Below are 57,671 nucleotides of genomic sequence, written 5' to 3'. Positions count from 1 at the left end.
GCGCTGCTGTTCGGCGAGGACCAGGCCCGCTACGTCGTCGCCGTCCCGGCGGATCTGTCCAACTTCGTCTGCGCCTCGGCCGAATCGGCCGGCGTGCCGTTCCGCACGCTGGGCACCGTCGGCGGCGAACGTCTGGTGATCGACGATCTCGTCGATGTCGCGGTTGTCGATCTGGTGAACGCCCACGAGAGCTGGTTCCCCAGCTTTATGGCCTGAGACGACCGCCTGCCGCTTTGACAATCCGGCGGTTTTTGGCACTCTGGCCGAAAGCCGCCGACAGTCACGCGGCTGCATTGATGATACGGAAGGAAAACCCCATGCCCATGCACCCCGGTGAAATCGAAGACATGATCAAGGCCGGGATCCCGGATGCCAAAGTCACGATCCGCGATCTCGCCGGCGATGGCGATCACTACGCCGCCGAGGTCGTGGCGGAAGCGTTCCGCGGCAAGAGCCGCGTGCAGCAGCACCAGATGGTCTACGAGGCGCTGAAGGGCAATATGGGTGGCGTGCTGCATGCGCTTGCACTGCAGACCTCGGCGCCGGAATAGCTTCAGGCTCGGCAGGCCGCGCCACGCATGGCGCCTATCAGCGGAATTGATCGCATTCATCACGCGCAACGGCTGGAATTTGACGTCGCGCATGTTATCTAAGGCTCAATAGCGTTCGGACCTTGGACCCGAATAGAGAGGATGCAGCCATGAGCGGAATTCATGATTTGATCGAAGGCGAAGTGAAGGGCAACGATGTCGTGCTCTTCCTCAAGGGCACCCCGCAGTTCCCGCAGTGTGGGTTTTCGGGTCAGGTCGTCCAGATCCTCGATTACCTCGGCGTCGACTACAAGGGCGTCAACGTTCTTGCCGACCAGGAAATCCGCCAGGGCATCAAGGACTACTCCAACTGGCCGACCATTCCGCAGCTCTACGTCAAGGGCGAATTCGTCGGCGGCTGCGATATCGTCCGCGAGATGTTCCAGTCCGGCGAACTCCAGACCCATCTTCAGGAACAGGGTGTCGCCGTCCGCGGCGCTGCCTGATCGGCCCGTCGGCCGGTCCCCCCGGCCATGATCGTTCGGATCGAGGCGCCGCGCTCCCGCGGCGCCTTTGCATTTTTTCCAGGAATCGTGATTGTGACTTCCGCATCCACTACGGCGCCAGCCCGGCTCAAGGGCATGGGCAAGTTCGAATTCATTGCCATGATGGCCATGCTGATGGCGCTCAACGCGCTCGCCATCGACATCATGCTCCCCGCCCTGCAGGACATCGGTGCGGCACTGAACGTCGAGGCCGTCAATGACCGGCAGTTCATCGTCTCCTCCTACCTCTTCGGCTTCGGTTTTGCGCAGCTCGTTTACGGGCCGATCTCGGATCGCTTCGGACGCCGCGCACCGATGATCGTCGGCCTCGTCATCTACATTCTCTGCGCACTGGCGATCGTCGCCGTGCCGAGCTTCGGCGGCCTCCTCGCGCTGCGCTTCCTGCAGGGTGCCGGCGCCGCATCCACCCGCGTCATTACCGTGTCGATCGTCCGCGACGTGTTCGGCGGCCGCGCCATGGCCGAGGTCATGTCACTGATCATGATGGTCTTCATGATCGTGCCGATCATCGCGCCCGGCACCGGGCAGCTGATCATGCTCGGCGGCAACTGGCACATGATCTTCCTGTTCATCGGCGTCATGGCCGGCGCCATCCTCGTCTGGATGACCATGCGCCTGCCGGAAACGCTGGCACCGGAGGATGTCCGGCCGCTCACCGTCAAGTCGGTGATCGCCGGCTTCCGCATCGTCCTCACCAACCGTGTGGCGCTCTGCTACACGCTGGCCGCCACCTTCATCTTCGGCGCGCTGTTCGGCTTCATCAACTCGGCGCAGCAGATCTATGTCGGCGTCTATGGGCTCGGTGCTTGGTTCCCGGTCGCCTTTGCCGCGGTTGCCGCCTTCATGTCGCTGGCCTCGTTCATCAACTCGCGCCTCGTCGGCCGCTTCGGCATGCGCCGCCTGTCGCACGCATCGCTGCTCGGCTTTATCCTCGTCACCGCCGTATGGATGCTGGTTCAGGTGCTCGGCCCGCAGCCGATGCCCTTCCTGCTGTTCCTGTCGTTCTTCGGCCTTGCGATGTTCCAGTTCGGCTGGATCGGCGCCAACTTCAACTCGCTGGCCATGGAGCCGCTCGGCCACGTGGCAGGCACGGCCTCGTCCGTCCTCGGCTTCATGAGCACGGTCGGCGGCGCGGCCATCGGCGCGGTCATCGGCCAGGCTTTCGATGGAACGGCCTTCCCGATGGTGCTCGGCTTCTGTTCCGTCGGCGTCATCGGCCTGGTCTTCGTGCTGATCGCCGAGAAGGGCAAGCTCTTCCAGCCGCACAATCCGCGCGCCTGATCTTCCGCCACATCCCGACAAAAAAAGCCCCGGCGGGTGTTCACCGCCGGGGCTTTTTGCATTCAGGAAACGGCAACCGTGTCAGCCGATGATCTCGCGGCGCAGCACCTGCCAGCTATCCGGGTCGGTCGCGACCAGCAGCCCGCCATCGACATCCGTCGGCCGATAGGCGCTGCCGTCGAAGCGGGCCGCATGACCGCCGGCCTCCTGGACGATCAGCGTGCCGGCCAGGTGATCCCACGGCATCAGCTTGTTGTAGAGCGCGAAATCCACGTGACCGCCGGCAAGCGTCCGGTACTCCTGCGCCGCACAGCGATAGCAGGCAAACATCCGCACCTTGGCAAGATTGGACAGGATCTTCTGGCGCTGCTCGCCAAAGAAATAGCCGACCGATGCCATGCCGATCATCGCCTCGAGCGGCTTGGCACCGGCTACCGCAAGCCGCTGTGCGTCGCCGTCCGGGCGGCGCAGGAAGGCACCGCTCCCCTTCTCCGCCATCACCCAGTCGTCGCCCATCGGATCGTAGATGATGCCGGCGACGGCCTCGCCCTTGTAGACGACCGAGGCCATAACGCCGAAGGCCGGAATGCCGGAATGCCGGAGGCAAAGTTGAAGGTGCCGTCGACAGGATCGACGATCACCGCCAGTTCCGCACCGCCGATCCTGTGCAGGAGGTCCGGATCGGCGGCAACCGATTCCTCGCCGACGAACAGCGCCTGCGGTGCAAGCCGTTCGAGTTCGCTGCGGATCATCCGTTCGGCTTCGACGTCGGCTTCGGTCACCAGGTCCGTGGCTTCCGACTTGGCGCGCACGTCGCCGGCATTGAGGCGCCGGAAGCGCGGCAGGATTTCGGCCTTTGCGGCGCGCCGCAGCACGTCGGCAAGCGCCGTTACATCAATCGACATCGGAGAAGACCTCAAGCTTTGGGAGCGGCAACCAGCCCGGCGAAATCGAACAGCGCCGGATCGAGAAGGTGGGACGGGTTGGCATGGCCGAGCGCCCGCAGCATGCGGTCCTTGCGGCCGGGCATCTGCGTTTCCATGGTCGACAGCATCTGCTTCATGGCATTGCGCTGCAGGCCGTCCTGCGAGCCGCAGAGGTCGCAGGGGATGATCGGAAACTGCATGGCGGCGGAGAACTTGATGAGGTCTTCCTCGGCGCAGTAGGCAAGCGGCCGCAGCACCATCAGGTCGCCCTCGTCGTTCAGCAGCTTGGCGGGCATGCCGGCCAGCCGGCCGCCGTGGAAGAGGTTCATGAAGAAGGTCTCGAGAATGTCGTCGCGGTGATGGCCGAGCACCAGCGCGTCGCAGTTCTCCTCGCGCGCCACCCGGTAGAGATTGCCGCGGCGCAGCCGCGAGCAGAGCGCGCAGTAGGTCGCGCCCTCAGGCACCTTCTCCTTGACGATCGAATAGGTGTCCCGGTACTCGATCCGGTGCTTGACGCCGATCGACGACAGGTAATCCGGCAGCACGTGCTTTGGAAAATTCGGCTGCCCCTGGTCGAGATTGCAGGCGACCAGTTCCACCGGCAGCAGACCGCGCCACTGCAGGTCCATCAGCAGCGCCAGCAGCGAATAGCTGTCCTTGCCGCCCGACAGCCCGATCAGCCAGCGCTTCTGACCGTTCAGCATGCCGAAATCGTCGAGCGCCTGGCGCACCTGGCGCAACAGCCGCTTGCGCAGCTTGTTGAAGGCGGTGGTCTGCGGCGCATGGGCAAACAGGCCGTGGAGGAAACCGTCTCCCTCGTCCGGCAGGTCGTCCATCGCCTCGATCGGTGCCGCCAGCGTCACGTCGCTCTCCTTGCGGGTGGTTGCGAGGGTGTTATCGGTGCCGCCGCCGCAACGGCCACGGCACCCATTGATATCACGGAGAGGTCAGGCCGCGATGGCCGCGGCCACCGCCTCGATCGCCTCGTCGGCCTTCGAGCCGTCCGGACCGCCGGCCTGCGCCATGTCCGGCCGGCCACCGCCGCCCTTGCCGCCAAGCGCGCCGGATGCGACGCGCACCAGATCGACGGCGCTCATCCGCTCCGTCAGGTCCTCGGTCACGCCGACGACCGCGCTCGCCTTGCCGTCTTCGGCAACCGCGATCAGCAGCACGACGCCCGACCCCAGCCCGGTCTTTGCCTCGTCGACGAGGCCCTTGAGGTCCTTCGCATCGACGCCCGAGACCGCCTTGCCGAGGAAGCGGACGCCGCCGACATCCCGCGCCTCGACGGCCGGTGCGCCCTGCGCTCCGCCCATGGCGAGCTTGCGGCGGGCATCCGTCAGTTCCTTTTCAAGCTTCTTGCGCTCGTCCATCAGCGCCTCGACGCGCGACACGAGCTCCGTCGGCTGCACCTTCAGCACACCGGCCAGCGCCTTTACCCGCTCGTCCTGTTCGGCGAGATAAGCGCGTGCGCCGGCAGCCGTAACCGCCTCGACGCGACGCACGCCCGAACCGACGGCGCTTTCACCGAGAATGCGCACCAGGCCGATATCGCCGGTGGAGCGGACATGCGTCCCGCCGCAGAGTTCGACCGAGTAGGGCTTGCCGGCCTTGGCGCCGTCGATGCCGGTGCCCATCGACACGACGCGCACCTCGTCGCCGTATTTTTCGCCAAACAGCGCCATCGCGCCCTCGGCAATCGCGTCGTCGACACTCATCAACCGCGTCGAGACCGGAGCGTTCTGCAGGATGATGGCGTTGGCCATCTCCTCGACCTTCTGCAATTCCTCGGCGCTCATCGGCTTCGGATGCGACACGTCGAAGCGCAGCCGCTCCGGTGCCACGAGCGAGCCCTTCTGGGCGACATGCGTGCCGAGCACTTCGCGCAGCGCCTCATGCAGCAGGTGGGTCGCCGAATGGTTGGCGCGCAGCCGCGACCGGCGCGCATGATCGACCTCGAGAGCCACCGCATCGCCGGTTTTCAGCGAGCCTTCCGACACCGTCGCCTGATGGACGAACAGACCCTCGCCCTTCTTCACCGTATCGGTGATCGAAAGCGTTGCCGTATCGCCGCGAATGATGCCTGTATCGCCCATCTGGCCACCCGACTCGCCGTAGAACGGCGTCTGGTTCACGATCACCTGGACCGTCTCGCCGGCAGACGCGCTGTCGACCACCGCGCCATCGCGCACGATCGCCTGGATCACGCCCTCGGCGGTCTCGGTGTCGTAGCCGAGGAATTCGGTGGCGCCGAACTTTTCCTTGAGCTCGAACCACACCGTCTCGGTCGCCTTGTCGCCGGAGCCCGACCAGCTGGCGCGTGCTTCGGCCTTCTGGCGCTGCATCGCGTCGTTGAAGCCGGTGAGGTCGACGCCGATGCCGCGGGCGCGCAGGGCGTCCTGCGTCAGGTCGAGCGGAAAGCCATAGGTGTCGTAGAGCTTGAAGGCCGTCTCGCCATCCAGCGAATCGCCGTTGGTCAGCGTATCGGTCGCATCCGACAGCAGCGACAGGCCGCGCGACAGCGTCGTGCGGAACTTGCCTTCCTCGAGCTTCAGCGTTTCGGAGATCAGCGCCTCGGCACGCAGCAGTTCCGGATAGGCGCGACCCATCTCGGACACCAGCGACGGCAAGAGCCGGTACATCAGCGGCTCGCGGGCGCCGAGCAGCTGCATGTGGCGCATGGCGCGGCGCATGATCCGGCGCAGCACGTAGCCGCGGCCTTCATTCGACGGCAGCACGCCGTCGGCGATCAGGAACGCAGACGAGCGCAGATGGTCGGCGATGACCCGGAAGCTTGCCGCCTGGTCGCCCTCGGCCTTGACGCCGACGACCTCCTCGGTGGCGCCGATCAGGGTGCGGAACAGGTCGGTATCGAAGACGCTGTGCACGCCCTGCAGGATGCAGGCCATGCGCTCCAGCCCCATGCCGGTATCGATCGACGGACGCGGCAGCGGCGTGCGCTCGCCCGGCGCCGTCTGGTCGAACTGCATGAAGACGAGGTTCCAGAATTCCAGGAACCTGTCGCCATCCTCTTCCGGCGAGCCGGGAGGCCCGCCCCAGACATGCTCACCCTGGTCGATGAAGATTTCCGAGCACGGACCGCAGGGGCCGGTATCGCCCATCTGCCAGAAATTGTCGGAGGTGGCGATGCGGATGATCTTGTCGTCGGAAAAGCCGGCGATCTTCTTCCACAGCGTCGCCGCCTCCTCGTCGTCGGCATAGACGGTGACCAGCAGCCGGTCCTTCGGCAGGTCGAACCCCTTGTTGACGAGGTTCCAGGCAAACTCGATCGCCTGCTCCTTGAAGTAGTCGCCGAACGAGAAGTTGCCGAGCATCTCGAAGAAGGTCAGGTGGCGGGCGGTATAGCCGACATTGTCGAGGTCGTTGTGCTTGCCGCCGGCGCGCACGCATTTCTGCGAGGTGGTGGCGGTCGAATAGGGACGGCTTTCGAGCCCGGTAAAGACGTTCTTGAACTGCACCATGCCGGCATTGGTGAACATCAGCGTCGGGTCGTTGCGCGGCACCAGCGGGCTCGACGACACGACCTCGTGACCGTTCTTCCGGAAGTAGTCGAGGAAGGTCGACCGGATTTCATTCACGCCACTCATGCCATGCCCTTCTAAGCCGCCTCGAACGCGGTCTTCGTCCCAAAAACCACTGGCTTTTACCGTTCCAGCCGAACCCTGTCCAGCACGACGCAAAACCGGCCGCATATCATTTCAGCGATATGCGGCCGGCTTGAATTTCAGGACTGTTGCGGATCGGATCAGGCGTCCGGTTCACCGTCGCCGTCATTGGCGTCCGGCCCACCGTTTTCCAGGAACCGCTCGGCGATCAGGCCGGCGTTCTGGCGCAGCGCCAGTTCGATCTCGTTGGCCAGCTCCGGGTTGTCGCGCAGGAAATTCTTGGAATTCTCGCGCCCCTGACCAAGCCGCTGGCTGTTGTAGGAGAACCAGGCACCGGATTTCTCGACGATCCCGGCCTTGACGCCCAGATCGACCAGTTCACCCGTCTTGGAGACGCCTTCGCCGTACATGATGTCGAATTCCACCTGCTTGAAGGGCGGCGCCATCTTGTTCTTGACCACCTTCACGCGGGTCTGGTTGCCGACCACTTCCTCGCGTTCCTTCACCGCGCCGATGCGGCGGATGTCGAGGCGCACCGAGGCGTAGAACTTCAGCGCATTGCCGCCGGTCGTGGTTTCCGGCGAGCCGAACATCACGCCGATCTTCATGCGGATCTGGTTGATGAAGATGACCATGGTCTTCGACTTCGAGATCGACGCGGTCAGCTTACGCAGCGCCTGGCTCATCAGACGCGCCTGCAGGCCGGGCAGGCTGTCGCCCATCTCGCCTTCGATTTCGGCGCGCGGCGTCAGCGCCGCGACCGAATCGACGACCAGCACGTCAACGGCGCCGGAGCGCACCAGCGTGTCGGTGATCTCGAGCGCCTGCTCGCCGGTGTCCGGCTGCGAAATCAGAAGGTTCTGCAGGTCGACGCCGAGCTTGCGGGCATAGATCGGATCGAGCGCATGTTCGGCATCGACGAAGGCGCAGATGCCGCCCTTCTTCTGGGCTTCGGCGATCGTCTGCAGCGCCAGCGTCGTCTTGCCCGAGCTTTCCGGACCATAGATCTCGATGATCCGGCCCTTGGGCAGGCCGCCGACGCCGAGCGCGATGTCGAGCCCCAGCGAGCCCGTCGATACTGTCTCGATTTCGACCACGCTCTCGTTTGCGCCCAGCTTCATGATCGAGCCCTTGCCGAAGGACCGTTCGATCTGAGAGAGTGCCGCTTCCAGCGCCTTGCTTTTGTCCACCGATTTTTCCTCTACGAGCCGCAATGAATTCTGTGCCATCTGATCCCACCTTTAGGTTATCGCAGCGGCCCTAGCAATCCAGCAGCCGGTGATCAGTATGTACACTTTTTGTTCTCATCATGCAAGAGGGCTCATGCCGTTGTTTCTCTTCCATGATCGCCTGAGCGTTCGCTTTGCGTTCCGGCCTGTGCGGAACGCCAGCTCAACGCCTGTTTAGTCCCGTCCCGGGCGTGCACGTCTGCCGCATCAGTCCTGCCGGTCGAGCATCTCGCGCACCGCCACCGCCAGCTGCTTCAGCGAGAACGGCTTGGGCAGGAAGCCGAACTTGGCATCCGCCGGCAGGTTGCGCGCAAATGCGTCCTCTGCATAGCCGGAAACGAAGATGAACTTGAGGTCGGGATAGGTCTTGCGCAGCTCCTTAAGCAGCGACGGCCCGTCCATTTCCGGCATCACCACGTCGGACACGACGATGTCGACCTTGCCCTCGAGCTCCTCCATGATCTCCAGCGCCTCGGTGCCGGAGCCTGCCTCGTGCACGGTATAGCCGCGGGTTTCAAGCATCCGCTTGCCGCCGCGGCGCACCGCCTCCTCGTCCTCGACAAGCAGCACGACCGCCGAGTTGCCGGTGAGATCGACGTCTTCGGCCGGGGCCGAGGCGATCTTCGGCTGTGCCGCGACGTCGGCGCTGGCCGAGCCCGGGCTGCCCGGTTCCGGCGTCGGCACGATCTCGGGAATGTGGCGCGGCAGGAATACCCGGAACGTCGTGCCCTTGCCGACTTCCGATTCCGGATAGATGTAGCCGCCCGACTGCTTGACGATGCCATAGACCATCGACAGGCCGAGACCGGTGCCCTTGCCGACCTCCTTGGTGGTGAAGAACGGCTCGAAGATCTTGTCCATGATCTCCGGCGGAATGCCGGTGCCGCTGTCGGCCACTTCGACCATGACGAAATCGTCGGCCGGCAGCCGCGCGCCGGCAAATGCCGCAGCCTCGGCGCCGGTCACGTTGCGGGTGCGGATGCGGATCTGGCCGCCCTGCGGCATCGCATCGCGGGCGTTGACGCAAAGGTTGATCAGCACCTGCTCGAACTGCGACAGGTCGGTGCGCACCGGCCAGAGATCACGTCCGTAATCGACGTCGAGCTTGACATTGGTGCCCGAGATCAGCCGGTCGACCAGCATCCTGAGGTCGCCCACCACGTCGGTGAGGTTCAGCACCGCCGGCCGCATCGTCTGCTTGCGCGAGAACGCCAGCAGCTGGCGCACCAGTACCGCGGCGCGGTTGGCGTTGCGCTTGATCTCCATAAGGTCGGCGAAGCTGGCGTCCGAAGGCCGCGCCTGCAGCAGCAGGTGGTCGGAGGACAGCAGGATGGCGGTCAGCACGTTGTTGAAATCGTGGGCGATGCCGCCGGCCAGCGTGCCGACCGCATTCATCTTCTGCGTCTGCGCCATCTGCGTCTCGAGCTCTTTCTGCTCGGTCGTCTCCACGGCGTAGACGATCGCCACCTCTTCCGGCGCCTCGTCGCTCTCGTCGATCACCGCATTAACGTAGAAGCGCACATGGCGGTTCTCGTCGCCCGGGTGCCGGCAGTCGATCGGCGCGATGTCGCCCTGGCGGTCCTTGGCCGCCGCCAGCGCCCGCTCCAGGTCGCCACGCGCCTGCTCGTTGACGATGGCGTCCAGCGTCGCGCCGGCCTCCACATCGTCGCGAGATACCACGCCGGCAAACAGCCGGAGGAATGGTGCGTTGATGCGCAGGATCTTGCCGTCGCCGCCGATCGAGGCGATCGCCATCGGCGTGTTGTTGAAGAACCGCGTGAAGCGCATCGCCGAGGCCGACTGGTCGGCGCCCTCGCCCTTCGGCCGGCCGAGAACGATCGTCCGGCTTTCGCCCGGCGCGCCGTCGCGCATCGACGAGACGCTGTGGACGAGGCGCACCGGCAGGCTCTGGCCGTTGCTGCGGCGCAGGTCGAGATCCAGCGTTTCGGTGCGCGTCTGGCCGGGGCCTGCCTGCACCGACTGGATCAGCGCCATGCCCTCGCCGGCCACCATGTCGGAAATCGTCATCGATCCCGGCACGAACTTGGTGAGGTCGAGGCCCAGCCATTCGGCAAGCGTCGCATTGAGGTAGAACAGCTCGCCCTTCTTGCCCGCCGAGAAGAAGCCGGCCGGCGCATGGTCGAGATAGTCGATGGCGTTCTGCAGCTCGCGGAAGAACCGCTCCTGGTCCTCGCGCTCCGAGGTGATGTCGGCGATCTGCCACACGTCATGCGGCGTCTTTTGCGTCGGCGAGGTGAGGATGCGCGCCTTCAGGCGGTACCAGTGGGCACCGGATCCGCTGGCCGAGGCGCGGCCGAGCGGCTTCAGCAGGCGGAATTCCTCGTGCCCCTCGCGGCCTTCGCGCAGTGCTGCGGTCAAGCGGTAAAGCGCTTCGGTCGCTTCGCGGTTCTTCGACAAGAGGGCTTCCAGCGACTGGGCGTTGGCCGCCTTCGTCGCACCGGTCAGCCGGCCATAGGCGGCATTGGCGTAAAGAATGCGGCTGCGCTCGTCGGTCACCAGGATGCCGTCCGGATGGCCGGCCAGGTAGCTTGCGGCAAACTCGTCGGAGCGCGATTGCGGCATCACTTCCACAAGCCCGATGATCGACGAAACGATGAAGAAGATGCCGACCATTGCCAGCACGCCGAGCACGCCCAGCACCAGTTCGTTGTCCATCGCGTCCTTGAATACCACGAAGGCGATCGACACGCCGACCAGCACCAGCGCCAGCAGGAGCAGGCGCAAGACTGTGCCACTCCGCCTGCCGCTGTCCACCAGCGGCGCGTCGTAACTGGCGGCCGGCTGCGCTTTCGACATTACACCTCGCACTTCGACCTGTCGTTCAGTGACGGCCCCGGAATCGTTCCTGACGTCTTCCATAGCAAGTTGAAGCTCCGTCAAAAAGCGTCGAGCCGCAGAAAGCCGTTGAAGACATTCATATTCCTATTGCTCAACTGCCGCCCCTCTCCATATTCGCCATTGCCGGGTGCGGCAGGCGACGAAACCTGTCGGGGGCAGACTGTATCGGCGGGCCGGCTTGCCGCGGGCTTGCGACTTGCCTAGGCTGCCGGGTGCATGCCGGTGACCGCCGATGGCCTGCCGTCGGCACCATGATCTGGCGGTTTGGTAAACCGCCTCGACGTCCAAGCCTCCCGGTGGTCGGGCAACAGGCAACCAAGGAGAAGCAGGGCATGATCGAGGAATTGATGAGCGACTACGGCGGCCGCCTGTTCATCGCGGTCGGTGGCGTCGGCCTCGGCTTTCTCTGCCTCGTCGCCGTGCTTCTGATGCTGCGCCGGCGCAGCGGCCCCTCGCCGTTCCTGCGTGGCGGCAAGAACCGCCAGCCGCGCCTGCAGGTGCTCGATGCAGCTGCCGTCGATGCGCGCCGGCGGATCGTCCTGGTGCGCCGCGACGACGTCGAACATCTGGTGATGATCGGCGGCCCGACGGATGTCGTCATCGAAAGCGGCATTCGGCCCCAGGGGCTGCAGACCGTCGGCTACGCGGAGCCGCGGGGCGAGACGACAAGCCTTTCCGACGAGACGCCGGCCGAGCCACGGCTTCAGGCGCCACCGCGCCAGATTTCTTCCGCGGGCGAGCGCCTGCCATCAGCGACCGTCGCCCGTTCGCCGGCAGCCGAGCCTGTTGCAGCCGTTGCGCCACAGCCGGCGGCAGAAACTGCGGTCGAACGCCCGGTCAGCGCCCGGCCGACTGCCCAGCGTCCCATCCCCGAGCGCCCCCTTCCGGAGCGGACTGCAGCCCAGCGACCTGTCGCGACACCTCCGGTCGAACGCCAGATGGCCGAGCCCGCAGCGCCGCAGGTGACTGCCGAGGCGCCGGTGCGAGACATGCCGCCTACGCCGCAGCCGCAGCCTGCGCAGACCGTTCGTCCTGTCGAGCCGCCGGCCCCGGAAGTCCTTCCCGAGCCTGCCGCGCCCACGCCCACATCACCTATGTCCGCAGCCCCTATGTCCGCAGCGCCAATCTCCGTCACTCCCGTCAGCGCGCCGGTCTTCCCGGCCGCCGAGCGTCGACAGACGGAAAACGCCGCCCCGGATATCGGCGCAGCAACCGACGCGCTCGACGCCGCCCGTCAGCGGGTCTTCCATCCGACGCCGCAGGCTCCAGCCCCCGCCGCATCGATCCCGTCGCCCGTACCGTTCGAAATCACCACACCGGCTGCAGCTGCGCCGGCAATCGTTGCGAACCCGCAGCCGCCGCAGGCGCCCGTCTCGCCGGCGTCCTCGCGCCCGCTCGGCAGCGATTTCGATCGGATCCTGGAAGAGGAAATGGCCAACAATCTGGCTCTGGAACGGGACGGTGCCGAGCCGGCAACCTCCGTCCCGGCCCTGCCGCCGCGGGATCCGGCTCAGCCGCGCGTCACCGGTGCGACGCCCGATCCGTCGCTGCAGACGGAGATCGCCCGCATATTCGGCGAAATGTCGGTGAACCGCAACGATCGCTAGCACCTGGCAACGGGCGGAGCGTGTTGCTCTGCCCGGCCGCTCGGTCACGGGTCAGGCAGGAGAGGACGTCGCAGCTCGCCTGCGGACAAGCCTCTGCTGCAAACAAAAAAGGCGCCTTCCGCGGAAAGCGCCTTGCCCGGTCGGGATCATTCGTCCCGGTAGACTTTTTCACGTCGCTCGTGGCGCTCCTGGGCCTCGATCGACAGGGTGGCGATCGGCCGCGCGTCGAGCCGTCGCAAGCCGATCGGCTCGCCGGTCTCTTCGCAGTAACCGTAGGTGCCGTCCTCGATGCGCTGCAGGGCGGAGTCGATCTTGGAGATCAGCTTGCGCTGCCGGTCGCGGGCCCGCAGTTCGATGGCTCTGTCGGTTTCGGAAGATGCCCGGTCGGCGAGATCCGGATGATTGGCGCTTTCTTCGGCGAGGTGCCCAAGCGTCTCGCGCGCTTCTCTCAAGATGTCGTTTTTCCAGGCGATGAGCTTGGCTCGGAAATATGCCCGCTGGCTGGCATTCATGAACTCATCATCTTCCGAGAGGATGTAGCTGCTAAGGTCGATCTTCTCACTCAACGCAATTCTCCTGAAGAACAGCTCTCACGCGGCGTCCTATACTCCAAGTTAAGGGGACGATTCAAGCCTGACGCGTGTTTATAAGGCATTTTTAAAATTGACATAAATTTCAGCTAAGCGACTAATCTTTAAGCGGTTTCTGGAAACGCAGAGCAACGGCGTTTTCCACCCTTGGGATTTGGTGGCGGTCCGACTGCCCGTAACGGGAGTGTTGACGCGGCGCCCGGCATCAGGCTACTCGACATCCTCCGGTCACCCAGCGCGAAAATCACATGATAACCGTCGAGCCGCAGCCGTCCCGCATCCTGCTCATGCGCCATGCCCGCTCGGCCTGGGCCGAACCCGGCGGGCGCGACTTCGACCGCCCGCTCGACGAGCACGGCTTCGCCGAAGCCGAGATCGTCACGTCGCTTGCCGCCGACCGCCGCTACCGGCCCGATCTGGTGCTGTCATCGACGGCGCTGCGCTGTCGCCAGACGGCCGACGCCGCGCGCCGCGCCTTCGGCGAGGAGTGCGGAATGCTGTTCATCGACGAACTCTACAACGGCGGCGTCGAGACCTATCTCGAGGTTCTTTCCACCCAGAAGCAGGCAGAGAGCGTCATGCTGATCGGTCACAACCCGCGCATGGAAGAGGTTCTGCAGGCGCTGCTCGGCGACGACCGGACCGCTGCCGCCATTCCGGCCGGCTATCCGACGGCAGGACTTGCGGTTCTCGACCACGGCGGCACGGTTGCAGCCGCCGCCGGCACCTGGCTGCTCAGCGATTTCCTCAAGGGCTGAGCGCGGCACGGCGCCATTCCCGGTCGCCCTTCCCTTTTGCAACCGGATGCGGTGTCTATATAGGCAGGAACGACATCAACGGGTCTTTGCCTTGCCGCCATCCCTCACCACCTTCAAGGACGACGCGCTCATCGCGTTCGACAACCTCACCGACCGCGCGTCGGGCCTCGTCAATCCGACGGTCCGGCTCGGCGTCACCGGCCTGTCGCGGGCCGGCAAGACGGTGTTCATCTCGTCGCTCGTCCACAATCTCCTGCATGGCGGGCGCCTGCCGCTGTTCGAAGCGGTGCGCTCGGGCCGGGTGTCGGCCGCGCGTCTGGAGCCGCAGCCGGACGACCAGATCCCCCGCTTCCAGTACGAGGACCATATCCAGGCGCTGGTGCGTGACCGGATCTGGCCCGATTCGACCCGCGCCATTTCCCAGCTCCGCCTGACGCTCGACTACCAGAGCGCCAGCGGCTGGGGGCGGATGTTTTCGGCCGGCAAGCTGTCGATCGACATCGTTGACTATCCGGGCGAATGGCTCCTCGACCTGCCGCTGCTCGGCCAGGATTTCCGCACCTTCAGCGCCGCGACCGTCGCCCTTGCCCGCACCGGCATCCGTCGCGAACTGGCACGCGACTGGCTGGCTTTGGCCGACAGCATGGATCCGGCAGCTCCCGCCGACGAGATGACCGCCCGCCGCCTGTCAGAAGCGTTTGCCGCCTATCTCAAGGCCTGCAAGTCGGACGAGCGGTCACTGTCGACGCTGCCGCCCGGCCGCTTCCTGATGCCCGGCGACCTCGAAGGCTCGCCGGCGCTCACCTTCGCGCCGATCCCCGACCTTCCCGACGGCCGCCTCGAACGCGGCACGCTCGGGGCGATGATGGAGCGCCGCTTCGAGGCTTACAAGTCGGTCGTCGTCAAACCCTTCTTCCGCGAACATTTTGCCCGCCTCGACCGGCAGATCGTGCTGATCGATGCGCTGCAGGCGCTGAACCGCGGCCCGGAGGCGGTCCAGGATCTTGAGCGGGCCCTGGCCGACGTGCTGGCCTGCTTCCGCCCCGGCACCAATTCACTGCTGTCGTCGCTGCTCGGCCGGCGGATCGACAAGGTGCTGGTCGCCGCCACCAAGGCCGACCACCTGCATCACGAGAGCCACGACCGTCTCGAAGCGCTCACCCGCCGCCTCGTCGACCGCGCCATCCAGCGCATCGGCATGTCCGGCGCCGGCATCGAGGTGATGGCCATCGCCTCCGTTCGCGCCACCCGCGAGGCAACGGTGCGTCAGGATGGCGAAACGCTGCCGGTGATCACCGGCACGCCGATGGCGGGCGAGAGGATCGACGGCGAAATCTTCGACGGCAAACGCCGAACAGCGATATTTCCCGGGGACTTGCCGGAGAAACCGGATTCTCTTTTTCAAGGTCCGGACTCTGTTTCTGAAGATCCCGCGCTACCCCACCTGAATATCGTCCGATTCCGTCCGCCGGACATCGACGAGGCCGGCAACGTGACGCTTTCGGTGCCGCATATCCGCCTCGACCGCGCCCTGCAGTTCCTGTTCGGAGACCGGCTCGCATGAGGAGCGATCGATGACCAATGACGACCGCGAACCGCCGCAGGCCCAGGCCACGCCTCGCCGTCCGGGTGTCTTCCAGCTGTCCGGCGACGATGCGCCGGTAACCGTACGGCGTGCGCCAAGGGCATTCGACGACGGGATCATTCCGACAGCAGATGCCGACGATCCGTTCATCACACCGCCGGAACTGGCGGCGGCCGAGGCGCTGGTCGCCACGCCGCGCAAGCGTCGCTTCTCGTTCGGCAAGCTCGCCGTCGGTGCCTTCACCGCCTTCCTGTCGCTGGCCTTCTGGCTGTGGGCCGATGCCATCGTCCGCGATCTGTTTTCGCGCGCCGACTGGCTGGGCTACACAGCCGTCGGCGTTCTCGCCGTGGCGGTCCTCGCACTTGCCATCGTCGTCGGTCGCGAGATCGTCGGGCTGATGCGGCTCGGCGCCGTCCAGTCGCTGAAGGCTGAGGCCGAGGCGATCGATGCGACCTCGGGTCCGAAGACCGCGCGCCAGATCGTCTCGCGTCTGGAAACCCTGCTGTCGCACCGGGCCGAGACGGCCCGCGGCCGGGCGGCGCTGGATGCGACGAAGGACGACATCATCGACGCGCCGCAGCTTCTCGATCTTGCCGAGTGCGAACTCATGGCGCCGCTCGACCGCCAGGCACGTGCCCTCATTCTCGGCGCTTCGCGGCGCACCTCTGTGGTCACCGCCGTCAGCCCGCGCGCCGTCGTCGATCTCGCCTATGTGCTGTTCGAGGTCACAAGGCTGGTGCGCGCCATGGCCGAACTCTATGGGGGCCGTCCCGGCACGATCGGATTGCTGCGGCTGCTGCGCGACGTCATCGCCCACCTGGCGGTCACCGGCTCGATCGCCGTCGGCGACGGTATCGCCCAGCAGGTGCTTGGCCACGGTCTTGCGGCAAAGCTTTCGGCACGCCTCGGCGAGGGCGTCATCAACGGGCTGCTCACCGCCCGCATCGGCATCGCGGCCATGGATCTCTGCCGTCCGCTGCCCTTCCGCGCCCTCAGACGGCCCGGCATCGGCGACTTCATCGGCGACATCGCCTCGTCCGGAAATCGCACGCCCTGAACCGGGCGCAAGGCCCGGAAACCACCGAAAATAAACGGCTCGTTAACCACTGCGAGACTATGGTTAACGCAATTCAGGACGCCGCTCGCCAAGGAAAGTTTAATGGTCTCGCGCTTCTTTTTCCCGCAGGGCGGGCTGTACGCCGCCGCTGCCCTCGCCGTTGCCGCCATCGCCCCGCAGGCCGATGCAGCGCCCCGCGACAAGGTGTTTTTCGAGACCGCAGCCGGCGCCTGGAAGGGTCCGGGCGAGATCGTAGCCGGCAAGTACAAGGGCACCAAGTTCACCTGCAACCTCACCGGCGAACCGACGCCTGACGCCGATCTCGGCATCAAGCTCGACGGCACCTGCCGCGTCGGCGTCTTCAAGCAGCCGATGTCCGCTGTCATCAGCCAGGCCGGCGGCGGCTACAAGGGCAAGTTCCTCGATGGCGCCGAAGGCAAGGGTCTCGACATCGTCTCGGGCGCCGTCAGCGGCGACAAGATCGTCGTCGGCATCAACCGCGCCAAGCTGAACGGCGTGATGATCGCCCGCATGCAGAACCCCGCGGTCATGAACATCACGATCTCGGTGAAGGTCGAGGAGCAGATGGTGCCGGTCATCGGCCTTGCCCTGACGCGTGATACCGACGAGCTCGCCGTCGGATCCATCAAGCCCTGATCGAACCTTGATCGAGATCGGCTAGCGGCGCCACCAGTCGCGCGCCGCATCCGCAACGGCGATCCCCGAGACATCGGCCTGGCTCAGCCAGGCCGAAACCGTTTTGCCCAGCACCTTGAGATCCGGCGCAATGTCGGCAAGCGGCATCAGCACGAAGCCTCGCTCGGTCATCCGCGGATGCGGAACGTCGAGACCCTCCTCGTGGATCTCCCCTTGCTCCCCGAAAGTCAGGACGTCGATGTCGATGGTGCGCGGTCCCCAGCGCTCGACGCGCACACGCTTCATGCCGCGCTCGATCGACAGGCAGAGATCGAGCAGCGCCTTGGCCGAAAGGCCGGTCGAGATCAGCGCGCAGCTGTTGAAGAAATCCGCCTGGTCTGTCTTGCCCCAGGGCGGCGTCCGGTAGAGCCTCGAGACGGCGTCGACGCGACAGTCGGCGCGGCCGTCGAAGATCGTCAGCGCCTCGGCCATGGCGCCAGCCGGATCGCCGATATTGCCGCCAAGCCCGATGGCCGCCTGTGTCCAGGTCCGCGGGTTGTCTGCCTCAGGGACGATGCTCAACACGCACCTCCACATGGTCGAGGATCCCTGGGATCGGCACGCTCGGCTTGCGCACGGTGATCGCCGCCCGCCGGATCTGCGGGAACTTGGCGCACAGCGCCAGCGCGATGTCGTTCGCCAGTGCCTCGATCAGCGCCCGCCGGGTCTTCGTCACCACATCCTCGATGACGGTGAAGGCATGGCCGTAATGCACGGTGGCGGTCAGATCGTCCTCCGCCAGCGCCGATGCAGCCGGTACTTCCAGCTCGGCATCGATGAAGAACCGCTGGCCAAGCACCGATTCTTCCGCCAGCGCTCCGTGGCGTCCGTAGAAGGCGCAGTTCTTCAACGTGATCTGGTAGGTCTTCAATGGCTTTCTCCCGGCCTGGCGCCTGCCGCAAGCACCGCATCGGCAATCCGCAGCGCATCGCGATTGGCAGGCACCGCATGGACGCGCACGATCGCCGCCCCGCCGATCCGCAACAGCGCCGTCGTCGCCGCGGTTCCGACGTCGCGCGCATCCGGCGCTTCGCGGCCCGTCGAGGAACCGATGAAGCGCTTGCGCGACGTGCCGGCCAGAAGCGGCAGGCCGAGCGCCTGGAGCTCCTCGAACCGCGCCATCAGCGAAAAATCCTCGGTCGCATTCTTGGCAAACCCGAAGCCTGGATCGAGCACGATGCGATCACGGGCAATGCCCGCCGCATCGGCAAGCGCCAGCGACGTTTTGAAGAACAGCTGCTGGTCGGCGATCAGGTCGGCGAGCTTCTCCGCCTCGCGCCCGCGGCCGGTGTGCATCATCACCAGCCCCGCCCCCGATTGCGCCACCACCTGCGCCATCTGCGGGTCGTGGCGCAGGCCGTAGACGTCGTTGACGATATGGGCGCCCGCCTCGACCGCCAGCTGCGCCGTCGAGGCGCGATAGGTGTCGATGGAGATCAGCGCATCCGTCGCGGCCCTCAGGGCGCCGATTACCGGCAGAACCCGCGCCTGTTCCTCTTCCGGCGAGACGGGCGTCGCACCGGGACGCGTCGATTCGCCGCCGATGTCGAGGATCACTGCCCCCTCCTCTACGCAGCGCAGCGCATGCGAGACCGCCTCTTCGACGCCCTGGTGACGGCCGCCGTCGGAAAACGAATCCGGCGTCACGTTGATGATCGCCATCAGGTGACCCTGCGGTCCGAGCGAAAGCTGTCTGCCGTGGCCGACCTGCCAAATCTTGCCGCTGGGGAGAATCACCGGAGGTCCAATCGTCTCGTTCACGAACAATTTCGCAACGACCTGTTGCGATGCTAAGCGCTATGCCCCAAGCTTCAGCCAACTTCAATCTCGCAAGGCCCAGAATGTCCTCAGCCCGCCGCGCCCGATTTCTGCTCGGGGCAACCCTGCTGCTGCTTGCGGCGCCAGGTCTGGCCTCTCCCGCACCGCTGATTACCAAGACCTATTCCTACTTCTCGATCGGCGGCCGCACCGCCGAGGATCTCGACAGCGAGCTTGAGCGGCGCGGTCCGATGACCCGCGCCAGCGGCTTTCGCCATCCCGGCGCAACGCAGATCAGCTTCGGCGGCGAAGTCACCTATCTGGAAGACACGGCGCGCTGCTCCATCGGCGGCACCAAGGTAACCCTGAAGACCAAGATCATCCTGCCGCGCTGGAAGAACCGCCGCGCCGCCACCGGCAGCCTTGGGCTGATCTGGGACACGCTGTCCTCCGACATCAAGCGCCACGAGGAACGCCACGCCGAGATCGCCCGCAACTATGCCCGCCAGCTGGAGCAGAGCCTGGAGCAGTTGCGGCCGCAGGCCACCTGCGCTTTGCTGGAGGCCCGCGTCGGCGAAACGACGCGGCGCATCGTCGACGAGCATGACAAGGAACAGCTGCGCTTCGATATCGTCGAGTCGAAGAATTTTGACGCGCGCATGATGCGGCTGCTCAAGTACCGCGCCGCCGCGACCGAGTGAGGCTGGTTCAGCCGGCTGGCGACACGTTGCCAGCCTCGCCCGGAGCTTGCGCCGCCCCTCGCCAATGATCGATGATTTCTCGGAATAGCGCATTTTAGTAAATACGCATACATTCAGCCTTACGGACGGCGGTCAGGATTTCTGACACTCCGGGCGGACCAGAGGCGACGTTGCCGCATGCGAGGCGGCGCATGCGGCAACCGCCTTTTCCGGAACATGATGTTCCAGGGTCCGCGCGGCGTCCGGACGGCAGCAGCCCCCGGCAGCCGGACATTCTGGACGACGTTCAGTTCAGGGCACGCCGATGCGTGTCACCCCCTTCTGGGCGTAGTCCGCGCGTATCGTGTTCTCCTCCCGGCGTATCGTCTTGCCACAGGTCGCTCCTCCCTCGCCTGTCGGTGATACGCCAGCCTCGGCCTCGCTCGACGCTTGAAAGCGCAGCGAGGCTATTTTTTTGCCGGAATCCCGGCAGGCGGGACGGCGGTCAGCCCTGGCGTTCGGGCACCTGCACCACGAGCCCGTCGAGCTCCGGCGTCACCTTGATCTGACAGGAGAGGCGCGAGGTCGGGCGCACGTCGACGGCGAAATCCAGCATGTCCTCTTCCATCGGCAGCGGCCCGCCGACAGCCTCGGTCCAGGCGTCGTCGACGTAGACATGACAGGTGGCACAGGCACAGGCACCGCCGCATTCGGCATCGATGCCGGGAACGGAGTTGCGCACGGCATTCTCCATGACTGTGGAGCCGGGCTCCGCATCGAGGTCGAAGCGCGTGCCGTCGAAGGCGACGATGGTCAGTTTCGTCATGTCTGGATCCTGGGAGAAGCTTGCGGGATAACGGAAAAAGGCGGCGCTGTCTTCCGACAATTCGCCGCCTCAGTCAATGTTTCCAATGCATCCGGCCGTCTGCGCCACCGTCCGGCGAGCGGAGCCGACGGGCCGCGCCGGCGCTTGCGAACGCTTGTGTCTAACCTTCAGCGCGACAGCCTGAGGATGAAGTTCTCGGTTTCGACGACGGCGGCGCTGAGCGCTGCGCGGGCCACCGCATCCTGCGGATCGTTTTCCAGCGACTGCGCATGCGCGGCCACCTTGAAGGCACCGACGCCGTTGGCGGCACTCTTCAGCCGGTGTGCGGACGCGACCACCGCTTTCGGCGAGCCGGATGAGAGTTCGGCGAGCGCTGCCCGCGCCTGTCGGGTAAACAGTTGCAGCACCTCGGCCTCCAGCAGCTTGTCGCCCATCGTCTGCACCGCCAGATGCACGAGGTCGATCGGCCGCTCGGACCCTGCACGGGAGCCGGACGCCTGTTCGGGCGCTTCGAAAGCGATGCTGACCGCTGCCATGCTGATGTTCCTTGTGTTGTCACCTCGGTCGAGCCTGAGGCGTACCGGTCGACATCGCGTTAAATTTCGGCACAGTTTGCCCGGGCTTTCTGCATTCATGGTTAACGATGCGTAACCGCCGCCAGAATCAGGGAAAACGGCGGCAGCCAGAGTTTAAAATCTGTTAACAAGAGGGCCATCCCCATGAGCCTCCGGGGGCTCGAATTGTGTCTTCGCGGGGAATGTGCCACTACAGTACGATTGAAACCGGTGTGGGCATGACGCTCTCCCGGCAAATGCGTAGCCGGTAAGCTTTTCTTATGACCACGTGGTCAAGGAAGAAAGCCGGTCTTTGGAATGCCCGGATCGTGCCGCAGCAATGCCGGCGGGCTCCGGACGGCGGGTCGACAGTTCGCTGCAGACGGCAAGGCGGAAAACAGCGACTGGCCGGATGAGTATGTAACGAGGCGTAACCGCATGGCTAAGAATCCGCACAGCGAGTCGATCGACGAGACCGCCTTCCAGGCACTGGAAGACGCACTGAAGATCGACTTCAACGACGAGCCGCAGCCGCAGCAGCCGGCGTCTCGAGGCAGGCCTGCAGCTGCGCCCCGGGAGGCACGTGTGCAACAGAAGCCAGACCAGCGTACCGCCAGACCCCAGCGCCCGACCCGTCCGCCGGAAGCGCCCCGTCCGCCGGCTGCGGAAACCACCGCGCCGAAATCGCCGACCTTCGAGCCCGCCAACGACAGCGGCCGCCGCGCCAATTCCGCCATCCTCCGCTCGCTGGAAAGCGGCTCCATGCGTTCGGCGCTCCGCAATGCCGGCATCGTGTCGGTTCTCTGGGCGCTCTGCGGCCTTGGTCTCGCCCAGCTGCTTTACGGCAGCCAGCTGTGGCAGGCTTCGTCTGTCGCCTCGCTGCTCGCCATGCCCGGCCTGTTTGCCGTCCTTATCGGCATCTTCGTGCCGATCATGCTGTTCTTCGCCTTCGCCGTGATGATGGCCCGCGCCCAGGACCTGCGCAATGCCGCCCGCTCCATGGCAGAAGTGGCGCTGCGCCTCTCGGAACCGGAAACCATCGCCTCCGAGCGCATCATGTCCGTCGGTCAGGCCGTCCGCCGCGAAGTCTCGGCGATGAACGAGGGCATCGAGCGCACCATTGCCCGGGCAACCGAGCTTGAGACGCTGGTGCATTCCGAAGTAACCGCGCTCGAGCGCAGCTATGCCGACAACGAACTGCGCGTGCGCGGCCTCGTCCACGAGCTCGGCTCCGAGCGCGACGCGATCGTCAACCACGCAGAACGCATCCGCTCTTCCATCGTCGGCGCCCATGACCAGCTGAAGGAAGACCTGTCGCTCGCCACCGAAGAGATCGCCGTCCGGCTCGCCACCACCGGCGAAGCCTTCGCCTCGATGATCGATACCCGCGCTGCCGTGCTGACGGAGCGCTCGAATGCCGCCGGCGAAGCGCTCGGCTCGCTGCTCGCTGCAAAGACCGACACGCTGCTGAAGGCGCTCACCGATTCCGGCTCGTCGCTGGCCCTGGAATTCGACGACCGTCTGGAGACGCTGACCTCAACGCTCGCCAATCGCGGCAACGAGATCCTCAAGAACTTCGAGACCCGCGCCTCGACGCTCGATGCCAGCACCGACAAGCTCAACGCCGCGCTGTCCGAGCGCACGCGCCTGCTCAACGAGACGCTGCTGTCGCGCACCCGCGAAATCAACGACACGCTGACCGACGGCGAGCGCACCATCACCGGCTCGCTCGACAGCGTCCTCAGCTCGCTCAACCGGTCGCTCGACGACAAGGGCGCCGGCTTCCGCCAGAGCCTGCAGTCCGCCGCCGACGATGCGGTCATGGACCTCGACCTGCGCACCGGCCTGTTTGAGGAACGCCTGCAGGGCACCATCGGCCAGCTCAGCGCCAGCTTCGACACCGGCCTCTCCGATTTCACCAGCGCCTTCGATCAGCGCGCCGGTACGCTCGGCTCGAAACTCACCGAAAGCCTGGCGCGCATCAGCGAGACGGTCAACGGCGGCTCGGATTCCATCGAGGGCATCCTGTCGACCAGCATCGATCGCATCGGCTCGTCGCTGACCGATCATTCGCTGGCGCTCGCAACGACGCTCGGCACCAGCCAGGAACTGATCGAAACGGCGCTCGAGAGCGGCCGCAGCCAGATCGACGAGGCACTGGATAGCCGCACCCGTCGCCTGACCGCCGAACTCGAGGAACGCAACCGCAGCCTCAACGAAGGCCTCGACAGCCGCAGCCGCGCCCTCATCGAAGATCTCGATGCCCGCAACCGCGATCTGACGGAAGGCTTCGACAGCCGCAGCCGTTCGCTGGTCGGCGGTCTCGACGAACGCAGCCGCGCTCTGCTTGACGATCTCGACGACCGCAGCATCCAGATTGCCGGCGCGCTTGCCGCACAGACGGCTGAACTGACCGAAAGCGTTGCCAACGCCCACGAGCGCATCGGCACCGTGATGGCCGAGCAGGCCAGCAGCTTCACCGGCGCCCTCGACCAGAGCCAGACGCGCTTCGAGGAAACCGTCACCAATCGGTCGGCCGCCATCGTCGATGCCGTCGCCGGCAGTCAGGAGCGCTTCGTCTCGGTACTCGAAGCCCGCACCTCGGCACTGGAAAATGCCGTCGTCGGTGCGCCGGAACGCCTCGCCGACCTCATCGATACGCGCATCGACAGCATGCAGCGGACGCTGTCCGAAGGCCATCAGCGCATCGATACGGACCTTGGCCGTCGCATGACCGATCTCGGCGAGATGGTCTCCGGCGTCGATGAGCGGATCGGCGAAACCTTCGACGACCGCACCATGGCGCTCACCACCACGCTTTCGGTCGGCGAAGACCGCCTGTCGGGGCTGATGGACAGCCGCATCGACACCATGTCGAAGGCGCTTGCCGACGGCCACAACCGCATCGAGGCCGATCTCGGCAGCCGCGTCGACGCCCTTGGCACCATCGTTTCCGGCGTCTCCGAGCGCATCGGCGAAACCTTCGACGACCGCACCATGGCGCTCACCACCACGCTTTCGGTCGGCGAAGATCGCCTGACCGGCCTGATCGACAGCCGCATCGACACCATGTCGCAGGCGCTGTCTGACGGCCATGAACGCATCGAGGCCGATCTCGGCCGTCGTGTGGACGCGCTCGGCAACATCGTATCCGGCGTTTCGGAGCGCATCGGCGAAACATTCGACGACCGCACCATGGCGCTCACCACCACGCTGTCGGTGGGCGAAGATCGCCTGACCGGCCTCATCGACACCCGCATCGATACCCTGTCGCAGGCTCTGACCGAGGGCCATGAACGCATCGATGCCGATCTCGGCCGTCGTGTGGATGCGCTCGGCAACATCGTTGCCGGCGCCAGCGAGCGCCTGGCGGATGCACTCGACGATCGCGCCATGGCGCTGACGACGACCCTGTCGCTGAACGAGGATCGTCTGGCCGGCCTGATGGACAGCCGCATCGACACCATGTCGCAGCGGCTCGCCGAAACCGGCGGGCGGATCGAGGGCGACCTCGGCCGCCGGGTCGACGAACTCGGCGAGATCGTTTCCGGCGCTTCGGAGCGCATCGCCGAGACGCTTGGCGACCATGCCATGTCGCTCACCACCACGATGGCGCTCAGCGAAGACCGCTTTGCCCAGGCGATGGAGGAACGCTCGGCAGCGCTGATGTCGACGGTCGAGCAGGCCGACGAACAGCTGGCCCGCAGCTTCGGCAGCCGCAGCGAAGCGTTGCGCGCCGCCTATGCCGAAAACCAGGAGCGTCTCGACCGCTCGCTTGCCGATCGTACGGCAGAACTGTCGCGCACCCTCTCCTTCGGCAGCGAGACGATCGATCGCACGGTCGGCACCGCCGCCGATCGCATCGAGACTGCCTTGTCGGAGAACACCCAGCGGTTCGAGAGCAGCCTTGCCACCGGCATCGGCCGTGTCGAAGGCGCGCTCGGCACCAGCGAGGAACGCCTGTCGCAGCTGACATCGTCGACGGCCGAACGCGTCACCGAAACGCTGGAGACGGCGCATGAACGGCTGCGCGCGACGCTCGACGATCGCCGCGACATGATCTCGCTCACCCTCGACGAGGCTCACACACAGCTTGGCGACCTGCTCAACGACCAGGCAACCCTGCTCGGCACGACGATCGCCACAAGCACCGGCATGCTGGAAATGTCGCTGGAGATGCAGCAGGAATCGCTGCGCGGCATCATCGACGGCGTCGGTGGCGACCTCGACGACCGCCTGCGCGACAGCGCCGGCCAGATCGCCGATCGCCTCGGCGACGCGGCCCGCGAAATCACCTCGGCTGCCGGCGATTTCTCCAGCCGTGTCGAACAGACCGTTGGCGGCGTCTCGACGGTGCTCGATGAAACGGGTCGCCGCATCGAAGGCACGTTCGGCGGCCTGGAAGAGCGGATCCGCACCCAGATCGATACGGTCGCTGCGCGCGTCGACGACGCCGGCCGCGACCTGTCGGAACGCCTGCAGGAGCGCACCAGCGATCTCGAGCGCGTCAGCACCTCCAGCATCGACCGCCTGACGGGCACCGTCGAGCAGGGCTCTGCCGAATTCCAGCGGATCAGCAACGAGGCAGCCGAGCGCATCGGCTCGAGCTTCGAGACCGGCACCGCCCGCGTCGAGGAACGCCTGTCGACCATGGACCGCGCCATCTCGATCGGTCTCGACAACGTGTCGCGTACCATCGAAGGCCGCGCCTCCACCCTCGCCGGTTCGCTGCGCGAGGCCGTCGGCACCGCCGCCCGCGAACTCGACAGCGAAGCCATGCGCTCCGCTGAAGAACTGTCAAAGGTCGGCACGCAGTTCTCGGAAGACATGTCCAAGGTCGGAACGCAGTTCTCCGACGACATCTCGAACCGTCACACCGAGTTCACCCGCTCGATCGAGGAGCATTCCAACGAGATCGTCGGTCGCATCGGCGAGACCCAGAACCGGCTCGCCGGCCAGGCTGCCGCGGTCGCCCAGGCCTTCTCCGAAGCCGGCAACTCGATCATGCACAAGGTGTCTGAAGCCGAGACGCTGGTGCAGAACCAGGTCGGCGGCATCGCCCGGACGCTGGACGAGGCCGGCCGCACGCTCGACGAGCGCGGCAATGCCATCCGCTCCTCGCTCTCCGAGACCGCTCAGTCGATCGACACCACCCTGTCGTCGCTCGACCAGTCCTTCGCCAGCCGCGGCGACAGCCTGCGCAGCACGCTCAGCGAAACCGCGGGCGATATCAACGCCGCCATCGAGGCGGTCGACAAGGCGCTCGAGGCGCGCGGCGAAGCCATCCGCTCCAGCCTCGACAACCGCTCCCGTGACCTCAACTCGATGCTGGCCTCGCGCTCGGCCGAGCTGTCGCGCCTCATCGTCGAGAAGGCCCGGCCACTGGTCGAACAGTATGCCGAGACCGGTCGTTCGGCCGCCGAGCGTCTGGCGACGGCTGCCGACGAGAGTGCCGAACGTCTCGTGGCTGCAGCGCATCTCAACGCCGAGCGCCTGCGCCAGGAAAACGGCGCGCTCGTCGAGGCGATCGCCAACCGCACCAACGAGACGCTGGCCGCCATCGGCGATCGCACGCAGCAGGCCGCCGGCACGCTGCGCAATGTCGAGCACAGCCTGGCTGCAAACGTCAACGACCTGATCACCCGGCTGGAAAACAGCAATACCGGCATCGCCTCGCTGGTCGAGCATGCCGCCCGCGAGATCGGCGTCACCATCGACGATGCAACCAACAAGCTCGCCGCAGCCGATGAGAAGCTCGATGCGACGGCCGCCCGCTTCACCGAGCGCACCACCCAGGCCGCCGACATGGTGTCGAGCTCCAGCCGCCTGCTGGAGAACAATGTCGACCGCCTGACCCACATCTCCGGTCACACGCTGACCCAGGTCGGCACCATCGTCGGCCGCTTCGACGAGTATACCAAGGTGCTCGACCAGGCGTCGGAACTGCTGGGCGCCGCCCAGTCGAACCTCGCCAGCACGCTCACCGAGCGCCAGGATGCGCTTCGCTCGCTCTCCGTCGGCCTCGTCAAGCGGTCGGAAGAGATCGAGATCAACATGCGCAACCTGTCGACCATCGTCGATGGCGCCTTCCAGCGTGTCGACGAGCGCAGCGCCGAAGTCGGCCAGCGCCTGCGGCAGAACCTGCAGGGCTCGTTCGCCGAGATCAACCGCAACCTCGCCGAGACCCAGCACCAGGCCGAACAGACGGCTGAAGGCATGCGCGCCGCGCTGATGGGTGCCGGCACCGAGGCAACCCAGGCGATCGAGAACACCCTGTCGGATGCCGAGACGCGCTCGCGCGTCTTTGCTGAACGCATGCGCGGCGGCATTGCCGGTTCGCTGACGGATGTCGAGCGGATGCTCGCCGAGGCCGCCGGCAAGTCGGATGCCACCGCCGAACAACTGCGCCAGGCGCTCCGCCAGTCGGTCGAGGAAGCCATGCAGCGCTTCGCCGGCGCCACCGACGAGATCCGCCGCTCGGCCGGCGAAATTCGTCGCGAACTCGACGACACCCGCGCCGAACTGAAGCGCGGCGCCTTCGATCTGCCGGAAGAAGCCAAGGAAAGTGCGGCCGCCATGCGCCGCGCCGTCTCCGAGCAGATCAAGGCGCTGCAGGATATTTCAGCCCTGGTCGGCAAGTCCGCCCAGTCGCTGGAAGTCTCGCAGCCGGCGCCGGTGCGCCAGCAGCCCCAGCCACAGCCGCAACCGGTGGCCCAGCCTGCCCCGGCACCGGTGCGTCCGCAGCCGACGGCAGCAGCCGTCGCCGCACCGCGCGCCACCATCGCTGCCCCCCAGCAACCGGCTCAGCGCCCGGTCCAGCAGCCGGCACCCCAGACAACGGCACAGCCACGCAGCGAAACGCTCGCCAGCGGCCTGCGCGGCACCCTGCCCGTCGATCGCCCGACGGCGGTCGCTCCCCGTCAGCCGGAGCCCGCGCCGCAGCGTGGCGAAACCGGCGGCTGGATCAGCGACCTGCTGCGCGGCGCCTCGCGTGAGGATGCCGACGAGACCGCGGCGCTCCGCCAGCCTGCCGCCCGCGCCGCCGAACCGCAGCAGCGCAACGGCGACCAGCGCAATCCCCGCCACATGGTGGAATCGCTGAACTCGCTGTCGGTCGATATCGCCCGCGCCATCGATCACGATGCCTCGGTCGACCTGTGGCGCCGCTACCAGCGCGGCGAGCGCGACGTCTTCACCCGTCGCCTCTACACGCTGAAGGGCCAGCAGACCTTCGACGACATCCAGCGGAAGTACCAGCGCGAGCCGGAATTCCGCACCGCCGTCGACCGCTACATCGCCGACTTCGAAAAACTGCTTGCCGACGTTGCCCGCACCGATCGCGATCGCAGCGTCACGCAGAGCTACCTGACCTCCGATACCGGCAAGGTCTATACGATGCTGGCACATGCCGCGGGCCGCTTCAGCTAACCCGGGCTACTCGCCAATCCTCAAACGACGACGGCCGCCCTTGGGGCGGCCGTTCCGTTTTTACCAGGCAGAAGGGACGATCATCCGGCCCTTTGGCCAGTCAGCGTGAAAGGGCCTGTGCCAGGGTCGCCTCATGAACCAGAAGCGGACCGCGGCTATGCCTTGCGCAATTCCATCGCCCGGATGATCTTCAGCCCCTCGTGGCTGTGCCGCCAGTCGCGCGAGGCTTCGGCGGCGACGCAGAAAGTCGATCTCCCGACAGACCGAGGTCTTGAACGCCCCGCCCCGGTCGGAAATCATCCCGCAGCACGGCCTTCCTAGGTCCGAGCACGAACCTGCCTGTCACCACGAACATCCGCGGGTGACGCTCGGTTGGGTCCAGCGCCTCCAAACGACGTCGCATGGACAGACCACACGTGGCGAGAGTGCCATCCTCAGACGCAAAAAGGCCGGCGTTCTCGTCGAACGCCGGCCTTCAGAGATGCTTGCCTGCTAACGGCCGTCAGATCGACCGCAGCGTCCAGTCGACGATTTCCGCGCCCACCTGGGCAAACGCCCGGTTGATCGCCGCGACAAACTGGGCATTGTCGGCGCCGCGCACCGGAACGCTCGCCTCGAACACCCGCTGCGCCCGCACCGTGCCGTTGCGGTCGTTGAGGATCTTGGCCGAGATCTGCACATGCGCCACGTCGGCGCCGCTGGTATCCACCTCGAAGGCGCGGATGTCGCTGACCACCTGGTAGTCGATCGCCAGGCCCTGGCCCGGCTTGCCGACGCCGGCAAGCTTGCCGGTGTTCTCGAAGGCCTCGACCAGCTTCGACTGAACCATCCGCGGCAGGCGGTCGCCCCACTGCGATTTCGACAGGTACTGGATCTCGGAGGCGGAGACGCGAACCACCACCTGCTCGCTGTCCAGCGATTTCAGCGCCGTCGGTTCGGTCACCAGGATCTGCCGGCTCTTGGCCGTCGGCGCGTTGGCCATCGGCGTGATCGACAGGTCGAACGTGTCGTTATTGGCCTTGCTGCCGCAGCCTGCCAACAGCAGTGCAATCAGCGGCAGCGCGATCAGCGCCTTGGACATCGCATTGGCTTCCATCATGTGTGCCCCGGCCTCTCCCGTGTTCCTGCTCAAGATCTTCAACGGCGTGTCCTGCCGTCGTATTCCTTCACCGTCTCGCCACCGAAGATCAGGCGCTGCGGGTTCTGGTCGAAGTTGGTGATCGTCTCGTTGAGGCTCTGCACCGTGCGCCGGGTATCGGTGATCAGCGTCTGCACGTCGCGCAGGCCGGTGCCGGAGAAGCGCGTCAGGTTATCGGCGATCGGCCCGATGCGGTTGTTGAGATTGTCTGCCGTGGCGCGGATCGATTCGAGCGTCTTCTGCGCTTCGGCGAACAGGCCCTGCGAATCCGAGCCGCTGACCATGTTGTCGACCTTGGCGAGGATGCCGTCGACCCGCGTCGATGCCTGGTTGAGCTTCTGCGCCAGCTCGGTGAAGTCGCGGATCGCGTCGTTGATCTCGTCGCGGCGATCGGCCACCCCATCCACCACCTCACGTGCCGAGGCAATCGCGCCGCGGGCATCGGCCGAAGCCTGGGTGATGTCGTTGACGGCGGTATTCACCTTGTTGGCGTCGACGGCGGCCAGCAGCGCATCGGCGCGCCGCAGCACGCTCTGTGCCTCTGTACTCGCCTGGTTGAAGCCGCTCGCGGCGTCGCGCACCTCCGACATGATGTCGCCGATCTGGTCGGTCGACTGGGCGATGTCGCCGGTCACCTTCTCGGCATTCGAGATGATGTTGTTGATCTTCTTCGCGTCGACGGCGCGCACCAGGCCGTCAACCGCCTCGAGCGTCGAATCGAGGCGGACGGAGACGGTGTTGAAGGTGCCCGACAGCGCCGAAAGGCTGCGCAGGAATTCGTCGATGGCGCCGGAGTTTTCGCTGAGAGCCGCGGTAAAGGTCTCGGCATGCTCGATCGTCCGGGTCAGCGGTCCGCGGGCGTCGGTGACGAAGCCCTGGATCTGGCCGATCGCGTCGTCGGCGCGCTGCAGGATCTTGTCGGCGGTCGCCAGCAGGTTGGTAACGCTCGACTGGTCGGCCAGCAGCACCGCCGGGCGGCCGGTTTCCTCGGCCTTGTTCAGCATGTTCTCCTCGCCCTTGTTGCCGCCGGAGAGCTCGATATAGGCAGCGCCCGTCAGGCCCTGCACTTCCAGCACGGCCTTGGTTGACGGATAGACCGGTGCGGTCGTCTGCACTTCGGTGAAGGCGATAGAGAAGTTGGGGTCGTCGGGGTCGATGGTCAGGTTGCGCACCGAGCCGACGGCAATACCGTTGAAGCGCACCGGCGAGCCGACCGACAGGCCGTTGGCGGATCCCGGAATGCGGATCGCCAGCTCCGCCATCGGGCCGCTGCGGCCGAACTGCGCCATCCAGTAGACGAAGCCGAAGGCCGCCAGCACGACAAGGATCGTGAAGAAGCCGACGATGGCGTAATTGGCTTTGGTTTCCATGGCTCTTTACTTTCCTGGCCTTGCGCCGTTCGCGCTGTCGTCGTCGCTGACGATCGAACGCGCCCGTTTTCCGTGGAAGTAGGATTGGACCCAGGCATCGTCGCAGGCGAGCATATCGTCCAGCGTCCCTTCCACCAACACGCGTTTCTGCCCCAACACGGCGATCCGGTCGCAGACCGAGAACAGGCTGTCGAGGTCGTGTGTGACCATGTAGACGGTCAGGCCGAGCGTATCGCGCAGCCTGGCAATCAGCATGTCGAATTCGGCAGCGCCGATCGGATCGAGGCCCGATGTCGGCTCGTCGAGGAACACCAGCGCCGGGTCGAGCGCCAGGGCCCGGGCAAGCGCCGCGCGCTTGATCATGCCGCCGGAGAGTTCGGACGGATACTTGTCGGCGGCATCCGGGGCAAGTCCCACCATTTCGATCTTCAGGTAGGCCAGCTCGTCCATCAGCGACTGCGGCAGGTCGAGATATTCGCGCATCGGCAGCTGGATGTTTTCCTTCACCGTCAGCGCCGAAAACAGCGCGCCGTGCTGAAACAGCACGCCCAGCTGCATGTCGAGCCGCATGCGCTCCTTCTCGTCGGCGTTCTCGTAGTCGACGCCGAGAATGCGGATCGATCCGGAGCCGTGCGGCAGAAGCCGGAGCACCGTACGCATCAGCACCGACTTGCCGGTGCCGGACGCGCCGACGAAGCCAAGGATCTCGCCCCGGTAGATGTCGAGGTTCAGCCGGTCGAGAACCGTGTTCGAGCCGAACGACACCGTCAGGTCGCGCACCGACAGGATGATCCGGTCATCGTCCGGATGCTCCTCGGTCGCAGTGTCTGTTTCCTGAATTGCCATGGGCTCCCTAGAAGTCGATCGCGGAGTAGAAGATGGCAAACAGCGCATCCATGAGGATGACCACGAAGATCGACTTCACCACCGAGGCCGTGACGTGCTGGCCGAGCGATTCGGCGCTACCGCCCACCTTCATACCCTCTACAGCCGAAACGATGCCGATGGCGAGCGCCATGAATGGCGCCTTGATCATGCCCGATGCCACCGACGAATAGTCGACCGCCTCGTGCAGGCGCGACAGGAAGGTCTGGAAGGTGATGCCGGAATAGGCCCAGGTGATCACCGCGGCACCGTAGAGGGCGGAGAAGTTGGCAACGATGGTCAGCAGCGGAAGCGCGATCGTCAGCGCCACCAGCCGCGGGAAGATCAGCACGCCGACCGGATTGAGACCGATCACCGTCAGGGCGTCGATCTCTTCGCGCATCTTCATCGAGCCGATTTCGGCGGTAATGGCGCTGCCCGAGCGGCCGGCGATCATGATCGCCGTCAGCAGCACGCCAATCTCGCGCAGCTGCAGGATGCCGACGAGGTCGACGACGAACAGTTCGGCGCCGAAATAGCGAAGCTGGAAGGCGCCCTGCTGGGCGATGATGGCGCCGATCAGGAACGACATCAGCACGATGATCGGCACCGCCTGGACGCCCATGCGGTCGATGTGGGTAACCACGGAGGCGGGAGAGACGCCGGCGCCGCGGCCGAATTTCAGCTGTGCGCCGCCGACGGCGGAACCGAGAATGTGCATGCCGGCGACCGTATCGCCGACGAAGCCGCTGATCGCCCGGCCCGGCGGCTCGAATATCCGCGTAAAGAGCGAGCGGCCATCGGCAGTCTTGCCGGGACCAGCCGGTTCCTCGGCGGGCATCGCGTCGATGAGGTCGGCGAGCGTCTGCCCGGCACCCGCCAGCTCGACGTCGCGGCCGGCGGCCTGCTGGCGCAGGATGAGGCGGCGGATCAGCCAGGCGCCGGCCGTATCGACCATGTCGATGCCGGAGACGTCGATCTGCAGCGGCCCGGAGCCACCGCGCGCCTCGAACGCCGTGAGATCGCTCAGCACATGGCCGATGCCGCGGTTTCGCCAATCGCCAGCCAGCACCACCCGCTCGGCTCCGTCGACGGATCCTGCGGTGTCGGCGGATCCTGCCGTCTCGAATGTTGCGGGCCTGTCATCGGCCGGCTTCGGGTTGCCATGCATATGTTGCTGCTCAAACGTCCGGTTGATGCTACCGAGGAGACCGCCAATATAAACTCCCGCCAGTGAATTGCCATGCGGAGCGAAAGGAATTCGATGCCCCGTCACCTCAAAGCCACAACGGAAACATTCCCGATCGCCGGCACCTTCACGATCTCGCGCGGTTCGAAGACCGAAGCGGATGTGGTCGTCTGCACGATCGAGGAGGATGGCATCGTCGGGCGCGGCGAATGCGTGCCCTATGCCCGCTACGGCGAGACCGTCGAAGGCGTGATGGCCGACGTGGAGAGGATCTCCCAGGCGGTGGCGGATGGCCTCGATCGCGCCGGCCTGCAGACGCTGATGCCGGCCGGTGCGGCGCGCAATGCGGTCGACTGCGCGCTCTGGGATCTCGAAGCCAAGCGGGCCGGATCCACTGTCGCAGCACTGACTGGATCGCCGATCCGCGAGCCCCTGGTCACCGCCTTCACCATTTCTCTCGGCACGCCCGAGGCGATGGCGGAACAGGCCGCCGAAAATGCCCGGCGGCCGCTGCTGAAGGTCAAGGTCGGCACGCCGGACGACGAGGAGCGCATCCTCGCGGTCCGGCGGGCGGCGCCCGAGGCGACGATCATCCTCGATGCCAACGAAGGCTGGACCGACGACAACCTCGCCCGGTACCTGGCGATCTGCGCCGAGGCGGGGATAGCGCTCGTCGAGCAGCCGCTGCCGGCCGGCCGTGACGCAGCGCTTTCGGCCATCCCTCGCCTGGTGCGGGTCTGCGCCGACGAGAGCGTTCATGCGACCAAGGATCTCGAAAGCCTGCGCGACCGCTACGACGCCGTCAACATCAAGCTCGACAAGACCGGCGGCCTCACCGAGGCGCTGCGGATGAAGGCGGAGGCCGACCGGCTCGGCTTTTCGGTGATGGTCGGCTGCATGCTTGCCACCTCGCTGTCGATGGCGCCCGCCGTGCTTCTGGCCCAGGGCTGCGCCTATGCCGATCTCGACGGGCCGCTGCTTCTGGCGCGCGACCGCGAGCCCGGGCTGCGATTCGAAGGGTCGCTGGTCTACCCGCCCGAGCCCATGCTCTGGGGCTGAGGCCGGGCGGCGCGGAAGTTGAGCCACAGGCCAATCGCCGCCACCGCCGCCATTGCCAGATAGGCCGGCTGGCCGAATTCGCGGTAGAGCGCGCCGGACAGGAAGGTCGAGGCCGCCAGGAAGGCGCCGCTATAGAAGAAATAGGTGCCCTGCACCGATGATTCGCGGCTCTCGTGCACCTGCTCGACGATCTTCTGCTGGATGCCGAAATGCAGGAAGGCGAAACTGAACGCGTGGCTGCACTGGAGCAGCAGTGCCGGCCAGAAGTCGAGCGGCAGCACGAACAGGCACCAGCGCAGGACCGCCGCCGCCGAGCCGAACAGGATCAGCGCGTTCGGCGAGATCCGCCGGGCGATGCGGCCGGAGGAAGAAGAACAGGATTTCCGCCAGCACGCCCGCCGACCAGAGGAAGCCGATCTCGGTGCCGCCGAAGCCCATCGCCTGCCAGTGGATGGCGGAAAACCCGTAATACATGCCGTGCGTCGACTGGACGAGCGTGCAGCCGATCATCAGCAGCGTCAGCCGCCCGCCCAACCCGCTGTCGGCAGACTGTCGTGGCCCGGGGCCTGAAGAACCGTTCGCCCGTCCCAGCCGCGGCACGCCGAAGGCCGCAATCAGCGTCAGCAGGAAGGCGACGCTCGCCGCCCACGGAACCACCAAGCCGGAGGAGCGGGCCATCGCCTCCCCGGCGATCAGCGACATGGCGACGAAGCCGATCGAACCCCAGACGCGGATGGAGCCGTAGCGGTAGCCCCAGCGACGCACGCCGGTGACGGTGATCGATTCGAGCACCGGCGTGAACGGCGCAAACGCCGCACCCTGCAGGCTGAACACCAGCAGCACCATCCAGAAGCCGTCCGCCAGTGTCAGCGCCAGGGCCGAGACGAGCGACAGCGCGGCGGAAAATATCAACACCCGGGCGCGTTCCGGCAGCCGGTCGGCCAGCATCCCGGCGATCGGCGCCGACAGGACGCGCAGCACGATGGGCACGGTGAGGATGATGCCGATCTGGAAATCATCGAGCGACAGGGATTTCAGCCAGACCGGGAAGAACGGCAGGAGCACGCCGTTGACGCCGAGCGCCGCCGCGTAGGCGAGTGCGCAGCGCGTGGCAAACAGGGACGGCACCGGCAGGCTGGATTGGGCCACGCAGGCTCCGAAATCAGAAGGCGAATGATCAGCGACGCATACACCAGCGCCGCGCACCTGCCTATAGGCTTTGCGGCGCACGCCCCGCCTGTCGCCTCTGCTCCCGCCGGTGAACTCGACCCGTCAGGCGGCCCGCGCGTCCGCCAGAACCTTGGCGGCGACCGGCAGCGACGTCACTTCGGCGCCCTCGTCGGCCCGCTGCCAGGAGATCAGCTCGAACCGGCCATCCATGTGCTCGGCGATCGCCGTGCAGCTTTCCACCCAGTCGCCGGTGTTGATGTAGCGGATGCCGTCGATGTCTTCCATGACAGCGTGATGGATGTGGCCGCAGATAACCCCGTCGACATGGTTGCGGCGGGCTTCCTCGGCGACCACCTTCTGGAATTCGCCGATGAAGTTGACCGCCTGCTTCACCTGCAGCTTGGCCCAGGCGGAGAACGACCAGTAGGGCATGTTGAACCGCCGCCGGACGATCGCCAGCAGGCCGTTGATGACAATCGCCGCGTCATAGGCCCAGTCGCCGAGATAGGCGAGCAGCCGGATGTTGCGCACCACCACGTCGAACTCGTCGCCGTGCAGGACGAGGTATTTCTTGCCGTCAGCCGCTTCGTGGATCAGCCGTTCGGCCACCTCGATACCGCCGAAGTGCACGCCGGGGAACGACCGCAGGAACTCGTCGTGATTGCCGGGAACGTAGATGATGCGGGTGCCCTTGCGGGCCTTGCGCAACAGCTTCTGGATGACGTCGTTGCAGCCCTGCGGCCAGTACCAGCTGCGCTTCAGCCGCCATCCGTCGACGATGTCGCCGACCAGCACGAGCGTCTGCGCCTCGTGATGACGCAGGAAGTCGAGCAGGAAGTCCGTCTTCGCCGCCTTCGACCCCAGATGGATGTCGGAAATGAAGAGAGTCCTGAAATGTCTGGTTTCCACTGTCTGAACCACGGTTCCCGCCCTTTCGTCGTGCAGTCCCTTCAGGCCGTTCAAGATCAGACTCGTTTATCAGGAAGATGACAGCCGCCCGGATCGACCGCTCTGCGGACGAGGACTGTCTGGCGCCGGACAGCGGTGCCGCCGGGCGCGCGAGGCGAAAATTGGCTACTGTTCCGGCCGAAAGTTTGCTGTAAGAGACCGGTGACAAAAGACGACCAGAAAGGATACGGCGATGGACGAGCAAGCTAAGGCTCTTTCGGACAAGCAGACCGCAACCGCGGACCTTGAGGAACAGGCGCTGTTCTTCCATCGCTATCCGCGACCCGGCAAGCTGGAGATCCAGGCGACCAAGCCGCTCGGCAACCAGCGCGACCTGGCGCTCGCCTATTCGCCGGGCGTCGCAGCCCCCTGTCTCGCCATCCGCGACAACCCGGAAATGGCGGCCGAATACACGGCGCGCGCCAATCTCGTGGCCGTCGTCTCCAACGGTTCGGCCGTCCTCGGTCTCGGCAATATCGGCCCGCTCGCCTCCAAGCCGGTGATGGAGGGCAAGGCCGTCCTGTTCAAGAAGTTCGCTGCCATCGACGTCTTCGACATCGAGATCGCCGCCGAAAGCGTCGATGCCATGGTGTCGACGGTGGCCGCCCTCGAGCCGACCTTCGGCGGCATCAACCTTGAGGACATCAAGGCGCCGGAATGTTTCGAGGTCGAGCGCCAGCTGCGCGAGCGCATGAACATCCCGGTCTTCCACGACGACCAGCACGGCACCGCGATCATCGTCGCCGCCGCCATCCTCAACGGGCTGGAACTTGCGGGCAAGAAGATCGAGGACGTCAAGATCGTCACGTCGGGCGCAGGCGCCGCAGCGCTCGCCTGCATCAACCTTCTGGTGCTGCTCGGCGCACGCCGTGAAAACATCTGGGTCCACGACATCGAAGGCCTGGTCTATGAGGGCCGCAACGTGCTGATGGACCCGTGGAAGGAAATCTACGCCCAGAAAAGCGACAAGCGCGTGCTGGCCGAATCGATCGGCGGCGCCGACGTCTTCCTCGGCCTGTCGGCGGCTGGCGTCCTGAAGCAGGAACTGCTGGTGCAGATGGCCGAGAAGCCGCTGATCATGGCGCTTGCCAACCCGACGCCGGAAATCATGCCGGAGCTTGCCCGCGCCGCCCGCCCGGACGCGATGATCTGCACCGGCCGCTCGGATTTCCCCAACCAGGTCAACAACGTCCTCTGCTTCCCCTACATCTTCCGCGGTGCGCTCGATTGCGGCGCAACCACCATCAACGAAGAGATGAAGATGGCCGCCGTTAAGGCGATCGCCGGCCTTGCCCGCGAAGAAGTCTCCGACGTCGCGGCCCGCGCCTATTCGGACGAGACGCCGATCTTCGGACCCAACTACCTGATCCCCTCGCCCTTCGATCCGCGCCTGATCCTGCGCATCGCCCCGGCCGTTGCCCGGGCTGCTGCCGAGACCGGCGTCGCGACCCGTCCGATCGCCGACTTCGATCAGTACCTCGACCAGCTGAGCCGCTTCGTCTGGCGCTCCGGCTTCGTCATGAAGCCGATCTTCACCAGCGCCAAGATCGCCGAGAAGAAGCGCGTCATCTTCGCCGAGGGCGAGGACGAGCGCGTGCTGCGCGCCGCCCAGGTTCTGCTCGAGGAAAAGACCGGCGTTCCGATCCTCATCGGCCGCCCGTCGGTCATCGAGGCCCGCCTCAAGCGGTTCGGCATCCGCATCCGGCCGAACACCGATTTTGCCGTCATCAACCCGGAAGACGATCCGCGCTACCGCGATTACGTCGATGAATACTCGGCGCTGGTCGGCCGCGCCGGCATCAACCCGGAAGCCGCCCGCACCATCGTGCGCACCAATTCCACGGTGATCGGCGCGCTCGCCGTCAAGCGCGGCGATGCCGACGCTTTGATCTGCGGCGTCGAAGGCCGCTTCGACCGCCACCTGAAGGATGTCCGCCAGATCATCGGCATGCGCTCCGGCGTCTGCGCGTTTTCCAGCCTTAGCCTGCTGATCACCCAGAAGGGCCCGGTCTTCTTCACCGACACCTTCGTCAACTACAACCCGACGCATGCCGAGATCGCCGAGATCACGGTGCTGGCGGCGCAGGAAATCCGCCGCTTCGGCATCACCCCGAAGGCGGCGCTGATCTGCCATTCGAACTTCGGCTCGCGCAATTCGGAAAGCGCCACCAAGATGCGGGCGGCGCTCGAACTGGTGCGCCAGCGGGCACCTGAACTGGAAGTCGATGGCGAGATGCAGGCCGGCTCGGCGCTCTCCGAACACCTGCGCAAGCGGGCCATGCCCGACAGCAGCCTGTCCGGCGAGGCCAATCTGCTGGTGTTCCCGAACCTCGATGCCGCCAACATCTCGCTCGGCATTGCCCGCACGATGATGGATGCGCTGCATGTCGGACCAATCCTTCTCGGCGCAGCACAGCCAGCACACATCCTGTCGACATCGGTCACCTCGCGCGGCGTCGTCAACATGGCGGCACTTGCCGTTGTCGAAGCTTCGCACGCAGATTTTTCCGTCGTCGGCGCCTGAACGACGGAACAGCAGCGGGCTTATGACATTGTCAACCCGGACGCCCCAGACTGGCAGACCACGACGGTCGGCGAGCTAGGCGTCCGGCCGCCAATGCCAGATGACGGAACCCAGATGCCCCGCACGTTTCTCCTCCCCGCTCTCGTTCTGCTGATCCCCGCCTCGTCGTTTGCCGCCGATACTGCCTCCCGCTGTCTGGAACTTGGCCAGGAGATCGCCGGCACCACCCAGGTCATCGGCAGCACCAGCGGCGCCAATGTCTATGCCACGACGCTCAACCGGCAGAACCGGGAGATCCGCAGGCTGCGCATGGAGATGCAGGAGATGGGCTGCGGCAATGGCAGCATTGTCAGGCTCGGCGGATCGTCCGGCGCTGGAGAGACGCCGGCTGAAGGCGACTGCAGCGACTACGCCGCCAACCTCGCATCCATGGAAGACAACCGCCGGCAGATCCTCGCCCGTCGGCAGGCGCCGCAGAAGGTCGTTCAGTCGCTCGGCCGTGACGAGGCAGCGGTGCGCGAAGAGATGCGCAAGCTGCGCTGCGGAGAACAGGACCCGGTCGCCATTCCGGCCTCCCTCGGGGCCGACGAAGCAACCGTGGCGCCGAGCGTCGGCAGCAATCGCGACAGCTCGATCACCCGGCTGGGCACAAAGTCTCAGCTTTCGGTTCAGGATGCTTCGCCGATCATGCCGGAGCGCGACTACGATCCGACCAAGCCGATCCGCACGGTCGGCCCGCAGTTCTTCCCGGACGACCAGAATATCGATCTGGCAAGCCCGAAGCAGGCACCGCGTCAGCTGCAGGAATAGCCGGCGCTGCCGCTAGCGCCGGGCCGGCTTGCCCCATCCGTCCTCGAAGATCAGCGCATCGAGGTCGAGCCGCTGCCGCCAGCCCTTCAGCGCCAGCTCGGGCGCCTCGTAGAGCGCGTCGACATAGCCGACGCAGAGCCAGGCGACGATCTCCACCCGCTCCGGAATGTCGAGGATCTGCCGAACGTCCTCGTCGCGAAAGATGCTCACCCAGCCGACGCCCACGCCTTCGGCGCGCGCCGCCAGCCAGAAGTTCTGCACCGCGCAGACGGTCGAATAGACGTCCATCCGCGGGTTGTGGGTGCGTCCCAGCACCACGGGGCCGGCGCGGTCCGGATCGCAGGTGATGCAGATCGACACCGGCGCCTTGCGGATGCCCTCGAGCTTCAGGCTGCGGTAGAGCGCCTGCTGCTCGTCGGCAAACAGGCCCGCCGCCTCTTCATTGGCACGCGAGAACGCCTGCCAGGCCTTCTCCTTCACGCCCGCATCGCGAATGACGATGAAACTCCACGGCTGCATGAAGCCGACCGAGGGTGCAGCATGCGCGGCCTCCAGCAGCCGCCGCAGCAGGTCGTCCGGCAGCGGCTCGGCGCGGAACTGGTCGCGCACGTCGCGGCGCGAATGGATGGCGTTGTAGACAGCCGCACGTGCCGCCTCATCGAAGGCACCGGCGGGTGCCGGCTGCGGATCCGTGCAGGGTTCGGGATCGTCCCCGGGCTCTACGCCGGTCATCGTTGAGGACTGTAGCGGACGAAGGCGAAGGCTGATCCGTCCGGTGCCCAGTTCGGCGAGTTCATCGTTCCCTGGCCGCCGAACAGCGACAGCAGCGTTTCGACGTTGCCGCCGTCCGGATCCATCATCCGGATCGACACGTCGAGGTCGCGCGGGTGATCGAAGACGGCTCCGTCATAGGCGAGGAAGATCACCTTGCCGCCGTCCGGCGAGGGATGCGGAAACCAGTCGCCATCGTCGCTGTGGCTGATCCGCTCGGCCACTCCGCCGTCTGCGGGCACGCGCCAGATCTGCATGCGGCCGGTGCGGCTGGAGTTGAAGTAGATCCAGCGCCCGTCGGGCGAATAGTCCGGCCCGTCATTCCGCCCCTCGCCCTGCGTCAGGCGCCGTTCGTCCGTGCCGTCGGTCGCGATCGTGTAGATGTCGAAGAGGTCGTCGCGGATGCCGCAATAGGTGAAGCGGCCGCCATCGGGCGACCAGCCATGCCAGTAGCTCGGCAGGTTCTCCGTCACCAGCTTCGGCGTGCCGCCGTCGATCGGCAGGATATAGATCGCCGACTTGCCGAACTGGCACTTGTCGGAGATCGCCACCTGGCGACCGTCCGGCGAGATGCCATGGTCGTTGTTGCATTGGATGGCGAACCCGGTGTCCACCGGCTGCGGCTGCGCGCCGCCCTCCAGCGTCAGCCGGACCATGCGTCCTTCGCTGTTGAGCATCAGGAAGCGCCCGTCAGGCGACCAGTTGGGAGCCTCGAACAGCGCATCCGTCTGCCAGACGATCCGCGTCGTCCGGCTCTTCAGATCAAAGATCTCGATGGAACTGCGCATGTCTTTCCTTCCGACACGGTGCGCTAGGTCGATATCCCCTCTGTGGGGAGATCTCCGGCGGGACAGAGGGGCGTCAACATCCCCCCAGTCCTATGCATTCCGACGATTACCGATCCCGGAACCGGTTGGTGATCGGATAGCGCCGGTCGCGGCCAAAGTTCTTCTTGGTGATCTTGACGCCCGGTGCCGATTGCCGGCGCTTGTATTCGGCAAGATACAGCAGGTGCTCGATGCGGTGCACGGTCGCCACGTCATGGCCGCGCGCAACGATCGCCTCGGTCCCCATCTCGCCCTCCACCAGGCATTCGAGGATGTCGTCGAGCACCGGATACGGCGGCAGCGAATCCTGGTCGGTCTGGTCGGGCCGCAGCTCGGCCGACGGCGCCTTGGCGATGATGTTCTTCGGGATCACCTCGCCGCCCGGCCCGAGCGCCCCCGGCGGCAGGTGGGCGTTGCGCCACTCGGCGATCCCGTAGACCTGCATCTTGTAGAGGTCCTTGATCGGGTTGAAGCCGCCGTTCATGTCGCCGTAGAGCGTCGCATAGCCGACCGACATTTCCGACTTGTTGCCGGTGGTCACCACCATGGCGCCGAACTTGTTGGAGATCGCCATCAGGATCGTGCCGCGCGTCCGGCTCTGCAGGTTCTCCTCGGTGATCCCTTCCTCGGTGCCCTCGAACATGTCCGACAGCGCCGAGAGAAAACCCTCGACCGGCTCGGAGATCGGCACGATGTCGTAGCGGCAGCCAAGCGCCTTGGCGCAGTCGGCGGCATCGGAAAAGCTTTCTTCCGACGTATAGCGGTAAGGCAGCATCACGGTGCGCACCCGCTCCTCGCCCAGCGCATCGACGGCGATCGCCGCGCAAACGGCCGAGTCGATGCCGCCGGAAAGGCCGAGCACCACCGATTTGAAGCCGTTCTTGTTGACGTAGTCGCGGAAGCCGAGCAGGCAGGCGCGGTAGTCGGCCTCTTCGTCCTCCGGAATATGCGCCATCGGCCCTTGGCTGCAGCGCCAGACGCCGTCGCGCCGGTGCCAGTCGGTGACCGTCAGCGCCGTCTCGAACTCGCTCATCTGGAAGGCGAGCGTCTTGTCGGCATTGAAGCCGAAGCTCGCGCCATCGAAGACCAGCTCGTCCTGGCCGCCGTTCTGGTTCACGTAGATGATCGGCAGCCCGCTCTCGATCACCTGGCGCAGCACCACCTGGTGGCGGACGTCCATCTTGCCGCGATAGTAGGGTGAGCCGTTCGGAACGATCAGCAGTTCCGCGCCGCTTTCGGCCAGCGTCTCGCAGACGCCGAGTTCGTTCCAGATTTCCTCGCAGATCGGCACGCCGATGCGCACGCCGCGAAAATTCACCGGCCCCGGCATCTCGCCTTCGGTGAAGACGCGCTTCTCGTCGAATTCGCCGTAGTTCGGCAGGTCGATCTTGTCGCGCAAGGCAAGGATGGCGCCGTTGTCGACGATCGCTGCCGAGTTGTGACGCCCCTTGGGACCCTGTCGCGGCAGGCCGACGATCACGCCCGGTCCGCCGTCCCTGGTATCCTCGACCAGTGCTTCCAGCGCCTTCCAGCAGGCATCGAGAAAGGCCGGCTTCAGCACCAGGTCTTCCGGCGGATAGCCCGACAGGAAGAGCTCGGTGAAGACGACGAGATCGGCGCCCTCGCGGGCGGCATCGCGGCGGGCCTCGCGGGCCAGGGCCAGGTTTCCGGCGACATCGCCGACAACAGGGTTGAGCTGCGCGAGCGCGATGCGGAGGGTCTGGGCGTTTTCCTGGGTCATGCCGTTGATTTAGCGTGCGGCAGCCGAGGCGACAACATTTCCGGCTGTGATTTTTTGGACAACCGGGCGATCACGGCCTCCGAGCCGGGCTTGTTCACGCCGCCTCACGCGAGCACCTCCGCCGCCTGCCCCTGCGCCGTAAGAAGAGTAACCGCCTCTTACTCATGGACCCACCGATTGCGCTTGCAACTTCGGGGGGAACTTCGATGCAGCGAAATTCCTCGCCAGCCTCGGGATAGGCGTGGCTGATGGGAACGACCGCGACGAGACCCGTCTGTCTCGCGGAGACGACGATCGCGCAAGGCCTATCCTTGTCGCCTTCCGACAAGCCTTTCAATCTGTCGCGATGCCAAAGGTAATTGTATCTGATCACGAGCCCCGGAACTGGCTCGGGCAGGTTCACTTGCCGGGCACGCCGTATTCGGCGGCTTCGATCTCGGCCAGCAGCGCCTCATCGATATCCTCGACACGGAGCACCTGGCGCTCCCTGTCCTTCAGGCGATGATAGCGCTCGAGTTCCTTGGCGCTCAGATAACCGCCGATGACGCGACCATGGGACGTGACTTCGATAACGTCCGTCGAGAAAGCTTCCTCACGATACTTGCCGAAGCCGCGCGAGAACTCGGTGGCCGAAACCTGGATTGCAGATGCCATCATCACGCTCCTTCAACAGATCGTAAAAGGCGTAAAATCCGCATTCTCGTCAATCTGACTCCCCCACCACCCACAAGGGCCGGAGGTTCCCCCCCGGCCCTTGTGGAATGGCTACAGTCTCGTCGGCTGGCTCAGCCGTTGACCGCCAGGCGCTTCTCATCGCGGCCGGTCTTCATCCGCTCGGCGAGCAGGAAGGCCAGCTCCAGCGCCTGGTCGGCGTTGAGGCGCGGGTCGCAATGCGTGTGGTAACGGTCCTGCAGGTCGCCGGCCGTCACGGCGCGCGCGCCGCCGGTGCATTCGGTGACGTCCTTGCCGGTCATCTCCACATGGATGCCACCCGGATGCGAGCCCTCGGCCCGGTGGATCTGGAAGAAGCTCTCGACCTCCGACAGAACCCGGTCGAACGGCCGGGTCTTGTAGTTGTTGAGCGTGATCGTGTTGCCGTGCATCGGATCGCACGACCACACCACCTTGCGGCCCTCGCGCTCGACGGCGCGGATCAGCCGCGGCAGGTGGTCGGCCACCTTGTCGTAGCCGAAGCGGCAGATCAGCGTCAGGCGCCCGGCTTCGTTGGCCGGGTTGAGGATGTCGATGAGGCGCAGCAGATCGTCGGCCTGCAGCGACGGGCCGCATTTGAGGCCGATCGGGTTCTTGATGCCGCGGCAGAATTCCACATGCGCGTGGTCCGCCTGGCGGGTGCGGTCGCCGATCCAGATCATGTGGCCGGACGTCGCGTACCAGTCGCCGGAGGTCGAATCGACGCGCGTCATCGCCTCTTCATAGCCCAGAAGCAGCGCCTCGTGACTGGTGAAGAAATCCGTCTCGCGCAGCGCCGGATTGTTTTCCGAGGTGATGCCGACGGCCTTCATGAAGTCCATCGTCTCGGAAATCCGGTCGGCGAGCTTCTTGTAGCGCTCGCCCTGCGGGCTGTCCTTGACGAAGCCGAGCATCCACTGGTGGACGTTTTCGAGATTGGCATAGCCGCCCATCGCAAACGCCCGCAACAGGTTCAGCGTCGCGGCCGACTGCCGGTACGCCATCAGCTGGCGTTCCGGGTTGGGAATGCGCGCCTCCGGGTTGAACTCGATGCCGTTGATGATGTCGCCGCGGTAGGACGGCAGCGCGACGTCACCGATCGTCTCGATATTGGACGAACGCGGCTTGGCGAACTGGCCGGCGATGCGGCCAACCTTCACCACCGGCTGCTGGGCGCCGAAGGTCAGCACCACGGCCATCTGCAGGAAGGCGCGGAAGAAGTCGCGGATGGTATCGGCGCCATGCTCGGCGAAGCTTTCGGCGCAGTCGCCGCCCTGCAGCAGGAAGCCGTTGCCTTCGGCCACCTGGGCAAGGTTCTTCTTCAGGCGGCGCGCCTCGCCGGCAAACACCAGGGGCGGGAACGTCGCAAGCTGCGCCTCGGTCGCGGCCAGCGCGTCCGCGTCCGGATAATCCGGCACCTGCTGGATGGGCTTCTGCCGCCAGGTGTTCGGGGTCCAGTTCTGTACCATGTCCGTGTTCCGTTGTTCTCGTGCCCGGGTCTGCCGGGGCCGTCTCGATGGCGCGGCTTATAAACCTTAACGCCTCACTTGCCTAGGGCGGCTCTTGCCGCCAATGACGTCCCCCCGGCAACGCCGGAACGCTTGTCCGTCAGGCCGTCTCGACCAGCCCCGCACGCCGGTTGCGGAGCAAGCCCCGGCGCTCGTCAGCCGTCGATCCGCTGCCCGTGCCGCACCCGGTAGCTCGGCTTGTACATGGTCACCAGTTCTTCCGCCGCCGTCGGATGCACGGCCATGGTGCGGTCGAAGTCGTCCTTCGTGACGCCGGCCTTCAGCGAAATGCCGAGCAGCTGCGCCATCTCGCCGGCATCGTGGCCCAGCACATGCGCGCCGACCACCTTGCGGTCGCTGGCATTGACGATCAGCTTCATGATCATCTTCTCGGCGCGGCCAGACAGCGTCGCCTTCATCGGCCGGAATTCGGCCCGGTACACCTCGATCTCGTCGAAACGCTTGGCGGCATCCTCTTCCGTCAGGCCAACGGTGCCGATCTCCGGCTGCGAGAACACCGCGGTGGCGATCAGCTCGTGATCCGGCGCCGTCGGGTTGTTCCTGTACTCGGTCTCGATGAAGCACATCGCCTCGTGGATGGCGACCGGCGTCAGCTGCACCCGGTCGGTCACGTCGCCGAGCGCAAAGATATGCGGCACGCTGGTGCGCGAATAGGCGTCGACGATCACCGCTCCCCGCTCGTTCACCGCGACGCCGGCCTTTTCCAGGCCAAGCCCATGCGTGTGCGGGTCGCGGCCGAGCGCCAGCATGATCTGGTCGGCAACCAGCGTCGACCCCTGCTTGGTGCGCGCCGTCAGCCCACCGGCCGGCGACTGCGTCACCTCCTCGATCATGTCGGTGACGATGATGCGGATGCCCTTGGCCTCCATCGCCTTGTGCAGGCCGTGGCGCATGTCGGCATCGAAGCGCGACAGGATTTCCCGGCCGCGGTAGATCAGCGTGGTTTCGACACCCATGCCGTGGAAGATGTTGGCGAACTCCACCGCGATATAGCCGCCGCCGGCAATCAGGATCGATTTCGGCAGGCTCTCCAGGTGAAAGGCCTCGTTCGAGGTGATGCAGAATTCCGAACCGGGCAGCGAGGCATGCGGATTGGCCGTCCCGCCGGTGGCGATGACGATGCGCTCCGCCGTCACCGTGGTATCGGTCTTCACCAGCCGGATGGTATGGGCGTCGACCAGTTCCGCCCGGCTTTCCAGAAGCTCGGCGCCGGCGCCTTCCAGGTTGCGGCGGTAGATCCCCTCAAGCCGGTCGATCTCCCGGTCCTTCGCCTCGATCAGCCGCGTCCAGTCGAACGAGCTTTCGCCCACCGTCCAGCCGAAGCCGGCCGCATCCTCGAAATGCTCGCCGTACTGCGAGGCATAGACGAACAGCTTCTTCGGAACGCAGCCGCGGATCACGCAGGTGCCGCCGTAGCGGTATTCCTCGGCGATCGCCACCTTCTTGCCGAGCCCCGCCGCCAGCCGCGCCGAGCGCACGCCGCCCGATCCGCCGCCAATGACAAACAGGTCGTAATCGAAAGCGGCCATCGGAAAACTCCTTCGTCGGCAAAATGCTGGGGCACGGCCAAAGGCTTGTCAGGCGTGCCGCTGTTCAGCGCATATAGGATGCCTCGCGCCAAAAAGAAAAGCCCGGACGATGCCGGGCTCCTCTCGATACGTGGGGTCTGCCGTTCAGGGCTTCGGCGCTGCGGCGGCGCCACCGACTTCGGCGACCGGCGGCTGTACCGGCTTGGCATCGATCACGGTGCGCAGGCTTTCGGTGGTCTTCGTCGTCAGGTCGCGGGAAATACCGTTCGCCCAGATTTCTGCGGCTCGAACCGATTCGCGCTGAACCAGCGGCAGCGCCTGCAGATACTTCTTGCCGACGTCGGAGCCGTAGAAGGCGGCGATCTGCTTCAGTTCCTCAAGGGTGAACGACTTGGCGAAGATCGATGCCACTTCGTTCTCCAGGTCGGCACGACGCGGCGCCAGAGCCAGCGCCTGCTGGTCGACCGCCTTGGCGATCTGATCCTGGTAGTTCGGCGAGGCGAGCGTGTATTCGCCCTTCAGCCGCTCGGCAAGGTTCGGCAGGATCGCGTCGTAGCGCTCGGTGGCGCTCAGCGACGTGATGACGTCCTTGGCCGCCTTCAGCTGATCGGCGGGAATCTCCTGCGCACCCGCGGACGTGCCGAACACGGCGCCGGAGAGGAGAACTGCGAGAGCGGCCGCACGGCCAAGAACCGCATGTCTGATCATGGATGATTGCTCCTGTCTTTAATTCGCCTTGAGCGTCCGCGCACCCGCCGGCCCGGCAATGATCGCAAAGGACGCCATGTTGATGAACAACCCGTGCTCGACGACGCCGGGGATGGAATTCAATTGTGTCGCAAGTGCCTCTGCATCAGGAATACGGCCAAAAAATGCGTCGTAGATATGGTGGCCGCCATCCGTCGTGAAGCGTCCGTCGCCCGACTTCCGCAGCCGGATTTCACCCGAAAGACCAAGCTTCCCGGCGAGCCGTTCGATGGCGATTTTCGTCGTCGTCATGCCGAACGCATTGATCTCGATCGGCAGCGGGAACTGGCCGAGCGTCTCGACCACCTTGCTCTCGTCGGCAATCACGATCATCTGCCGCGAGGCCGAAGCGACGATCTTTTCGCGCAGCAAGGCTCCGCCGCCGCCCTTGATCAGGCACAGGGCCCCGTCCACCTCGTCGGCACCATCGACCGTCAGGTCGAGCTCCGGCAGTTCGTCGAGAGATTTCAGCGGAACGCCGAGCTCCAGGCAGAGCCGTGCCGTCCGTTCGGACGTAGGAACCCCCTGCACTTTCAGCCCGTCGGCTACCCTTTCCGCCAGCAGTCGGACAAACTCGTCCGCCGTCGAACCGGTACCGATACCAAGCCGCATGCCGTCTTCGACATGCTGAAGTGCGACTTCCGCCGCCTTCACTTTCATTTCCCGGGCGTCCATGCGCCGCAAGCTCCCGTCTGTTTCGCCGTCAGCTGTTTACACGCCCCGGCGACCAAACAAAAGGCCCCGCCCACAGCATTCGCGGTGACCGGCAGCCGTGCCCGGGGATGCCTGCAGACCGCCCTGGCACCCGGCTAACCACCCCGATTTTCCCGTTCCATCGGCTGTCTCGCATTGTAGAATGCCAGTCAGCAACGCCTTGGGAGGAACAGCATGTTCAATCACGTGATGATCGGAACCAACGACATCGAGCGCTCGAAACGCTTCTACAACGCGGTGCTGGGAACGCTTGGCGCCCCCGGTCCGACGCAGAACCGCGCCGCTAGCGGCCATGCCCGGCTTTTCTACAGGCACGACGGCAGCAGTTTCGTCGTCAGCGAGCCGATCGACGACAATGTCGCCACGCCCGCGAACGGCGGCACCATCGCCTTTCGCTGCAGCTCGCCGCAACAGGTGCGGGACTTTCACGATACCGCCGTCGCCAACGGCGGCACCTCGATTGAAGAACCGCCAGGTCCGCGCGAGACCGGCGTCGGCATCGTCCATCTCGCTTATGTCCGCGACCCGGACGGCAACAAGCTGTGCGCCATCTGTCGCGGCACCTGAACGTCTTCTGCCACCGGAGCCGCCGGAAGACGCCGCCACCGGTTCCATTTATGCGTCAAACGCTCTAAGCCGGCAGCACGATGTCTTCAACATGCGAGGCCCTGCCCGTGACGAAACCCCTTGTCGTCTTCGATCTCGACGGGACGATGATCGATACCGCACCGGATCTGATCGACAGCCTGAACCACGCGATCGCTGCCCGCGGCCTTGCGCCGACCACCTTCGAAGACCTGACGCATCTCGTCGGACAGGGCGCCCGGGTAATGATCCGGCGTGCCTTCGACCTGCGCGGCGAACCCCTCGACGAGGCCGATGTCGAACCGCTGCTTGAGCGGTTCCTCAGCCACTACCAGGACCATATGCCTGGCCAGAGCCGGTCCTATGACGGGCTTCTCGACTGCTTCGACCGGCTGGAAACGGCCGGCATGCAATTGGCCGTCTGCACCAACAAGGTCGAGCAGCTGACGCTGCCGCTGCTCGATGCGCTGGGCCTCACCCACCGCTTTGCCGCCATCACCTGTGGCGATACGTTTTCGGTTCGCAAGCCCGATGCCCGTCATCTGTTCGGCACCATCGAGCGCGCCGGCGGCGATGCCGCCACCAGCCTGATGGTCGGCGACAGCATCAACGACATCATGGCCGCCCGCAATGCCGGCATCGCCTCGATCGCCGTCACCTTCGGCTACTCGGACGTCGCCGTCGAGACACTGAACCCGACCCGGGTCATCACCCACTTCGACGAGCTGACGGCCGACATGGTGCTGCAGGCGCTGGCACTCGCCAAGGCTGCCTGAGCCGCGCCAGCCGGATCCCCCCAATACAGACGACCCAAAAGAAGAACCGCCCGCGGCATGGCCACGGGCGGTTCTTTTGATTGTCGTCAGCGGATCAGGGCTTCAGGCTCAGGCGCCGCGCGCCTTGCTGGTTGCCTGCAATGCCTTCACAACCGCCTCGTCGCGACCGTAGACGTCGTCGAAGAACTCGACCTTGCCGTCCTTGTTCGGCCAGGCGGTGAAGTAGGCGACGTAGACCGGGATCTTCTGCGGCACCGTCATCGCCAGGTTCTTGCCCTGGGCGATCTTGGTACCGACCTCCTGCTCGCTGATGCCGAGCACGGCTGCCGCCATCTTGCGCGGTTCCGCCAGGCGCACGCAGCCGTGGCTGAGCGCCCGCATGTCACGCTGGAAGAAGCTCTTGGACGGCGTGTCGTGCATGTAGATGGCATGCGCGTTGGGGAACAGGATCTTCAGCTCGCCCAGCGCATTGTCGCTCGACGGCGGCTGGCGCACGGCAATCGACTGCGTCGAGCCGTACCAGTTGACCGAGCTGGAGGCGACGGCCTTGCCGCCGACTTCCACCTGGTAGCCGAGACGGTCGAGATAGTTCGGATCCTTGCGCAGCTTCGGCAGCATCTCGTTGACGATGATCGACTGCGGCACGCCCCAGTAGGGGTTGAGTTCCACCGTCTGGATCTCGTCCTGGAAGAAGTAGGTCTGGTTCGACTTGGAGCCGACCACGATGCGCATGGAGAACTGTTCCTGGCCGTGGTCGTGGTAGTAGACGCGGTAGGCCGGCTGGTTGATCAGCACGTAGCGGCTGCCCAGGTCGTCGGGAAGCCACTTGGCCTGCTCCATGGCGACGACAAGCTTGTCCATCTTGCTCTGGTCGGAGTGGCCGGCCATGGCGCGCAGGGTTGCCGGTCCGATCACGCCGTCGGCCTTCAGCCCGACTTCCTTCTGGAAGCCCTTCACCAGGTCGACGAGTTCCGGCGCATAGTCCGGCGTATGCTGGTAGGAGGCGAAGGTTGCCGCATATTCGGTCTTCAGCGTCTCGGAGCCACGCTTCTGGATTGCCGAGATGACGCTCGACAGGTCCTCGCTCTGGTTGCCGGGCTTCAGCACCAGCGCCTCGGGAATGCGCACCTCCGTCTCGGCGGTCTTGCTTTCGGCACGCAGCCGGTCGAGTTCGGCCTTCAGCGCCAGGAACTGCGGGCTGGTCGGCGCAAGGCTTGCAAGATACGCACCGGCGTCCGGCGCCGTGCCGACGAACGGCAGCACCGTTGCAAGGTTTACCGTGCGGCGCTTCAGGTCGTGGTAGCCGGAAATCCGGTTCGGATCGATGCGGCCACGGGCCATGTCCTGGGCAAACAGCACGGCCTTGGCCGACAGCGCCAGTTCGAACTGCATCAGGTCCTTGTCGTGCTGCTCGGCAGGCGACGCAGGCGCAACGGTTGCGGCTGCCGCATCGGCGGGCGAGGTGGCGGCCGGCACCGCATCGATGGCGGCATCGGCGACGGCGGGCTTGGCCGCATCGTCGGTGACGCTTGCCGTGGTCAGCATCGGCACGTCGAGGCGATAGTCGGCCGGGTCCAGACCGTATTCGCCGGCCTTTGCCAGGATCGCCAGAACCGCATGCGCCCGCTCGTTGACGTCGCCGTTCTCGACGAACAGTGGTGTGCCGTTCTTGCCGTAATAGGCTTCAACCGCCTCGGCGACGTCGGCCGGCGCACTGACCTTCGCCTGCGCCAGGAAGCGCGTTGCGTCGGTCGCAGTGGCGGCCGCGAATGCGCCGGTCTTCACCTGGCGCATCGGATCGGTCTTGTAGGTGTAGTAGCGCGGCCCGGAAATCTTCGGCAGCGGTTCCGGATCGCTCCGATCCGCCTGGCGCTGGGTCGCCGGCGAGACGGTGGTGCTGCGGTTTTCCACCTGTTCCTGGATGCTTTCGCGCTTGCCGCGCAGCATGTCCATCAGGGTCAGCGCCTGAGCCGGCGGAGCGGCGATTGCAACGAAGGAGATGCCTGAGAGCAGAGCAAGAGCGAAACTGGTCGTTTTCTGGGCGTGCGGCAATGTCTTCCCCGTCACCTTGTAAGCCTTGAATCAGCGGGCTTTTATATGTTGTCCGCGCCTGTCTAGCGGATAGAGCGCGGCGTGAAAAGCAAACGAAAGACGGCCTCCGTTAGGCTCCTCGAGAGCCGTCCGGCGCCTTATCGTTTCCGGAAGATTAAGAAACTATTGGTTAAATTTTTACTGACGGCGGCTTTAACGCGTCGCCGCGGAGCGAGGTTCCGGCTCTTCGCGGCTGCGATAAATGACGAGCGTGGCATTCCGAACACGCTTGGCGCCGCCTCGCCCTTGTGCGCCGCACGCGCTCATTTGGCGCCTTGTCGTGCTTGCAGTCGTGATGCAATCGTATAGTAATTCGCGCGCCCGACCGTGCAGGCGACGACGGCTCGCCGCTGCGCCTGCATTTTCCGAACGACCCGTGTCACACAGAGGCCAGACGATGACCACGCGCACCGAAACCGATACCTTTGGACCGATCGACGTTGCCAGCGACCGCTATTGGGGCGCCCAGGCGCAACGCTCGCTCGGCAACTTCAAGATCGGCTGGGAGAAGCAGCCGCTCTCCGTCGTGCGCGCGCTCGGCATCGTCAAGCAGGCCGCCGCCCGCGCCAACATGTCGCTCGGCGTGCTCGACGCCAAGCTCGGCGAGACGATCATCGCTGCCGCCCAGGAAGTCATCGACGGCAAGCTCGATGCGCATTTCCCGCTGGTCGTCTGGCAGACCGGCTCCGGCACCCAGTCGAACATGAATGCCAACGAGGTCATCTCCAACCGGGCGATCGAGATGATGGGCGGCGAGATGGGTTCGAAGAAGCCCGTGCACCCCAACGACCACGTCAACATGAGCCAGTCGTCGAACGATACCTATCCGACGGCCATGCACATCGCCTGCGCCGAAGAGATCGTCCGCCACCTCATCCCGGCGCTGAAACACCTGCACCAGGCGCTCGATGCCAAGGCCAAGGCGTTCGCACACATCATCAAGATCGGCCGCACCCACACCCAGGATGCGACGCCGCTGACGCTCGGCCAGGAATTCTCCGGCTACACCGCGCAGGTCGCCTCGGCGATCAAGCGCATCGAAGTCTCGCTTCCCGGCCTTTATGAACTGGCGCAGGGCGGCACCGCCGTCGGCACCGGCCTCAACGCCCCCGTCGGCTTTGCCGAAAAGGTCGCCGAAGAAATCGCCGGCATCACCGGCCTGCCCTTCGTCACCGCACCCAACAAGTTCGAGGCGCTCGCCTCCCACGATGCGATGGTGTTCGCCCACGGCGCCATCAACGCCGCTGCAGCAGCCCTCTTCAAGATCGCCAACGACATCCGCTTCCTCGGCTCCGGCCCGCGCGCCGGCCTTGGCGAACTGTCGCTGCCAGAAAACGAGCCGGGCTCGTCGATCATGCCGGGCAAGGTCAACCCGACCCAGTCGGAGGCGCTCACCCAGGTCTGCGCCCACATCTTCGGCAACAATGCCGCCATCACCTTCGCCGGCAGCCAGGGCCATTTCGAGCTCAACGTCTTCAACCCGATGATGGCCTACAACTTCCTCCAGTCGGTGCAGCTGCTCGGCGATGCCGCCGTCTCGTTCACCGACAACTGCGTCGTCGGCATCGAGGCCCGCGAGGACAATATCCGCAAGGGCGTCGAGAATTCGCTGATGCTGGTCACGGCCCTCAACAGCCGGCTCGGCTACGACATCTGCGCCAAGATCGCCAAGACCGCCCACAAGAACGGCACGACGCTGCGCGAAGAAGCGGTCGGCGGCGGCTACCTGACGAACGAAGAATTCGATCAGTATGTTCGTCCGGAAAACATGATCGGCCCCAAGTAACTGGCTTTTGCGCGAGGGTCCGCCCAGTCGGACCCTCGCCTTTTCAAGTCCTGATCCAGGACTGCGCCTTTTTGGCACAACCTAAAATTTAATCGATTTGCATTTCCCATACTTGGTTTTGGCCAAAGCCGCTGATTTGGCGCGCTAATTAGTGCAGCCTTTGCAAGAACTCTTGAATTGCGTATCTTTCGGCCTGCCTGATTCTTAAGTCTTTCCCAATGATTCCGCTTTAACTATAGTTTGATCATTCCAGTCCCCAGCCTCGGAGCAAGCAATGACGACGGCCTCTGCGCCGAAAGCGCCAGCCTCTGACGTGGCAACTCAAATCATGCACGCGATGCGCACCATGAGCGTCGCCCCCATTCCGAGAAACTACACTCTGTTCTACGAAGTCTGCCTCGGCACCAACCCGGCGCTGACACGCGATCTGGCGCTGCTGGGCAGCCGGCCGACGCAGGAAGAACTGGATGATCTCTGCTCTGCCCATCTCGGGCTCGGTCAGGCGCAGGTGGTCGACAATGCGCATACCGAGCTGCTGAGCCAGCTCGAAGCCATCCTCATCCTGCTGCGCCAGGAGCAGGATTCGCTGGAAACCTACAATCGCCTGCTCGGCGAGACGGCCGAACGCATCAATTCGAAGAGCAATTTCTCCGCCGACCTGGTGCGCAGCGCTGTCGCCCTTCTCACCCAGGCGACCGGCGAGACCATCGCCAGCGGCGAGCGCACGGTCGAGGGTGTCGCAAGGCGGTCGCAGGAGATGGACCAGGTCCGGCGCGAACTCGACGAGTACAAGCGCATCGCCAACACCGATTCGCTGACGCACCTGTCGAACCGCCGCGCCTTCGACGAGCAGCTCGCCGCCCTCTACGACGACCCGATGAAGCTGCCGTTGACGGCGCTGGTGCTCGCCGACATCGACAACTTCAAGAAGGTCAACGACAGCTACGGCCATCCGGTCGGCGACAAGATCCTCGCCTCCGTCGCCGCCGTTCTGCGCTCCAGCGTCCGCAAGGAAGTCTTCGTCGCCCGCACCGGCGGCGAGGAGTTCGCACTGATCGTCGAGGGGAATACCGCCGAGGAGGTCATGAGCCTCTGTGAGCGCGTCCGTCGTACCCTGGAGATCCGCCCGTTCCGCCATTCACGGACAGGCGTCGATTACGGGCCGATCACCGTCTCGATGGGCTTTGCCATGGCCACCCAGGCCGTCGATCCCGGCGATCTCTACGTCAAGTCGGACACGGCCCTCTACTGCGCCAAGAATGCCGGCCGCAACCGGACGATGATCTTCGAGGACGGCATGCGCAAGGATTACGCCGGCAAGGGCTGGCTGATCTACAAGAAGTAGCCGCCCCGAGGCACGCGACCACCCGACCAGAAATGCCAGCCGGTCACCACATGCTGGCCTTGGCGCGTACCGCCCATTCGCGGTCATAGGTGATCTGGTCGAAATCCGCCTTGGTGGCCTTCAGCATGGCGCCGGGCGTCGGCAGGCTGTCGGGCGCCACGTGATGCTCGGCGTTCCACAACTCGGCGCGCATCACCGCCCGGGCGCACTGGAAATACACCTCGTCGATGCTCACCACCGTCACCGTGCGCGGATGACGTCCGTCCATCTCGAAACTCTGCAGCAGCTGTTGATCGGCAGACACCACGGCCCGTCCGTTGACGCGCATCACGGTGTTCGAGCCGGGGATCAGGAACATCAGCGCCACCCGCGGGTCGCGGACGATGTTGATCAGCGAATCGACACGGTTGTTGCCGCGCCAGTCGGGCAGCATCAGGGTTTTCTCGTCGTCGATCCGCACCACGCCGCCGAGGTCGCCGCGCGGCGAACAGTCGAGACCTTCCGGGCCGACGGTTGCCAGCGCCACGAAGGGCGAGGCCTCGATCATCTGCCGGTATTCCGGCGTCAGCCGCACCGCCACCTTGGCAAGCGAGGCTTCCGAACAGCCGTCGTAGATCGACCGCAACTGCTCGACGCTTTCGATGATCCCCATGTGATGTCTCCCGCACTGATTTTTGCGGCAGACTAGTCACTCGGATTGACAGCGGCAAGACACGCCGTCACTCGCCGCGCAGCTCTCCCACCTCGTCGGACTGGTGCGGGATGCGCGACAGCCGGCGGTACTCCCAGACCGCGACGACCAGCAGTGCCAGCGCGCCGGCAAGCCCCGCCCAGCCGCCGACCAGTCCCGGCGCGAGCGGTAGCGCGGCCACGAGCAGCACCAGTCCGGCGCAGTGCGAATAGGGTATCCGTCCGGTCGTCATCCGCTTGACCCAGAGATTGCCGAGGAGGAAGAGCGCCGGTCCGCCGAGGATGGCAGCGGCTCGCGCCAGATCGGTCACCTCGGTCGGATGCGCCAGCAGGTGTTCCGACGAGACCGCGCAGAGCACGATGCCGGCGACGACCGGCATGTGGCCGTAGGTGAAGACGTGCAGCGCCACCTCGCCCGGCTCGGTCGTCTCCTCGATCTCGCGGCTGGCCTTGGCCTGGCCGAAGTGGAAATAGATCCACCACATCAGGCCGCTCACCCCGAAGGCGCCGACGAAGGTGGCGATCACCGGCACCGACAGGTCCTGTTCGGCAAAGCTGCGGCCGATCGCGAGAATGCTTTCGCCAAGGCAGATCATCACGAACAGCGCGCACCGCTCGGCCATGTGCTCGCCGGAAATGTCCCAGTCGCTGGAATGCGACCGCCCGAAGCCCGGCACGAAGAAGCGCAGTTCCGGCGCCGCATATTCGATGATCAGCGCCACGCTCCACAGGATCAGGCGCGTCTCCTCGACCGACAGGGCACCGGCGATCCACAGGCAGGCCGACAGCGCAAACCAGAGGGAGACGCGCACGAAATTGCGCCGCACCGAGGGCAGCACGTCCTTGAAGGCGTAGATGGCAAAGAGCGAGCGGCCGAGCTGCATCGCCACATAGGCGCCGGCAAACATCAGTCCCTTCTCGGCAAACGCCTGCGGGATCGCCGCCGACATCAGCAGGCCGAAGAACATCAGCCCGAACAGCATGGCGCGGATCGGCCCGCGGTCCGGGTCGAGCCAGTTGGTCACCCAGGCCGTGTGGTTCCACACCCACCACAAGGCCAGCGCCAGGAGCCCGCCCTCCAGCAGCCCGAACGGCGTGAACTCTCCGGCGATGAAATGCGACAGCTGGATCAGCGAAAAGACGAAGATCAGGTCAAAGAACAGCTCGGGAAAGCCGACCTGCTTGTCCTCCTGGTCCTCCTCGCGAAGCCAGTGCTCGCTATCGCTGTCGCTGCCCGTCACCACCGGTCAGCGTCCGAAGGAAGGAGCGTCGCGGTCGAGCCCCTTTTCCGCCAGCTCGGCCTCGTAGGCGGCAAACAGCGTCTCGCCCGTCTCGCCGAGCTCGCGCAGATAGCGCCAGGTGAAGATGCCGCTGTCGTGGCCGTCGTCGAAGGCGATCCGCACCGCGTAGTTGCCGGCCGCAATGACGTTGCGGATGGCCACCATGCGCTTGCCCGGCACCGTCACCTTCTGGCCCGGTCCGTGCCCCTGCACCTCGGCAGACGGCGACAGGACCCGCATCATCTCGGCCGGCAGCTCGAAGCGCGCGCCGTCGTCGAAGCTGACGATCAGCATGCGACGATCCTGCGAGACGCGCAGTTCCGTGGGCCAGGCCTGGTCGAAAGTGTCGCTCATGGGTCGATCATCCGTTTGCTCTGAGACATGGGGCGGTACCGGCATCCTGCAAGGGCGGTGCACCGGCCGTCCAAAAGCCTATCCGACTTGACGTCGCCGACATCAAGACCCATTTTGCAGGAAGGAGAATATGCCCTTGAACAGTCTCGTCACTGCGCCCCGCGATCACACGGCCCTCGGCTCTGTCACCGCCCCGATGATCGATCCCTTCGGCCGCGCGGTCAATTACCTGCGCGTCTCGGTGACCGACCGCTGCGACTTCCGCTGCACCTACTGCATGGCGGAGAACATGACCTTCCTGCCGAAGAAGGACCTCCTGACGCTGGAGGAACTCGACAGGCTCTGTTCCGCCTTCATCGCCAAGGGTGTACGCAAGCTGCGGCTCACGGGCGGCGAACCGCTGGTGCGCAAGAACATCATGTTTCTCGTGCGCGCGCTCGGCCGGCAGATCGAGTCCGGCCGTCTCGACGAACTGACGCTGACCACCAATGGTTCGCAGCTCGCCCGCTATGCCGACGAACTCTACGACTGCGGCGTTCGGCGCATCAATGTCTCGGTCGATACGCTGGATGCCGACAAGTTCCGCAA

General features: G+C 65.5%; 47 protein-coding genes and 2 pseudogenes (2 of these 49 running past the window's edge). 19 read left to right on the top strand and 30 right to left on the bottom strand.

Annotated features, from left to right (window positions below; translation table 11 throughout):
- The 4 genes from purL to ACR65N_RS11930 form a co-directional block, all read left to right on the top strand.
- Positions 1-216 carry the final stretch of a phosphoribosylformylglycinamidine synthase subunit PurL gene (gene purL, locus ACR65N_RS11945; RefSeq protein ID WP_440457171.1) on the top strand. Its footprint begins 1,992 nt before the window's first position, so only the last 216 of its 2,208 coding nucleotides appear in the window; its start codon lies off the left edge, out of view; it ends in the stop codon at positions 214-216.
- Between the two features lie 101 nt (positions 217-317).
- Entirely contained in the window at positions 318-551 is a 234-nt protein-coding gene (locus ACR65N_RS11940; protein ID WP_440457170.1) for a BolA/IbaG family iron-sulfur metabolism protein, read from the top strand.
- Between the two features lie 149 nt (positions 552-700).
- The gene (grxD, locus tag ACR65N_RS11935) at positions 701-1,036 is read left to right on the top strand and encodes a Grx4 family monothiol glutaredoxin (protein ID WP_430303763.1); all 336 of its coding nucleotides are present in this window, start codon (positions 701-703) and stop codon (positions 1,034-1,036) included.
- Between the two features lie 135 nt (positions 1,037-1,171).
- Positions 1,172-2,377 (top strand): multidrug effflux MFS transporter, encoded by a 1,206-nt coding sequence (locus ACR65N_RS11930; protein ID WP_440457334.1) that lies wholly within the window; start codon positions 1,172-1,174, stop codon positions 2,375-2,377.
- Positions 2,378-2,458: 81 nt separating this feature from the next.
- Here ACR65N_RS11930 and ACR65N_RS11925 read toward each other — a convergent pair.
- From ACR65N_RS11925 to cckA, 5 genes and pseudogenes are all read right to left on the bottom strand, one after another.
- A pseudogene (locus tag ACR65N_RS11925) lies at positions 2,459-3,282 on the bottom strand (inositol monophosphatase family protein).
- Positions 3,283-3,293: 11 nt separating this feature from the next.
- On the bottom strand, positions 3,294-4,166 hold the full coding sequence (ttcA, locus tag ACR65N_RS11920) for a tRNA 2-thiocytidine(32) synthetase TtcA (RefSeq protein WP_440457169.1): 873 nt from the start codon (positions 4,164-4,166) through the stop codon (positions 3,294-3,296).
- Positions 4,167-4,250: 84 nt separating this feature from the next.
- The gene (gene alaS / locus ACR65N_RS11915; protein ID WP_440457168.1) at positions 4,251-6,911 is read right to left on the bottom strand and encodes an alanine--tRNA ligase; all 2,661 of its coding nucleotides are present in this window, start codon (positions 6,909-6,911) and stop codon (positions 4,251-4,253) included.
- Positions 6,912-7,069: 158 nt separating this feature from the next.
- Positions 7,070-8,158: a recombinase RecA gene (gene recA, locus ACR65N_RS11910; protein WP_430303767.1), complete on the bottom strand. Its 1,089-nt coding sequence runs from the start codon at positions 8,156-8,158 to the stop codon at positions 7,070-7,072.
- Between the two features lie 207 nt (positions 8,159-8,365).
- Positions 8,366-10,975 (bottom strand): cell cycle histidine kinase CckA, encoded by a 2,610-nt coding sequence (gene cckA / locus ACR65N_RS11905; protein WP_430303768.1) that lies wholly within the window; start codon positions 10,973-10,975, stop codon positions 8,366-8,368.
- Positions 10,976-11,349: 374 nt separating this feature from the next.
- Between cckA and ACR65N_RS11900 the strand changes: the two genes are divergently transcribed.
- Positions 11,350-12,624, top strand: coding sequence for a flagellar biosynthetic protein FliO (locus tag ACR65N_RS11900; protein ID WP_440457167.1), 1,275 nt, complete (start codon positions 11,350-11,352; stop codon positions 12,622-12,624).
- 146 nt (positions 12,625-12,770) lie between these two features.
- Here the strand turns inward: ACR65N_RS11900 and dksA are convergent, their stop codons facing one another.
- Positions 12,771-13,190: an RNA polymerase-binding protein DksA gene (dksA, locus tag ACR65N_RS11895; protein ID WP_430303770.1), complete on the bottom strand. Its 420-nt coding sequence runs from the start codon at positions 13,188-13,190 to the stop codon at positions 12,771-12,773.
- Between the two features lie 272 nt (positions 13,191-13,462).
- Here dksA and ACR65N_RS11890 point away from each other — a divergent pair, with 272 nt between their 5' ends.
- From ACR65N_RS11890 to ACR65N_RS11875, 4 genes are all read left to right on the top strand, one after another.
- Positions 13,463-13,972 carry a SixA phosphatase family protein gene (locus ACR65N_RS11890; protein WP_440457166.1) on the top strand — a complete coding sequence of 170 codons (510 nt, stop codon included), beginning with the start codon at positions 13,463-13,465 and terminating at the stop codon, positions 13,970-13,972.
- A gap of 91 nt (positions 13,973-14,063) precedes the next feature.
- The gene (locus ACR65N_RS11885) at positions 14,064-15,536 is read left to right on the top strand and encodes a YcjX family GTP-binding protein (RefSeq protein ID WP_440457165.1); all 1,473 of its coding nucleotides are present in this window, start codon (positions 14,064-14,066) and stop codon (positions 15,534-15,536) included.
- Between the two features lie 10 nt (positions 15,537-15,546).
- Complete coding sequence (locus tag ACR65N_RS11880; RefSeq protein ID WP_440457164.1) at positions 15,547-16,614, top strand: YcjF family protein; 1,068 nt, start codon at positions 15,547-15,549, stop codon at positions 16,612-16,614.
- A 102-nt stretch (positions 16,615-16,716) separates the two neighbouring features.
- On the top strand, positions 16,717-17,271 hold the full coding sequence (locus ACR65N_RS11875) for a hypothetical protein (protein WP_440457163.1): 555 nt from the start codon (positions 16,717-16,719) through the stop codon (positions 17,269-17,271).
- 21 nt (positions 17,272-17,292) lie between these two features.
- Here ACR65N_RS11875 and folK read toward each other — a convergent pair whose 3' ends face one another.
- The 3 genes from folK to folP are packed head-to-tail and all read right to left on the bottom strand — an operon-like array spanning position 17,293 to position 19,071.
- The gene (folK, locus tag ACR65N_RS11870) at positions 17,293-17,847 is read right to left on the bottom strand and encodes a 2-amino-4-hydroxy-6-hydroxymethyldihydropteridine diphosphokinase (RefSeq protein WP_440457162.1); all 555 of its coding nucleotides are present in this window, start codon (positions 17,845-17,847) and stop codon (positions 17,293-17,295) included.
- Positions 17,816-18,181: a dihydroneopterin aldolase gene (gene folB, locus ACR65N_RS11865; RefSeq protein ID WP_440457161.1), complete on the bottom strand. Its 366-nt coding sequence runs from the start codon at positions 18,179-18,181 to the stop codon at positions 17,816-17,818. The genes folK and folB overlap by 32 nt, the downstream gene beginning before the upstream one ends.
- Positions 18,178-19,071 carry a dihydropteroate synthase gene (folP, locus tag ACR65N_RS11860; protein ID WP_440457160.1) on the bottom strand — a complete coding sequence of 298 codons (894 nt, stop codon included), beginning with the start codon at positions 19,069-19,071 and terminating at the stop codon, positions 18,178-18,180. Before folP ends, folB begins: the two co-directional genes overlap by 4 nt.
- 80 nt (positions 19,072-19,151) lie before the next feature.
- Between folP and ACR65N_RS11855 the strand changes: the two genes are divergently transcribed.
- Positions 19,152-19,769, top strand: a complete 618-nt coding sequence (locus ACR65N_RS11855; protein ID WP_440457159.1) for a DUF922 domain-containing Zn-dependent protease — start codon at positions 19,152-19,154, stop codon at positions 19,767-19,769.
- Between the two features lie 484 nt (positions 19,770-20,253).
- Here the strand turns inward: ACR65N_RS11855 and ACR65N_RS11850 are convergent, their stop codons facing one another.
- Together ACR65N_RS11850 and ACR65N_RS11845 are read right to left on the bottom strand one after the other, a co-directional pair.
- Positions 20,254-20,574: a 2Fe-2S iron-sulfur cluster-binding protein gene (locus tag ACR65N_RS11850; RefSeq protein WP_430303779.1), complete on the bottom strand. Its 321-nt coding sequence runs from the start codon at positions 20,572-20,574 to the stop codon at positions 20,254-20,256.
- A gap of 167 nt (positions 20,575-20,741) precedes the next feature.
- Positions 20,742-21,110, bottom strand: a complete 369-nt coding sequence (locus ACR65N_RS11845) for an Hpt domain-containing protein (RefSeq protein ID WP_440457158.1) — start codon at positions 21,108-21,110, stop codon at positions 20,742-20,744.
- 456 nt (positions 21,111-21,566) lie between these two features.
- Between ACR65N_RS11845 and ACR65N_RS11840 the strand changes: the two genes are divergently transcribed.
- Positions 21,567-28,556, top strand: a complete 6,990-nt coding sequence (locus ACR65N_RS11840; RefSeq protein WP_440457157.1) for an apolipoprotein A-IV repeat region-like domain-containing protein — start codon at positions 21,567-21,569, stop codon at positions 28,554-28,556.
- Positions 28,557-29,058: 502 nt separating this feature from the next.
- On the opposite strand, the gene ACR65N_RS11835 is transcribed toward ACR65N_RS11840, so the two are convergent.
- From ACR65N_RS11835 to ACR65N_RS11820, 4 genes are read right to left on the bottom strand one after another with little or no spacing between them, the layout of a single operon-like run.
- On the bottom strand, positions 29,059-29,655 hold the full coding sequence (locus ACR65N_RS11835) for an ABC-type transport auxiliary lipoprotein family protein (RefSeq protein WP_440457156.1): 597 nt from the start codon (positions 29,653-29,655) through the stop codon (positions 29,059-29,061).
- Positions 29,656-29,693: 38 nt separating this feature from the next.
- Positions 29,694-31,064, bottom strand: coding sequence for an MlaD family protein (locus ACR65N_RS11830; RefSeq protein ID WP_430303785.1), 1,371 nt, complete (start codon positions 31,062-31,064; stop codon positions 29,694-29,696).
- Positions 31,065-31,070: 6 nt separating this feature from the next.
- Entirely contained in the window at positions 31,071-31,910 is an 840-nt protein-coding gene (locus ACR65N_RS11825; protein WP_430303786.1) for an ABC transporter ATP-binding protein, read from the bottom strand.
- A 7-nt stretch (positions 31,911-31,917) separates the two neighbouring features.
- Positions 31,918-33,099, bottom strand: coding sequence for an ABC transporter permease (locus tag ACR65N_RS11820; RefSeq protein ID WP_440457155.1), 1,182 nt, complete (start codon positions 33,097-33,099; stop codon positions 31,918-31,920).
- A 93-nt stretch (positions 33,100-33,192) separates the two neighbouring features.
- On the opposite strand from ACR65N_RS11820, the gene dgcA reads away from it, so the two are divergent.
- A complete protein-coding gene (dgcA, locus tag ACR65N_RS11815) occupies positions 33,193-34,176 on the top strand; it encodes an N-acetyl-D-Glu racemase DgcA (RefSeq protein WP_440457154.1) in 984 nt (327 codons plus the stop codon).
- Here the strand turns inward: dgcA and ACR65N_RS11810 are convergent.
- The 3 genes and pseudogenes from ACR65N_RS11810 to ACR65N_RS11800 all read right to left on the bottom strand — a co-directional run bounded on the left by ACR65N_RS11810 (position 34,146) and on the right by ACR65N_RS11800 (position 36,300).
- Positions 34,146-34,499 carry an MFS transporter gene (locus ACR65N_RS11810; protein ID WP_440457333.1) on the bottom strand — a complete coding sequence of 118 codons (354 nt, stop codon included), beginning with the start codon at positions 34,497-34,499 and terminating at the stop codon, positions 34,146-34,148. The two genes, dgcA and ACR65N_RS11810, sit on opposite strands and share 31 nt — an antisense overlap.
- A pseudogene (locus tag ACR65N_RS11805) lies at positions 34,480-35,304 on the bottom strand (MFS transporter); the annotation flags it as partial. The gene ACR65N_RS11810 and the pseudogene ACR65N_RS11805, both read right to left, overlap by 20 nt.
- Before the next feature lie 144 nt (positions 35,305-35,448).
- A complete protein-coding gene (locus ACR65N_RS11800) occupies positions 35,449-36,300 on the bottom strand; it encodes a UDP-2,3-diacylglucosamine diphosphatase (RefSeq protein WP_440457332.1) in 852 nt (283 codons plus the stop codon).
- A gap of 187 nt (positions 36,301-36,487) precedes the next feature.
- Between ACR65N_RS11800 and ACR65N_RS11795 the strand changes: the two genes are divergently transcribed.
- Both ACR65N_RS11795 and ACR65N_RS11790 read left to right on the top strand, forming a co-directional pair.
- Entirely contained in the window at positions 36,488-38,818 is a 2,331-nt protein-coding gene (locus tag ACR65N_RS11795; RefSeq protein WP_430303790.1) for an NADP-dependent malic enzyme, read from the top strand.
- 114 nt (positions 38,819-38,932) lie between these two features.
- Complete coding sequence (locus tag ACR65N_RS11790; protein WP_440457153.1) at positions 38,933-39,628, top strand: hypothetical protein; 696 nt, start codon at positions 38,933-38,935, stop codon at positions 39,626-39,628.
- Between the two features lie 12 nt (positions 39,629-39,640).
- Here the strand turns inward: ACR65N_RS11790 and bluB are convergent, their stop codons facing one another.
- The 8 genes from bluB to rpiA form a co-directional block, all read right to left on the bottom strand.
- Entirely contained in the window at positions 39,641-40,360 is a 720-nt protein-coding gene (bluB, locus tag ACR65N_RS11785) for a 5,6-dimethylbenzimidazole synthase (RefSeq protein ID WP_440457152.1), read from the bottom strand.
- The gene (locus ACR65N_RS11780) at positions 40,357-41,187 is read right to left on the bottom strand and encodes a TolB family protein (RefSeq protein ID WP_440457151.1); all 831 of its coding nucleotides are present in this window, start codon (positions 41,185-41,187) and stop codon (positions 40,357-40,359) included. Before ACR65N_RS11780 ends, bluB begins: the two co-directional genes overlap by 4 nt.
- Before the next feature lie 106 nt (positions 41,188-41,293).
- Positions 41,294-42,967: an NAD+ synthase gene (locus tag ACR65N_RS11775; RefSeq protein ID WP_440457150.1), complete on the bottom strand. Its 1,674-nt coding sequence runs from the start codon at positions 42,965-42,967 to the stop codon at positions 41,294-41,296.
- A 399-nt stretch (positions 42,968-43,366) separates the two neighbouring features.
- Entirely contained in the window at positions 43,367-43,621 is a 255-nt protein-coding gene (locus ACR65N_RS11770; RefSeq protein WP_440457149.1) for a type II toxin-antitoxin system Phd/YefM family antitoxin, read from the bottom strand.
- A 131-nt stretch (positions 43,622-43,752) separates the two neighbouring features.
- Positions 43,753-45,126 carry a class II 3-deoxy-7-phosphoheptulonate synthase gene (locus tag ACR65N_RS11765; protein ID WP_440457148.1) on the bottom strand — a complete coding sequence of 458 codons (1,374 nt, stop codon included), beginning with the start codon at positions 45,124-45,126 and terminating at the stop codon, positions 43,753-43,755.
- A gap of 194 nt (positions 45,127-45,320) precedes the next feature.
- Complete coding sequence (gene gor / locus ACR65N_RS11760; RefSeq protein ID WP_440457147.1) at positions 45,321-46,715, bottom strand: glutathione-disulfide reductase; 1,395 nt, start codon at positions 46,713-46,715, stop codon at positions 45,321-45,323.
- A gap of 144 nt (positions 46,716-46,859) precedes the next feature.
- A complete protein-coding gene (locus ACR65N_RS11755) occupies positions 46,860-47,423 on the bottom strand; it encodes a DUF2059 domain-containing protein (protein ID WP_430303799.1) in 564 nt (187 codons plus the stop codon).
- A gap of 18 nt (positions 47,424-47,441) precedes the next feature.
- Complete coding sequence (gene rpiA, locus ACR65N_RS11750) at positions 47,442-48,137, bottom strand: ribose-5-phosphate isomerase RpiA (RefSeq protein ID WP_440457146.1); 696 nt, start codon at positions 48,135-48,137, stop codon at positions 47,442-47,444.
- A 213-nt stretch (positions 48,138-48,350) separates the two neighbouring features.
- Here rpiA and ACR65N_RS11745 point away from each other — a divergent pair, with 213 nt between their 5' ends.
- The gene (locus ACR65N_RS11745) at positions 48,351-48,743 is read left to right on the top strand and encodes a VOC family protein (protein ID WP_440457145.1); all 393 of its coding nucleotides are present in this window, start codon (positions 48,351-48,353) and stop codon (positions 48,741-48,743) included.
- 80 nt (positions 48,744-48,823) lie between these two features.
- Positions 48,824-49,537, top strand: coding sequence for an HAD family hydrolase (locus ACR65N_RS11740; RefSeq protein ID WP_440457144.1), 714 nt, complete (start codon positions 48,824-48,826; stop codon positions 49,535-49,537).
- Between the two features lie 108 nt (positions 49,538-49,645).
- On the opposite strand, the gene ACR65N_RS11735 is transcribed toward ACR65N_RS11740, so the two are convergent.
- The gene (locus tag ACR65N_RS11735; protein ID WP_440457143.1) at positions 49,646-51,604 is read right to left on the bottom strand and encodes a L,D-transpeptidase family protein; all 1,959 of its coding nucleotides are present in this window, start codon (positions 51,602-51,604) and stop codon (positions 49,646-49,648) included.
- 421 nt (positions 51,605-52,025) lie between these two features.
- On the opposite strand from ACR65N_RS11735, the gene fumC reads away from it, so the two are divergent.
- Together fumC and ACR65N_RS11725 are read left to right on the top strand one after the other, a co-directional pair.
- A complete protein-coding gene (gene fumC / locus ACR65N_RS11730) occupies positions 52,026-53,414 on the top strand; it encodes a class II fumarate hydratase (RefSeq protein ID WP_440457142.1) in 1,389 nt (462 codons plus the stop codon).
- Between the two features lie 274 nt (positions 53,415-53,688).
- The gene (locus tag ACR65N_RS11725; protein WP_440457141.1) at positions 53,689-54,759 is read left to right on the top strand and encodes a GGDEF domain-containing protein; all 1,071 of its coding nucleotides are present in this window, start codon (positions 53,689-53,691) and stop codon (positions 54,757-54,759) included.
- 43 nt (positions 54,760-54,802) lie between these two features.
- Here ACR65N_RS11725 and ACR65N_RS11720 read toward each other — a convergent pair whose 3' ends face one another.
- The 3 genes from ACR65N_RS11720 to ACR65N_RS11710 all read right to left on the bottom strand — a co-directional run bounded on the left by ACR65N_RS11720 (position 54,803) and on the right by ACR65N_RS11710 (position 57,083).
- Complete coding sequence (locus tag ACR65N_RS11720) at positions 54,803-55,411, bottom strand: pyridoxamine 5'-phosphate oxidase family protein (RefSeq protein WP_440457140.1); 609 nt, start codon at positions 55,409-55,411, stop codon at positions 54,803-54,805.
- Between the two features lie 67 nt (positions 55,412-55,478).
- Positions 55,479-56,693: a low temperature requirement protein A gene (locus ACR65N_RS11715; RefSeq protein ID WP_440457139.1), complete on the bottom strand. Its 1,215-nt coding sequence runs from the start codon at positions 56,691-56,693 to the stop codon at positions 55,479-55,481.
- 3 nt (positions 56,694-56,696) lie between these two features.
- Positions 56,697-57,083 (bottom strand): gamma-butyrobetaine hydroxylase family protein, encoded by a 387-nt coding sequence (locus ACR65N_RS11710; RefSeq protein ID WP_440457138.1) that lies wholly within the window; start codon positions 57,081-57,083, stop codon positions 56,697-56,699.
- Between the two features lie 196 nt (positions 57,084-57,279).
- Between ACR65N_RS11710 and moaA the strand changes: the two genes are divergently transcribed.
- Positions 57,280-57,671: the 5' portion of a GTP 3',8-cyclase MoaA gene (moaA, locus tag ACR65N_RS11705; RefSeq protein ID WP_440457331.1), read on the top strand. 595 nt of this gene lie beyond the right edge of the window; only the first 392 of its 987 coding nucleotides appear in the window; it begins with the start codon at positions 57,280-57,282; its stop codon lies off the right edge, out of view.

It is taken from the genome of Rhizobium sp. SAFR-030 (assembly GCF_059415005.1).
Note: the sequence above shows the minus strand (reverse complement) of the source record. Positions and strands in the feature narration are given on the sequence as shown.

Coding starts and splice junctions, on each gene's coding strand:
- ACR65N_RS11940 (WP_440457170.1), top strand. CDS start 318: ATGCCCATGCACCCCGGTGAAATCGAAGACATGATCAAGGCCGGGATC.
- grxD (WP_430303763.1), top strand. CDS start 701: ATGAGCGGAATTCATGATTTGATCGAAGGCGAAGTGAAGGGCAACGAT.
- ACR65N_RS11930 (WP_440457334.1), top strand. CDS start 1,172: ATGGGCAAGTTCGAATTCATTGCCATGATGGCCATGCTGATGGCGCTC.
- alaS (WP_440457168.1), bottom strand. CDS start 6,911: ATGAGTGGCGTGAATGAAATCCGGTCGACCTTCCTCGACTACTTCCGG.
- recA (WP_430303767.1), bottom strand. CDS start 8,158: ATGGCACAGAATTCATTGCGGCTCGTAGAGGAAAAATCGGTGGACAAA.
- cckA (WP_430303768.1), bottom strand. CDS start 10,975: ATGTCGAAAGCGCAGCCGGCCGCCAGTTACGACGCGCCGCTGGTGGAC.
- ACR65N_RS11900 (WP_440457167.1), top strand. CDS start 11,350: ATGATCGAGGAATTGATGAGCGACTACGGCGGCCGCCTGTTCATCGCG.
- ACR65N_RS11890 (WP_440457166.1), top strand. CDS start 13,463: ATGATAACCGTCGAGCCGCAGCCGTCCCGCATCCTGCTCATGCGCCAT.
- ACR65N_RS11880 (WP_440457164.1), top strand. CDS start 15,547: ATGACCAATGACGACCGCGAACCGCCGCAGGCCCAGGCCACGCCTCGC.
- ACR65N_RS11875 (WP_440457163.1), top strand. CDS start 16,717: ATGGTCTCGCGCTTCTTTTTCCCGCAGGGCGGGCTGTACGCCGCCGCT.
- folK (WP_440457162.1), bottom strand. CDS start 17,847: ATGTGGAGGTGCGTGTTGAGCATCGTCCCTGAGGCAGACAACCCGCGG.
- ACR65N_RS11855 (WP_440457159.1), top strand. CDS start 19,152: ATGTCCTCAGCCCGCCGCGCCCGATTTCTGCTCGGGGCAACCCTGCTG.
- ACR65N_RS11850 (WP_430303779.1), bottom strand. CDS start 20,574: ATGACGAAACTGACCATCGTCGCCTTCGACGGCACGCGCTTCGACCTC.
- ACR65N_RS11845 (WP_440457158.1), bottom strand. CDS start 21,110: ATGGCAGCGGTCAGCATCGCTTTCGAAGCGCCCGAACAGGCGTCCGGC.
- ACR65N_RS11840 (WP_440457157.1), top strand. CDS start 21,567: ATGGCTAAGAATCCGCACAGCGAGTCGATCGACGAGACCGCCTTCCAG.
- ACR65N_RS11835 (WP_440457156.1), bottom strand. CDS start 29,655: ATGATGGAAGCCAATGCGATGTCCAAGGCGCTGATCGCGCTGCCGCTG.
- ACR65N_RS11830 (WP_430303785.1), bottom strand. CDS start 31,064: ATGGAAACCAAAGCCAATTACGCCATCGTCGGCTTCTTCACGATCCTT.
- ACR65N_RS11825 (WP_430303786.1), bottom strand. CDS start 31,910: ATGGCAATTCAGGAAACAGACACTGCGACCGAGGAGCATCCGGACGAT.
- ACR65N_RS11820 (WP_440457155.1), bottom strand. CDS start 33,099: ATGCATGGCAACCCGAAGCCGGCCGATGACAGGCCCGCAACATTCGAG.
- dgcA (WP_440457154.1), top strand. CDS start 33,193: ATGCCCCGTCACCTCAAAGCCACAACGGAAACATTCCCGATCGCCGGC.
- ACR65N_RS11795 (WP_430303790.1), top strand. CDS start 36,488: ATGGACGAGCAAGCTAAGGCTCTTTCGGACAAGCAGACCGCAACCGCG.
- ACR65N_RS11790 (WP_440457153.1), top strand. CDS start 38,933: ATGCCCCGCACGTTTCTCCTCCCCGCTCTCGTTCTGCTGATCCCCGCC.
- bluB (WP_440457152.1), bottom strand. CDS start 40,360: ATGACCGGCGTAGAGCCCGGGGACGATCCCGAACCCTGCACGGATCCG.
- ACR65N_RS11780 (WP_440457151.1), bottom strand. CDS start 41,187: ATGCGCAGTTCCATCGAGATCTTTGATCTGAAGAGCCGGACGACGCGG.
- ACR65N_RS11775 (WP_440457150.1), bottom strand. CDS start 42,967: ATGACCCAGGAAAACGCCCAGACCCTCCGCATCGCGCTCGCGCAGCTC.
- ACR65N_RS11770 (WP_440457149.1), bottom strand. CDS start 43,621: ATGGCATCTGCAATCCAGGTTTCGGCCACCGAGTTCTCGCGCGGCTTC.
- ACR65N_RS11765 (WP_440457148.1), bottom strand. CDS start 45,126: ATGGTACAGAACTGGACCCCGAACACCTGGCGGCAGAAGCCCATCCAG.
- gor (WP_440457147.1), bottom strand. CDS start 46,715: ATGGCCGCTTTCGATTACGACCTGTTTGTCATTGGCGGCGGATCGGGC.
- ACR65N_RS11755 (WP_430303799.1), bottom strand. CDS start 47,423: ATGATCAGACATGCGGTTCTTGGCCGTGCGGCCGCTCTCGCAGTTCTC.
- rpiA (WP_440457146.1), bottom strand. CDS start 48,137: ATGGACGCCCGGGAAATGAAAGTGAAGGCGGCGGAAGTCGCACTTCAG.
- ACR65N_RS11745 (WP_440457145.1), top strand. CDS start 48,351: ATGTTCAATCACGTGATGATCGGAACCAACGACATCGAGCGCTCGAAA.
- ACR65N_RS11740 (WP_440457144.1), top strand. CDS start 48,824: ATGTCTTCAACATGCGAGGCCCTGCCCGTGACGAAACCCCTTGTCGTC.
- fumC (WP_440457142.1), top strand. CDS start 52,026: ATGACCACGCGCACCGAAACCGATACCTTTGGACCGATCGACGTTGCC.
- ACR65N_RS11725 (WP_440457141.1), top strand. CDS start 53,689: ATGACGACGGCCTCTGCGCCGAAAGCGCCAGCCTCTGACGTGGCAACT.
- ACR65N_RS11720 (WP_440457140.1), bottom strand. CDS start 55,411: ATGGGGATCATCGAAAGCGTCGAGCAGTTGCGGTCGATCTACGACGGC.
- ACR65N_RS11710 (WP_440457138.1), bottom strand. CDS start 57,083: ATGAGCGACACTTTCGACCAGGCCTGGCCCACGGAACTGCGCGTCTCG.